Origin of the sequence: Nocardia sienata NBRC 100364, from assembly GCF_001613205.1 — a bacterium.
Lineage (GTDB): Bacteria > Actinomycetota > Actinomycetes > Mycobacteriales > Mycobacteriaceae > Nocardia > Nocardia sienata.
The window spans coordinates 114,064-170,800 of record NZ_BDBX01000004.1; the positions used below are offsets into that span (position 1 = coordinate 114,064).

At 68.6% G+C, this 56,737-nt stretch carries 54 protein-coding genes and 1 pseudogene (2 of these 55 running past the window's edge); 32 read left to right on the forward strand and 23 right to left on the reverse strand.

The window, feature by feature from the left end:
• Positions 1-97, forward strand: partial view of a TetR/AcrR family transcriptional regulator gene (locus tag NS4_RS03515; protein WP_063058018.1) — the 3' portion only. The gene continues 536 nt to the left of window position 1, outside the view; only the last 97 of its 633 coding nucleotides appear in the window; its start codon lies off the left edge, out of view; the stop codon is at positions 95-97.
• A gap of 117 nt (positions 98-214) precedes the next feature.
• Here NS4_RS03515 and NS4_RS31240 read toward each other — a convergent pair whose 3' ends face one another.
• Entirely contained in the window at positions 215-1,408 is a 1,194-nt protein-coding gene (locus NS4_RS31240; protein ID WP_084486635.1) for an RNA-guided endonuclease InsQ/TnpB family protein, read from the reverse strand.
• Between the two features lie 36 nt (positions 1,409-1,444).
• Between NS4_RS31240 and tnpA the strand changes: the two are divergent.
• From tnpA to NS4_RS03550, 6 genes and pseudogenes are all read left to right on the forward strand, one after another.
• Positions 1,445-1,839 (forward strand): annotated as a pseudogene (tnpA, locus tag NS4_RS31245) (IS200/IS605 family transposase); the annotation flags it as partial.
• Between the two features lie 54 nt (positions 1,840-1,893).
• Positions 1,894-3,153, forward strand: coding sequence for a CaiB/BaiF CoA transferase family protein (locus NS4_RS03530; RefSeq protein ID WP_063058377.1), 1,260 nt, complete (start codon positions 1,894-1,896; stop codon positions 3,151-3,153).
• The gene (locus NS4_RS03535; protein WP_084486638.1) at positions 3,150-4,124 is read left to right on the forward strand and encodes a hydroxymethylglutaryl-CoA lyase; all 975 of its coding nucleotides are present in this window, start codon (positions 3,150-3,152) and stop codon (positions 4,122-4,124) included. Before NS4_RS03530 ends, NS4_RS03535 begins: the two co-directional genes overlap by 4 nt.
• Entirely contained in the window at positions 4,121-4,504 is a 384-nt protein-coding gene (locus NS4_RS03540) for a nuclear transport factor 2 family protein (RefSeq protein WP_063058020.1), read from the forward strand. Before NS4_RS03535 ends, NS4_RS03540 begins: the two co-directional genes overlap by 4 nt.
• Positions 4,501-5,679, forward strand: coding sequence for an acyl-CoA dehydrogenase family protein (locus NS4_RS03545; protein WP_063058021.1), 1,179 nt, complete (start codon positions 4,501-4,503; stop codon positions 5,677-5,679). Before NS4_RS03540 ends, NS4_RS03545 begins: the two co-directional genes overlap by 4 nt.
• Positions 5,676-7,040, forward strand: coding sequence for a phosphotransferase family protein (locus NS4_RS03550; RefSeq protein ID WP_063058022.1), 1,365 nt, complete (start codon positions 5,676-5,678; stop codon positions 7,038-7,040). The genes NS4_RS03545 and NS4_RS03550 overlap by 4 nt, the downstream gene beginning before the upstream one ends.
• Positions 7,041-7,243: 203 nt before the next feature.
• Here NS4_RS03550 and NS4_RS03555 read toward each other — a convergent pair whose 3' ends face one another.
• The 3 genes from NS4_RS03555 to NS4_RS03565 all read right to left on the reverse strand — a co-directional run bounded on the left by NS4_RS03555 (position 7,244) and on the right by NS4_RS03565 (position 10,781).
• On the reverse strand, positions 7,244-8,776 hold the full coding sequence (locus NS4_RS03555) for a long-chain-fatty-acid--CoA ligase (RefSeq protein WP_063058023.1): 1,533 nt from the start codon (positions 8,774-8,776) through the stop codon (positions 7,244-7,246).
• A gap of 51 nt (positions 8,777-8,827) precedes the next feature.
• Positions 8,828-9,733 carry a cyclase family protein gene (locus tag NS4_RS03560; RefSeq protein ID WP_063058024.1) on the reverse strand — a complete coding sequence of 302 codons (906 nt, stop codon included), beginning with the start codon at positions 9,731-9,733 and terminating at the stop codon, positions 8,828-8,830.
• A 397-nt stretch (positions 9,734-10,130) separates the two neighbouring features.
• Positions 10,131-10,781, reverse strand: coding sequence for a nitroreductase family protein (locus tag NS4_RS03565; protein ID WP_063058378.1), 651 nt, complete (start codon positions 10,779-10,781; stop codon positions 10,131-10,133).
• A gap of 198 nt (positions 10,782-10,979) precedes the next feature.
• On the opposite strand from NS4_RS03565, the gene NS4_RS03570 reads away from it, so the two are divergent.
• The 3 genes from NS4_RS03570 (at position 10,980) to NS4_RS32575 (ending at position 14,753) form a co-directional block, all read left to right on the forward strand.
• The gene (locus NS4_RS03570; protein ID WP_157105874.1) at positions 10,980-11,471 is read left to right on the forward strand and encodes a MarR family winged helix-turn-helix transcriptional regulator; all 492 of its coding nucleotides are present in this window, start codon (positions 10,980-10,982) and stop codon (positions 11,469-11,471) included.
• A 34-nt stretch (positions 11,472-11,505) separates the two neighbouring features.
• Positions 11,506-14,055 carry an MFS transporter gene (locus NS4_RS33960; protein ID WP_439955755.1) on the forward strand — a complete coding sequence of 850 codons (2,550 nt, stop codon included), beginning with the start codon at positions 11,506-11,508 and terminating at the stop codon, positions 14,053-14,055.
• A gap of 533 nt (positions 14,056-14,588) precedes the next feature.
• Positions 14,589-14,753 (forward strand): hypothetical protein, encoded by a 165-nt coding sequence (locus NS4_RS32575; RefSeq protein WP_169811719.1) that lies wholly within the window; start codon positions 14,589-14,591, stop codon positions 14,751-14,753.
• Positions 14,754-15,304: 551 nt separating this feature from the next.
• Here NS4_RS32575 and NS4_RS03585 read toward each other — a convergent pair.
• Entirely contained in the window at positions 15,305-16,006 is a 702-nt protein-coding gene (locus tag NS4_RS03585; protein WP_063058027.1) for a dienelactone hydrolase family protein, read from the reverse strand.
• Between the two features lie 170 nt (positions 16,007-16,176).
• On the reverse strand, positions 16,177-16,554 hold the full coding sequence (locus tag NS4_RS03590) for a PepSY domain-containing protein (protein ID WP_169811720.1): 378 nt from the start codon (positions 16,552-16,554) through the stop codon (positions 16,177-16,179).
• Positions 16,555-16,674: 120 nt separating this feature from the next.
• Between NS4_RS03590 and NS4_RS03595 the strand changes: the two genes are divergently transcribed.
• The 3 genes from NS4_RS03595 (at position 16,675) to NS4_RS03605 (ending at position 20,183) form a co-directional block, all read left to right on the forward strand.
• The gene (locus tag NS4_RS03595; protein WP_063058029.1) at positions 16,675-17,352 is read left to right on the forward strand and encodes a response regulator; all 678 of its coding nucleotides are present in this window, start codon (positions 16,675-16,677) and stop codon (positions 17,350-17,352) included.
• On the forward strand, positions 17,345-18,937 hold the full coding sequence (locus tag NS4_RS03600; protein ID WP_063058030.1) for a sensor histidine kinase: 1,593 nt from the start codon (positions 17,345-17,347) through the stop codon (positions 18,935-18,937). The genes NS4_RS03595 and NS4_RS03600 overlap by 8 nt, the downstream gene beginning before the upstream one ends.
• Before the next feature lie 112 nt (positions 18,938-19,049).
• Positions 19,050-20,183: an NAD(P)-binding domain-containing protein gene (locus tag NS4_RS03605; protein WP_063058031.1), complete on the forward strand. Its 1,134-nt coding sequence runs from the start codon at positions 19,050-19,052 to the stop codon at positions 20,181-20,183.
• A 42-nt stretch (positions 20,184-20,225) separates the two neighbouring features.
• Here the strand turns inward: NS4_RS03605 and NS4_RS03610 are convergent, their stop codons facing one another.
• Positions 20,226-20,825 carry a TetR/AcrR family transcriptional regulator gene (locus NS4_RS03610; protein WP_063058379.1) on the reverse strand — a complete coding sequence of 200 codons (600 nt, stop codon included), beginning with the start codon at positions 20,823-20,825 and terminating at the stop codon, positions 20,226-20,228.
• 100 nt (positions 20,826-20,925) lie between these two features.
• Here NS4_RS03610 and NS4_RS03615 point away from each other — a divergent pair, with 100 nt between their 5' ends.
• From NS4_RS03615 to NS4_RS03675, 13 genes are all read left to right on the forward strand, one after another.
• A complete protein-coding gene (locus tag NS4_RS03615; protein WP_063058032.1) occupies positions 20,926-22,329 on the forward strand; it encodes an MFS transporter in 1,404 nt (467 codons plus the stop codon).
• Positions 22,326-23,018 (forward strand): SGNH/GDSL hydrolase family protein, encoded by a 693-nt coding sequence (locus tag NS4_RS03620; protein ID WP_063058033.1) that lies wholly within the window; start codon positions 22,326-22,328, stop codon positions 23,016-23,018. Before NS4_RS03615 ends, NS4_RS03620 begins: the two co-directional genes overlap by 4 nt.
• Positions 23,019-23,574: 556 nt before the next feature.
• On the forward strand, positions 23,575-24,165 hold the full coding sequence (gene lppU / locus NS4_RS03625; protein WP_063058380.1) for an LppU family putative lipoprotein: 591 nt from the start codon (positions 23,575-23,577) through the stop codon (positions 24,163-24,165).
• A 193-nt stretch (positions 24,166-24,358) separates the two neighbouring features.
• On the forward strand, positions 24,359-25,075 hold the full coding sequence (locus NS4_RS03630) for an oxygen-binding di-iron domain-containing protein (protein WP_063058381.1): 717 nt from the start codon (positions 24,359-24,361) through the stop codon (positions 25,073-25,075).
• Between the two features lie 60 nt (positions 25,076-25,135).
• On the forward strand, positions 25,136-25,765 hold the full coding sequence (locus NS4_RS03635; RefSeq protein ID WP_063058034.1) for a class I SAM-dependent methyltransferase: 630 nt from the start codon (positions 25,136-25,138) through the stop codon (positions 25,763-25,765).
• A gap of 212 nt (positions 25,766-25,977) precedes the next feature.
• Positions 25,978-26,856, forward strand: coding sequence for an oxygenase MpaB family protein (locus NS4_RS03640; RefSeq protein ID WP_063058382.1), 879 nt, complete (start codon positions 25,978-25,980; stop codon positions 26,854-26,856).
• A 58-nt stretch (positions 26,857-26,914) separates the two neighbouring features.
• Entirely contained in the window at positions 26,915-27,502 is a 588-nt protein-coding gene (locus tag NS4_RS03645; protein WP_063058035.1) for a TetR/AcrR family transcriptional regulator, read from the forward strand.
• 170 nt (positions 27,503-27,672) lie between these two features.
• Entirely contained in the window at positions 27,673-28,443 is a 771-nt protein-coding gene (locus NS4_RS03650) for an SDR family NAD(P)-dependent oxidoreductase (protein ID WP_063058036.1), read from the forward strand.
• Positions 28,444-28,560: 117 nt separating this feature from the next.
• On the forward strand, positions 28,561-28,842 hold the full coding sequence (locus NS4_RS03655; RefSeq protein WP_063058037.1) for a hypothetical protein: 282 nt from the start codon (positions 28,561-28,563) through the stop codon (positions 28,840-28,842).
• The gene (locus tag NS4_RS03660) at positions 28,839-29,762 is read left to right on the forward strand and encodes a hypothetical protein (RefSeq protein WP_063058038.1); all 924 of its coding nucleotides are present in this window, start codon (positions 28,839-28,841) and stop codon (positions 29,760-29,762) included. Before NS4_RS03655 ends, NS4_RS03660 begins: the two co-directional genes overlap by 4 nt.
• Positions 29,763-29,993: 231 nt before the next feature.
• A complete protein-coding gene (locus NS4_RS03665) occupies positions 29,994-30,734 on the forward strand; it encodes an SDR family oxidoreductase (RefSeq protein ID WP_063058039.1) in 741 nt (246 codons plus the stop codon).
• A gap of 131 nt (positions 30,735-30,865) precedes the next feature.
• Positions 30,866-31,066 carry a hypothetical protein gene (locus tag NS4_RS03670; protein ID WP_063058040.1) on the forward strand — a complete coding sequence of 67 codons (201 nt, stop codon included), beginning with the start codon at positions 30,866-30,868 and terminating at the stop codon, positions 31,064-31,066.
• Between the two features lie 453 nt (positions 31,067-31,519).
• Positions 31,520-32,305 carry an MHYT domain-containing protein gene (locus tag NS4_RS03675; RefSeq protein ID WP_063058041.1) on the forward strand — a complete coding sequence of 262 codons (786 nt, stop codon included), beginning with the start codon at positions 31,520-31,522 and terminating at the stop codon, positions 32,303-32,305.
• A gap of 114 nt (positions 32,306-32,419) precedes the next feature.
• On the opposite strand, the gene NS4_RS32580 is transcribed toward NS4_RS03675, so the two are convergent.
• From NS4_RS32580 to NS4_RS03690, 4 genes are all read right to left on the reverse strand, one after another.
• On the reverse strand, positions 32,420-32,575 hold the full coding sequence (locus NS4_RS32580; protein ID WP_169811721.1) for a DUF6131 family protein: 156 nt from the start codon (positions 32,573-32,575) through the stop codon (positions 32,420-32,422).
• 49 nt (positions 32,576-32,624) lie between these two features.
• Positions 32,625-33,035, reverse strand: coding sequence for a hypothetical protein (locus NS4_RS03680; protein ID WP_063058042.1), 411 nt, complete (start codon positions 33,033-33,035; stop codon positions 32,625-32,627).
• Positions 33,036-33,166: 131 nt separating this feature from the next.
• Positions 33,167-34,306, reverse strand: a complete 1,140-nt coding sequence (locus tag NS4_RS03685; protein ID WP_063058043.1) for a lipase family protein — start codon at positions 34,304-34,306, stop codon at positions 33,167-33,169.
• A 253-nt stretch (positions 34,307-34,559) separates the two neighbouring features.
• On the reverse strand, positions 34,560-35,477 hold the full coding sequence (locus tag NS4_RS03690) for an alpha/beta hydrolase (protein ID WP_084486831.1): 918 nt from the start codon (positions 35,475-35,477) through the stop codon (positions 34,560-34,562).
• 384 nt (positions 35,478-35,861) lie between these two features.
• Here NS4_RS03690 and gnd point away from each other — a divergent pair, with 384 nt between their 5' ends.
• The gene (gnd, locus tag NS4_RS03700; RefSeq protein WP_063058046.1) at positions 35,862-37,307 is read left to right on the forward strand and encodes an NADP-dependent phosphogluconate dehydrogenase; all 1,446 of its coding nucleotides are present in this window, start codon (positions 35,862-35,864) and stop codon (positions 37,305-37,307) included.
• An 82-nt stretch (positions 37,308-37,389) separates the two neighbouring features.
• Positions 37,390-39,135, forward strand: coding sequence for an N-acyl-D-amino-acid deacylase family protein (locus tag NS4_RS03705; protein ID WP_063058047.1), 1,746 nt, complete (start codon positions 37,390-37,392; stop codon positions 39,133-39,135).
• Between the two features lie 102 nt (positions 39,136-39,237).
• Here the strand turns inward: NS4_RS03705 and NS4_RS03710 are convergent, their stop codons facing one another.
• Positions 39,238-40,194, reverse strand: a complete 957-nt coding sequence (locus NS4_RS03710; RefSeq protein ID WP_063058048.1) for an oxygenase MpaB family protein — start codon at positions 40,192-40,194, stop codon at positions 39,238-39,240.
• A gap of 144 nt (positions 40,195-40,338) precedes the next feature.
• On the opposite strand from NS4_RS03710, the gene NS4_RS03715 reads away from it, so the two are divergent.
• Positions 40,339-40,962: a TetR/AcrR family transcriptional regulator gene (locus tag NS4_RS03715; protein WP_063058049.1), complete on the forward strand. Its 624-nt coding sequence runs from the start codon at positions 40,339-40,341 to the stop codon at positions 40,960-40,962.
• A 46-nt stretch (positions 40,963-41,008) separates the two neighbouring features.
• Here NS4_RS03715 and NS4_RS03720 read toward each other — a convergent pair whose 3' ends face one another.
• The 6 genes from NS4_RS03720 to NS4_RS03745 form a co-directional block, all read right to left on the reverse strand.
• Positions 41,009-41,794 (reverse strand): oxygenase MpaB family protein, encoded by a 786-nt coding sequence (locus tag NS4_RS03720; RefSeq protein WP_084486651.1) that lies wholly within the window; start codon positions 41,792-41,794, stop codon positions 41,009-41,011.
• Positions 41,795-41,993: 199 nt separating this feature from the next.
• Positions 41,994-44,198 carry a molybdopterin oxidoreductase family protein gene (locus NS4_RS03725; RefSeq protein ID WP_063058050.1) on the reverse strand — a complete coding sequence of 735 codons (2,205 nt, stop codon included), beginning with the start codon at positions 44,196-44,198 and terminating at the stop codon, positions 41,994-41,996.
• Between the two features lie 82 nt (positions 44,199-44,280).
• Positions 44,281-45,366, reverse strand: a complete 1,086-nt coding sequence (locus tag NS4_RS03730) for a Gfo/Idh/MocA family protein (RefSeq protein ID WP_063058051.1) — start codon at positions 45,364-45,366, stop codon at positions 44,281-44,283.
• 28 nt (positions 45,367-45,394) lie between these two features.
• A complete protein-coding gene (locus NS4_RS03735) occupies positions 45,395-45,808 on the reverse strand; it encodes a secondary thiamine-phosphate synthase enzyme YjbQ (RefSeq protein ID WP_063058052.1) in 414 nt (137 codons plus the stop codon).
• A gap of 11 nt (positions 45,809-45,819) precedes the next feature.
• The gene (locus NS4_RS03740) at positions 45,820-46,722 is read right to left on the reverse strand and encodes a Sir2 family NAD-dependent protein deacetylase (protein ID WP_063058053.1); all 903 of its coding nucleotides are present in this window, start codon (positions 46,720-46,722) and stop codon (positions 45,820-45,822) included.
• Between the two features lie 55 nt (positions 46,723-46,777).
• Positions 46,778-47,008, reverse strand: coding sequence for a hypothetical protein (locus NS4_RS03745; RefSeq protein WP_063058054.1), 231 nt, complete (start codon positions 47,006-47,008; stop codon positions 46,778-46,780).
• A gap of 438 nt (positions 47,009-47,446) precedes the next feature.
• On the opposite strand from NS4_RS03745, the gene NS4_RS03750 reads away from it, so the two are divergent.
• The 3 genes from NS4_RS03750 (at position 47,447) to NS4_RS03760 (ending at position 50,335) form a co-directional block, all read left to right on the forward strand.
• Positions 47,447-48,214, forward strand: coding sequence for an MHYT domain-containing protein (locus NS4_RS03750; RefSeq protein WP_245665046.1), 768 nt, complete (start codon positions 47,447-47,449; stop codon positions 48,212-48,214).
• A gap of 107 nt (positions 48,215-48,321) precedes the next feature.
• The gene (locus tag NS4_RS03755) at positions 48,322-49,389 is read left to right on the forward strand and encodes a nucleoside hydrolase (RefSeq protein ID WP_063058055.1); all 1,068 of its coding nucleotides are present in this window, start codon (positions 48,322-48,324) and stop codon (positions 49,387-49,389) included.
• A gap of 124 nt (positions 49,390-49,513) precedes the next feature.
• Positions 49,514-50,335, forward strand: coding sequence for an amidohydrolase family protein (locus NS4_RS03760; RefSeq protein ID WP_084486833.1), 822 nt, complete (start codon positions 49,514-49,516; stop codon positions 50,333-50,335).
• A 40-nt stretch (positions 50,336-50,375) separates the two neighbouring features.
• Here NS4_RS03760 and NS4_RS03765 read toward each other — a convergent pair whose 3' ends face one another.
• The 5 genes in view from NS4_RS03765 to NS4_RS03785 are tightly spaced (at most 56 nt apart) and all read right to left on the reverse strand, a layout consistent with a single transcriptional unit that may run on beyond the window.
• Positions 50,376-51,959, reverse strand: a complete 1,584-nt coding sequence (locus tag NS4_RS03765) for an FAD-dependent monooxygenase (RefSeq protein WP_063058057.1) — start codon at positions 51,957-51,959, stop codon at positions 50,376-50,378.
• A 1-nt stretch (position 51,960) separates the two neighbouring features.
• The gene (locus NS4_RS03770) at positions 51,961-52,596 is read right to left on the reverse strand and encodes a TetR/AcrR family transcriptional regulator (protein WP_063058058.1); all 636 of its coding nucleotides are present in this window, start codon (positions 52,594-52,596) and stop codon (positions 51,961-51,963) included.
• A gap of 56 nt (positions 52,597-52,652) precedes the next feature.
• The gene (gene meaB / locus NS4_RS03775; RefSeq protein ID WP_063058059.1) at positions 52,653-53,645 is read right to left on the reverse strand and encodes a methylmalonyl Co-A mutase-associated GTPase MeaB; all 993 of its coding nucleotides are present in this window, start codon (positions 53,643-53,645) and stop codon (positions 52,653-52,655) included.
• Positions 53,642-55,927 carry a methylmalonyl-CoA mutase gene (gene scpA / locus NS4_RS03780; protein ID WP_063058060.1) on the reverse strand — a complete coding sequence of 762 codons (2,286 nt, stop codon included), beginning with the start codon at positions 55,925-55,927 and terminating at the stop codon, positions 53,642-53,644. The genes meaB and scpA overlap by 4 nt, the downstream gene beginning before the upstream one ends.
• A protein-coding gene (locus tag NS4_RS03785; RefSeq protein ID WP_084486654.1) for a methylmalonyl-CoA mutase family protein crosses the window boundary here: on the reverse strand, positions 55,927-56,737 show its 3' end. Its footprint extends 1,064 nt past the window's final position; the window shows 811 of its 1,875 coding nt (coding positions 1,065-1,875); the start codon falls outside the window, past its right edge; its stop codon occupies positions 55,927-55,929. The genes scpA and NS4_RS03785 overlap by 1 nt, the downstream gene beginning before the upstream one ends.

Consider the following 56,737-nt stretch of genomic DNA (forward strand, 5'->3'; position numbering starts at 1 on the left):
GTGGCTGATCCAGGGCGAGGACGCCGACGAGGAGGCGCTGCTCGCGACCCTCGACCAGATGTGCGTCGGCGCCCTCCAGCTCGATCGCGCGCCCTGACGGGCGCAGACGCGTCGTACCGCACGAACCCGGCCTCCTGGTGGGATCTCCCCGTCCGACCCGACACCTCGTTCGCTACGACAGCTCCCACTCCCTGCCGTTTCGAGGAGGCAAGTATTAACTCTTCCCCACGGCTGAAGCCGGGGGATTTCCAGCTCGGACCGCACCACTGACCGCCCAGGAGGGAGGCCCGCAATGTCTTATGTCGTCAGCACTGGCACGGTCGAGTTCTACCGTGGCCGCCAGAATGACAGCGGCGGCGTTCCGGTCGCGGTCTGCGGTGTGCCCACAGTCTTCGCAACTGAAAATCCTTACCTGCAAGGCAAGCCGCTGCTTGGCTCTCGCTCCGCAGCCTGCGCAGGTCATGGTCGTGTACGCGGGCGGAACCTTCACCACCTTCCGCCCCGCCCGCGTGGCACGTTCGATCAGCTCTCGTTTCGCGGCACCGATCGCAGCGTCGGCTGCTTTCCGTGCCATCGTGGAACGGGCGAGGAACTTCGGCTCGAAGTCCTCGACTGCGATGGTCTGATGGCCGGCAACCACACGCCGCGCCCACTGCCGGGCCTCATGCGTGTTCTGCCGAGCGGCTTTCTTGTGCAGCCGGGCGGCCTGGAGTTTCGCCCGCTGGTAGCCCTTCGACGGGGCCTGTCCACGTGGACGCCGCCGCCGGGCCATCTTCCGCTGCGCGGTAGCCAGCTCAGCCGCACATCGACGTCGGTGCCCGAGGTAGGGCAGATCATAGGTGGAATCGGTGGTGGTCGCGGTCGTGCTCACACCCCAGTCGATACCGATCACCCCGACCACTTCCGGCAGCGGTTCACTCTCGCGGCGCACCACGAACGAGCAATACCAATATCCGAGACTGTCCCGATACACCCGCACCGAACTCGGTGCCGACGGCAACTCACGAGACCACACCACCGGGATCGAGACCTTACCCGCCAGACACAACCGCCCCTCTTTGATCGAGAAACCCCGGGTGGTGTATTCCAGCGACGGCAACGCCTTCTTCCGGGTCTTGACCACCGGCCTACCACGGCCTTTCACCCGGAACGAGTGAGCGAGCGCCTGCGCATAGGTGCGCAGCATTTGCTGCTGAACCACCTGCGAACCCGACCGCAACCAGGCATTACGGCCGCGTGCTTCAGTGAGCATTTTCGACAACCGAGAGAAGGTCGGTTTACTCCCGGCGCGCTGTTGGTGCACCGCTTCGTTCCACAGGAACCGGCAGCGATGCCACTCATCGATGAGCGTCCGCTCCGCGACCACGCCGGGACGCAGCCGATAGGTATAGCGAACAACTTCCCCCATGACCGGCAAAATACAGCATGGACGTATCCCATTCGAGTGCCAACGTCATCGGCGTCGAACACCACCATCGTCCCCCGCGACAACCACCACGTCGTGTCGTGCCCGAAATACCAGCGACCCGTCATCGGCGGACGCATTGAACAACACCCCGAGCAGCACATTCGCGAAGCCTGCGACGAACGAGATACACACGTCATCAAGCCGGAAACCATGCCGACCACATGCACCCACTCGTCCCATACGAGCCGCAGTTCGGGATCCACCGCCTGGTCAAACAGATCAAGGGCCGCTCTTCCCGCACCCTGCGAGCCGAGTCCCCCACCCTCGAGTCTCGCTTACCCACCCGGTGGACCAACTCGTACTTCGTCGCCACTGCCGGCGGCGCGACCTCGGAGGTAGTGAAACGCTATGTCGAGAACCAGAAGAACGCTCAACTCCGAATCCTCCCCACGGCTGAAGCCAGGGGTTTCCTCGGAGCTCTTTCGATGACAACGGATTCGCGACCCGGCACGGACGCGCCGCCGCGCGGCCCGCTCGAGGGCTATCGTGTCCTGGAACTGGGCACGCTCATCGCGGGGCCCTACTGCGGCCGGCTGCTCGGTGACCTCGGCGCGGACGTCATCAAGATCGAAGCGCCGGATCGGCCCGACCCGCTGCGCGAATGGGGTCAGGCCGAGGGCGGCCACCAGTATTTCTGGACGGTCCACGCCCGCAACAAGCGTTGTGTAGGTATCGACCTGCGGACCGACGCGGGCCGCGAGATCTTCCTCGACCTGGTTCGCACCGCCGATGTGGTGGTGGAAAGCTTCCGGCCGGGGACCTTGGAGCGCTGGGGACTCGGCTACGACGTACTGGCCGCGGTCTCCCCCGGACTGGTACTCGCCCGGGTGTCGGGCTACGGCCAGACCGGACCCTATGCCTCCCGGCCGGGCTACGCCTCGGTCGCCGAGGGCGTCAGCGGTCTGCGGCATCTCAACGGGTTTCCCGGCCAGGCCCCGCCCCGCATCGCCCTGTCGCTGGGCGACAGCCTCGCCGGAATGTTCGCCTTCCAGGGCGTCCTGGCCGCCCTGCTGGTGCGGGAACGCACCGGTCGCGGGCAGATCGTCGACGCGGCCCTCACCGAGGCATCCCTCGCGATCCAGGAATCCACGGTGCCCGATTACCACAAGACCGGGCATATCAGGCAGCCGTCGGGGACCCGGCTGGACCGGATCGCGCCGTCGAATCTGTACCGCGCCAAAGACGGTCTGTGGGTCATCATCGCGGCCAACCAGGACACCGTGTTCGGGCGGCTGGCGGCAGCCATGGGCCGGCCCGAACTCGCGACCGACCCGCGCTATGTCGACCACACCGCGCGCGGCCGCAATCAGGACGAACTGGACGAGATCATCGCCGCGTGGGCGGTGGAGTACACCGCCGCCGAACTCATCGACCTGCTCGCCGCGGCCGGTGTCGTGGCCGGACCGGTCAACACCGTCGCCGAGGTGATGGCAGACCCGCAGTTCCTCGCCCGCGACCTGTTCGTCGATCACCGTGATCCCTCGGTCGAGCCCGCCGACCCCGGATACGACCCGGTACCGGTGAAAGGTGTCGGCGTGGTACCCAAATTGAGCGAGACACCGGGCGGTGTGCGCTGGGGCGGGCCCGGCCGCCCGGGTACCCACACCGATGAGGTCCTGGGCGAAATCCTCGGCTACGCCGCGGACCGGCTCGGCGAACTGCGCGCACAGGGAACGATCGCATGACCGCCCCGGCCCAGGTCGATATCCGCGAGGTCGGGCCGCGCGACGGCCTGCAGATCGAGGCTCCCATCACCACCGAGGCCAAACTCGGACTGATCGCGGCCCTGGCGGCCACCGGGGTCGGCCGGATCGAGGTCACCTCGTTCGTATCCCCGCGCGCCATACCGGCGCTCGCCGACGCCGAACTGGTCGCCGCGCAGCTGCACCGCTGGCCGGACGTGACGTTCTCGGCTCTGGTCGCCGGACTCGGCGGGGTCCGGCGGGCGCTCGCCGCGGGCGTGACCCGGCTCGAGTACGTGGTCTCGGCCTCCGACGGTCACAGTGTCGCCAATGTCGGCCGGACCAGCGAGGAGTCGATCGCACTGATCGGCCCCGTCGCCGAGATGGTCCACCGCGCGGGCGGCGAGCTGGAGGTGATCATCGCGATCGCCTTCGACTGCCCCTTCGACGGACCCACCCCGCCGCACCGGGTCGCCGAGATCGCGGCGCGCGCCCGGGCGGCCGGCGCCGACAGTCTCTCCGTCGCCGACACCGTCGGCACGGCCACCCCGCGCCGGACCGCCGAGATCGTCGACCTCGTCCACGCCGCGGTCCCCGGCGTGGAGATCGGACTGCATCTGCACAACACCCGGGGGCAGGGCCTGGCGAACGCGTGGTCGGGTTATCTGCACGGTGTCCGCCGATTCGACGCCGCGGCAGGCGGTTTCGGCGGTTGTCCCTTCGCGCCGGGCGCCGGCGGCAATATCGCCACCGAGGAACTGGTCTACCTGTTCGAGGACAGCGGAATCGCCACCGGCATCGACCTGCCCGCGACCCTCGCCGCCGCGGCCCTGGCCGCCGAACTGCTCGGCCGGGCCGCCGACAGCAATCTGCTCCGCGCCGGTGGGCGCCTGCACCCCTCGTCCACGCCCGGACGCCGAACATCGCCGGAGGCCGTGCCACCGGCCGTGCCGAAAGAAGAGGACATCCGATGAACGACCTGGCCGACCGTTTCTTCGCCGCCGTCAGCGCGGGCGATGAAGCGACCCTGACCGAGCTGTACACTCCCGACGCCCGGATCTGGCACAACGACAAGGGCACCGAGGAGACCGTCACCGAGAATCTGCGGGTCCTGCGCTGGCTCTCGCGCACCCTCGTGCATATGCGCTACGAGGACATCCGCCGGTACCCGCTGCCCACCGGCTTCGCCCAGCAACACGTGCTGCGCGGCGAACTCCCCGGACACGGTCCGCTCGAGGTGGCGGCATGCCTGTTCGTCGAGGTCCGTGACGGGCGCATCGCCCGCATCGACGAATACGTCGATTCGGCGGCGACCCTGCCGCTGCGCGAGTTCACCACCGGCCGGAAGGGATGACGACGATGGACACCCGGCTCACCGAACTCACCGCGCGGATGCGCGGATTCATCGACGACGAGGTCATCCCCCGGGAACCGGTACTCGCCCGCGACGACGACAGCGCCGGGCAGGCGCTCGCCGGTCTGCGCGCACGAGCGAAGGAACTCGGTATCTGGGCACTCGGCCATCCCGCCGAGGTGGGCGGCGGCGGTCTGCCGTTCCTCGATTTCGTCTACCTCAACGAGATCATCGGCCGCTCCGAGTTCGGGCAGCTGGCGGTCGGCTCGGTCACGATGCAGGACACGATCATGCTCCATCTGCACGGCACCGAGAAGCAGCGCCGGCGCTGGATCCCCGGACTGGTGTCCGGGGATATCCTGCCCTCGGTCGGGCTCACCGAGCCCGAGGTCGCGGGCTCGGACCCGACGCTGATCGAGACCCGCGCCGTAGCCGACGGCGACAGCTGGGTGATCAACGGGCACAAATGGTTCACCACCGGCGCGGAGCAGGCGGCGTTCTGCACCGTGTTCGCCCGCACCGAACCCGACAGCGAGCCCCGGCACGCCCGGATCAGCGCGATCATCGTGCCGATCGATACGCCGGGTTTCGAGATCGTACGCTCGATCCCGACGATGGGGCACGACCCCAGCGATCACTACGAGGTCCGTCTCACCGACGTCCGCGTCCCCCTGGAAAATCTGCTGGGCGAGCGCGGTAAGGGCTTCGCGGTGGCCCAGGACCGGCTCGGTGCCGGCCGGATCTTCCACGGTATGCGCTGGCTCGGCCAGGCCCAGCGCGCCTACGAACTGATGTGCGCCCGGGCCAACACCCGCTTCGCGCACGGGTCGCTGCTCGCGGAGAAGGGCGAGATCCACCGCTATATCGCCGAATCCGCCGCCCAGATCCACGCCGCGCGACTCATGACCCTCGACGCCGCGCGGGCGATGGATGCCGGCGAGGACCATCGCGTACGTGTCGGACTGGTGAAGTTCTGGGGCGCCCGGATGCTGCACGATGTCATCGATCGCGCCATCCAGGTACACGGCGCGCTCGGCCTCACCGCCGATACTCCGCTGGAGCGGATGTACCGGCAGGCGCGGTACGCGCGCGTCTACGACGGCCCCGACGAGGTCCACCGGATGTCCACCGCGCGGCGCCTGCTGCGCGACCCCGGGGCCGCACCGTGGCTGTGACGACGCCACCGGCCACCCTCGCCGAGGGGCTACGTGCCGTCCTCGCCGCCGCCACCGGCACCGAACTCACCGCCACCGAGGTGCGCCGGCTCACCGGTGGCGCCAGCCGCGAGATCTATGCGGTGCGCGCCACCGACCACACCGGCCACGAGACCACCGCGGTGCTGCGCCGGGATCCGCCCGGCCGGGGTCAGGCCGACCGGATGCGCGCCGAAGTGGCGTGTCTGCGCGCCGCGGCGGCGGCCGGGGTGCCGGTCCCCGAGGTACTCGCCTCCGGGGACACCGCGCCCGGTATCGACGTCCCGTATCTGGTGATGAACACCGTCCCCGGCGAGTCGATCCCGCGCAAGCTGCAGCGTGATCCCGACTTCGCCGCTGTCCGTATGCATCTCGCCGAGGATTTCGGTTACGTCCTGGGGCTGGTCCATCGCACACCGGTGACGGCACTCACCATGCTGGACGACCGCGACCCGCTCGACGCCATCGAAAAAACCTATCGCGACCTGGCCGAACCCCGGCCCGTGGTGGAGATCGGCCTGCGCTGGCTGCGGGACAACCGGCCACCCGATCGGGCGGCCGGGCTCGTGCACGGCGATTTCCGGCTCGGCAACCTGCTGATCGACGGCGACGGTATCCGGGGCGTACTCGACTGGGAATTGGCCCATCTCGGCAACCCGATCGAGGATCTGGGCTGGCTCTGCGTTCGCGCCTGGCGTTTCGGTGCGGCGGCACCGGTGGGCGGGCTCGGCACCAGAGATCAGCTCCTGGACGGCTATCAGCGCGCCACCGGTGACCGGCCGTCGATGGCCGAACTGCACTGGTGGGAAGTTTTCGGCACACTGAAATGGCTGGTGTTGAGCCGGTTCCAGGCCGAACGCCATCTCGGCGGCGCCGAACATTCGCTCGAACTGGCCGCCATCGGGCGCCGGGTCTGCGAATCGGAGTACGATCTGCTCGACGTTCTCGGCCTGCTCGACGCCGTCCCCGGCGACAGCGCACCGCAGGCCCCGGCGCCCACGGCTCACGATCGACCGGATCTCACCGAGATCCTCGATCTCGTTACGGAAACACTCACCGGGGAGATCGGCCCGGCCCTGCCGGAGGACGCCACCGCCCAACGCTATCTGCTGCGTATCTGCGCTTCGCTGCTGCAGATCGGCGGCCGGGAACTACGAGCCGGTGCCGGGCCCACGGATCGGGTGCACGAGATGCTGCGCACCCTGGACTGTCCCTCCGAGGCGGTGCTGGCCGAACGGCTCCGTTCGGGCGCTCTCACGGTGGCGGACCCACGGGTCCGCGACACCGTGAACGCCGCGGTCGAGGCGAGGCTGCGGGTGTCGAACCCGCGCCGGCTCGGCTGACCCGACCCCGCTCACGCCGCCGGGAGCCCGATACCAGGGGCCCCCGGCGGCGCATTGTCGTACCGGCACATCGCGCATCTCACGTCGAAGGACCCGGTGACGGCTGTACAGCCGTCATCGGGTCCTTCGTCTGTCCCGTGCACCGGATCACCCGTGCAGCGAGGCCGGCCGGGCGGTGTGTCCACCCGGCCGGCCCCGTTCCCTCATCCCTCGGGTGAGAACCGCTCGCGCAGCTCTCGTTTGAGGATCTTGCCGGTCACATTCTTCGGAAGCGCGTCCACGAACTCGACGCGCCGCGGCACCTGGAAACCGGCGAGGTGCTCCCGGCAGCCGGCGATGATGTCGGCGGCCGCCACGGTCACTCCGGCCCGCGGCACCACGACCGCGCAGACCACCTCGCCCCACGTCTCGTCGGGTACCCCGATCGCGGCGGCCTCGGCGACCGCGGAATGCCGGTAGAGTGCCTGCTCCACGGTGAGCGAGGCGACGTTCTCGCCACCGCTGATGATGAGGTCCTTCTTCCGGTCGACGATGTAGACGAAACCCTCGTCGTCCTGGCGGACCAGATCCCCGGTGCGGAACCAGCCGTCGGTGAACGCGGCCTCCGTCGCCTGCGGATCGTTCCAGTAACCGACCGTCACCTGATCGGCCCGCACGACCATCTCACCGATCTCGCCGCGCGCGACATCGGCGAATTCGTCGTCGACGACCCGGATATCGGCCAGCCGCATCGGTTTACCCGCCGACATCAGCAGGCCCGTTTCGCCGGCGGCCGCCCGGCGATGCGCCGCGGCATCCAGATGCAGCACATTGCCCGCGAGTTCGGTCATACCCATGCCCTGGTAGAAGTCGCAGCCGAACCGCTGCAACCCCTCCCGCAGCACCGCGGCCGGAATCGCCGCGGAGCCGTAACCGACCGCCTGCAATGTGGTCAGCGCGCTGGTGTCCAGCGCGGGGTCGCGGAGCAGGAAGCTGATCATCGTCGGTGCCAAACCGGTTTGGGTGACCTGCCATTCGTCCACCAACCGGAGGAAGGTGGCGTTGTCGTAGGTCCGGAGGAACCCGACGGTGGCGCCCAGCAGATGGTTGACCAGCGTGACGTATCCGCCGACATGGCACAGCGGGAAGCAGAACAGGAACACCGTGTCCTCGGGCAGGTCCCACTGCAGGGCCGACGAAGTGACCCCGGCGAGCAGGTTGCGATGACTGAGCATCACGCCCTTCGGGGTGCCGGTGGTCCCGCTGGTGTACACCAGCCAGGCGGTATCGTCGGCCGCCGGACGTACCGGCGGCTCCACGGCCGCCGCCCCGCCCACGAATTCCTCCCACGGCGTGGCCGTTTCGACGGGACCGCCGATCGAGACGACGGTGTGCACGCTGGGGATCTCTTCCCGGATCCGGGCCACCAGGTCGGCGAATTCCGCGGCGACGATCAGCACCGTGGCGCCCGAGTGCCGCAGCAGTGCCGCCACCTGATCCGGATGGGACCGGAAGTTCAGAATGGTCAGCGCCATACCGGCCATCGGCACGCCGTAGTAGCAGTCGAAGTACTCCGTGCAGTTGGCGGAGAGGATGGCGACCCGGTCACCGGGCGCGGCCACACCCAGCAGGGCGTTGGCGAGCCTGCGGCTGCGATCGCGCAGGTCCCGGTAGTCGATCTGTTGGTCTTCGAACCGCAACGCGATACGGTCCGGATGTTTACGTGCGCCGTATTCGACGATGTCACCGACCAGCACGGGTGCTGCTCCCTTCCCACCGCGGCATCGCGATCGTGTCCATACCCGTCCTCATCTGATCGCCAGCGGATTGATCGGCGAGCCGATGCCACGTGTGAACTGCAAGGGTGGGCCGGCATAGAAGAAGTCGTAGCGGCCGTCGGCGGCACACGCCTCGGACAGGTCCTCGAAGTCGAGCATCTCGGCGAGGGTCAGGCCCATATCCCGGATGAGCACCATATGCAGTTCGAACGCCGACCCCGGATTCTCGCCGGGCATCACCTCGACGGCCCAGTTGTCCGACCCGACCACTGCCACATCGCGCTCCCGCAGCCAGGTCGCACAGTTCAGACTCAGTCCCGGCTCTCCCGCCATGAACCCGGCGGCATCGCCGTCGGACAGGAACTTCTTGCGCCAGCCCGTCCGGATCAGCAGGATATCGCCCGCGCCGATCGTGACCCCCTGGGCCGCGGCGACCTCGTCGAGTTCGTCGGGGCCGATCGCGGTGCCCGCCTCGAGCCAGTCCACGCCGCAGGCCTTCGCGATATCGAGCAGGACACCGCGCCCGGCGATGCCGCCCGCCTGGGTGTGGATACCGCATTTGGCGGCGCCTTTGACCGAGACGCCGTCCCCGGCGAAGCCGTTGTAGAGCTGGTCGTCGTAGTGCACGTGGGCGAGCGAATCGTATTGCGAGCCTGCCTGCAGCGGCATGAAGACGTAATCGTCGGCCCATTTGAATCCGCCGGGAAGCACCTGCTCCTGACCGTTCTCGGACATGAGCCGGATGGGGTTGATACGCAGGCCGCCCGGCTGCGGACCGTCACCGTCGAGGGGGATCCCCAGAGGGAAGACCTCGCCGGTCCGGATCAGGCCGGCCGCGGCGGCAACCCGCTGCGGCGTGATGAGATTCGTGGTCCCCCGCTCGTCGTCGCTCCCCCAGCGACCCCAGTTGCTCACTTCTCGCCCGAGCGCGCGCATATCGGGAACTGCAGGCACCGATGCCTCCTGACTCACTGATAATGACGTGACAGTCATGTCAACTTCCGTGGCAAGTGTGATTGCTGACACGCCCCCTGTCAAGAGTCCGCTGTCGCCAGGTCAGCGCCGGACCGGGTGACGACCAGTGCCGCGGCGTCGGAGGTGGGGGTCCTCGGTGCCGTGACACATTGCCGTCCTCGCCGGGGCGTAGCCCCCGGCGGCATGCCCCGCCGGTCGTGCCGTACACAAAACACCCGCCGGGAGGCGATCCGGTCACCTCCCGGCGGGTGCGAAGATATGCGACCCCAGCCGGACCGAATTCGGCGAGAGGGGAGCCACCCGCCGACGCCGGAGCAGCTACCCGGGTCGAAACCGGGCGCGTTCGCGGGCCGACGGCCTACCAGCCTCCGATGTGTATGATCCGGTCCAGATCAGTGCGCGCGGCCGGCTTGAAATCGGTCCCCTTCGTGTAGGCGACCGGTAGCAGCGCCCCCTGGGACACCGTGTCGTACGGGATTCCCAGGATGTCGGCGGCCTCGCGCTCGTAGCTCAGATGCAAAGTGGTCCAGGCCGTACCGAGTCCGCGGGAACGCGCGGCCAGGCAGAAGCTCCACACCGCCGGGAACAGCGACGACCAGTGGGAGGCGCTCTGCGCACCCGAGGCCCCGTCCACCCGCCCCTCGATGCAGGGCACGAGCAGAGTGGGCACCTCGCCCATCTTCTCCGCCAGGTAGGTCGCCGAACTCGCGATACGCTGCCGGCCGGCGTCCTCCGGGGAGCCCGAACCGGTCTGGTTTCCGGGGAAGTACTTCGACGCCGCATAGCGTTCGAAAGATTTCCGGTACAGCTCCCCCAGCCCGCGCTTGCGTTCGGCATCGGTGACCACGACCCAGTGCCAGCCCTGCCGGTTCGAACCGCTCGGCGCCTGGACCGCCAGTTCGATACACTCCCGCACGACCTCGAGCGGGACCTCACGCTCGAGGTCGAGGCGCTTGCGCACAGCCCGGGTAGTGGACAGCAGTTCATCGGTCGACAGGTCCAGCTCTATCGGCACAATTACCCTTTCGATCGGACCGGATACAGCACCCGGCTCGGAGTCGGTTCCGCCTCGAGGCTAATCGAGTCGGCTGACCCGAGAGCCGCGCCCGCACCGAAGCATCGATGCCCGATTTGCGATAGTTGATTACCGCAAGCAACTGATCTATTTTTAGTTAGCGTAGTGAACTAACCACTGTTTGGAGCCACCGTGCCAGTCTCAGCCGATACCACACAGAACCTTCTCGGTGAGATGTTCCTCATCGGCCGTGCCCTCCGGAGCACACTGGCCCATTCCGACGCGGGCCGGCTGCTCCCCGGCGGGCTCGGCGTCCTGTCCACCCTCGAGACGGCGGGACCCTGCCGGCAGGTGGGCCTCGCGGCCGACCTCCGTATCACCCCGTCGGCAATGAGCCGGCACATCACCGAACTGGCCGCCGCCGGTTACATCAGCCGCGAGGCCGATCCCAGCGACGGCCGCGCCAGCCTGGTCCGGCTGACCCCCGAGGGCCAGGATCTGCTGCACCGCGTCCGGGCGTTGCACACCCGGCACCTCCAGGAAACCCTCGGCGATTGGACCGAGGACGACGTGGAACAGGCCTATCAGGTGATGCGCCGCCTCCGGAATTCACTCAACTCCCGGGACCGCTGTGGCACGGCGGACGAGAACCCGCAGGTTTCGAAAGAGAGAGCCGATGTCTGACACCGAGGCGCCAGCCTCTCGCGATCCGCTCGCCATGAGCCATCGCGAAATCCTCGAAGCGATGACCGGTCTGCTGGCGGCGCTGTTCACCGCGCTGCTCAGCACGACCATCGTCGCCAACGCCCTGCCGACCATCATCGGTGATCTGCAGGCTTCGCAGACCGCCTATGCCTGGGTCATCACCACCGCTCTGCTCACCAACGCGGCCTCGACGCCGATCTGGGGGAAGCTGGCCGACCTGTTCAACAAGAAGACGCTGGTGCAGCTGGGCATCATCATCTTCGTGGTCGGCTCGGTGATCGCCGGTTTCGCCCACGATGTGGGGCTGCTCCTGGCCGCTCGCGCGTTGCAGGGTGTCGGCATGGGCGGGCTGACCGCGCTGGTCGTCGCCATCATCGGCAGCATCATTCCGCCGCGCGAACGCGGGCGGTATTCCGGTTACATGGGCGCGGTCATGGCGGTCTCCATGACCGGCGGACCGATCCTGGGCGGCGTCATCGTGGACAGCCCGCTCGGCTGGCGCTGGTGCTTCTTCATCTGCATCCCGCTCGCCGTGATAGCGCTGCTCCTCCTGCAGCGCACGCTGCGGCTGCCGACGACCCGCAAAGAGGGCGTCAGCATCGACTGGCTCGGCGCCACCCTGCTCACCGCGGGCGTCTCGGTGCTGTTGATCTGGGTCTCCTTCGCCGGTAAGGCCGGGTACTACGAGTGGTGGTCCGTCGAATCGGCGCTCTACGTCGGCGGCGGTGTACTGCTGTTGGCGTTGACGGTGCTCGTCGAATCGCGGGTGAAGGATCCGGTCATCCCGCTGAAGATCGTCACCGAGCGCACCACCGCGCTGGCCATCCTCGCTTCGGTCGCCGTGGGCGTCGGTATGTTCGGCGCCACCACGTTCCTCGGCCAGTACCTGCAGACCGCCCGCGGCTACTCCCCCACCGCGGCGGGTCTGCTGTCCTCGCCGATGGTGGCCGGGATGCTCGTCGCCTCGGTGATCTCTGGTCAGCTGATCACCCGATTCGGCAAGTGGAAGAGCTTCGTCGTCACCGGCGCGGCCCTGCTGGTGGTCGGATTCGCCCTGCTGTCCACCGTCGACCATGCCACGAACATCTGGCTGATCGGCGCCTTCATCACCGTGACCGGCGCAGGTGTCGGCATGATGATGCAGAACCTGGTGCTGGCGGTCCAGAACACCGTGAGCGTGCAGAACATCGGCGCGGCGTCCAGCAGCGTCGCCTTCTTCCGTACCTTCGGCGGCGCCATCGGCGTCTCGGTCCTGGGTTCGGTGCTGGCGACCAGGGTGAGCGAACTGTCCACCGCCCGCTTCGCCGAACTCGGCATCCACACCACGTCGTCGGGCAGCGGCAACCTCGACCTGGCGGCGCTGCCGGCTCCCATCGCCGAGATCGTCCGCTTCTCCTACGGTGACGCCACCGGCCGGATCTTCCTGATCGCCGCCGTGACCTGTGTCGTGGCGCTCATCGCCGCGGCGCTGCTGCCGAACCGCCCACTGCGGCGCACGATCGATATCGAGCCGACCGCCGATCCCGCGGCCGCCACCGATATGGGGACCGAGGATCGGGTGCCCGACGATCTGGCCGACCTCGAACGCACACCCGCGGCAGCCGATCCCGTGGGCAGGCACCATGCCGCCGTCGCCGAGGATGCCGACGATCCGCGGACCGAAGCGTCCCCGGTACCCGTCGGCGCGCTGACCGCGCAGGCGCCGGCCGGACAGAACGGTCACGGTGTGTACGGCCCGGCCGTCAGCGCACAGATCTCGCTGCCGACCGCCCGGTACCCGGGGACCGGTGACGAGAGCGGTGCCTTCCACGGGCACATCACCCGCGAGGACGGACGCCCCGTGCCTGGTGCGGCACTGACCCTGATCGACCAGCGCGGACACCAGGTCGCGCGGGCGAGCGGGGCCGGCGACGGCGGGTATACCGTCACCGCCCCCGGGCCGGGCAGTTATGTGCTGATCGTCTCGGCGCCCGGTCACCGGCCGACCGCGGTCAATGTCGCGCATGCCGCGCAGCCACAGCGCATGGACTTGACTCTGTCCGGGCTCGGCGAGCTGTCGGGCACCGTCCGCTCGACCCGCGGTGGTGCGCCACTGGCCGGTGCGACGGTAACGGTGACCGACCAGTACGGCGAGGTCGTCGCATCGGCCGCCTCCGGCGAGGACGGCGCATATTTCTGCCACGGCGTGGTTCCCGGCACCTACACACTGGTGGCGGTCGCCGAGCACATGCGCCCGAGCGCGACCGCGCTCACCGTGCCCGACAGCGGCCGGATGCGGCACGATATCGAGCTCGCGCCGATGGCGGTACTGAGCGGTTCGGCCCGGGCCGACGGCGGTCGGCCGGTGACCGATATCCAGATCACCGTCCTCGATGCCACCGGGGATGTGGCCGCCACCGCGCGAACCGACGAGCAGGGCCGCTACACCGTGCCCGATCTCCCCGAGGGCCGGTACACGGTCGTGGCCCGCGGCTATCCGCCGGTCACCGGGCAGATCAGCGTTTCCGGCGAAGAGGTCGGCTACGACGTCGAACTCGGGTACGGAACCGACGGGCAGGAGTAACCCGCCGCGTACCCCGAAGGGCTTGTCGTCCCCTCTCCGACAAGCCCTTCGGCCGCGGCCGGCTCTCGATCATGGCTGTGCTCGCCAGTGGTCGCACCGCATTCCGTGCCACGAGGTTTCAGCGAGTGACAGCGGGCGATTCCCGGTCTCTTCCAGCGCATTCCCACCGTCGACACCCGAAACCGTCTGCGCGATGGATTGATCGGCCGCCGGGTGGATCCGACCGCGCCGCCACAGGTCGCGTCCGCGCTGTCGGCGCGGGGTGAAAGTCCGGCGGTCCTGCTGAACGCCACGGCCGCCCGGGCAACACGGATATCGTGCGCAGCCGGAAAGAATCCGACGCCGGGCGTTTCCGACCGCTCCCGTTCACACCCCGATCTCGACGCGACCGGCGCAGTGTATTGGTGACCCTACCGTGACTTCGGTCGGGAAAGTTGATGGTTTCTTGTCTGGCGCCGACCTTGCGAGCGGCGAAAACTGATAATGCTGTGCGAATTGATATCCGTGGTTCCACCCCGACCGAAGGATGTGCAATGTCAAACAGAGTCACCAAGATCTTCGCCGCGACCGCGATGGTCCTGTCCCTCGGCGCCTTCGCGGCTCCCATCGCGTCCGCCACCCCGGCTGCCACTCCGATCGAGGGTTCCGTCGTCATCGGGATCTGTGTCCCCCTGGGAAGCGCCACAGTCTGTATTTGAGCTCCCGCGATTTCGGAGCACATCCACTCACGGGAAACGGTGCCTCGGCGTGGATATCGTGCCGCGGCGCGGGCGGGCACGGTTCTGGTGGATCGCCCTATACCCGAATATCGAGCCAACTGGAAGAGCGCACGTTGCTCGTCGAGGAGCGTGCGCCGGGATGAGCAGGTCGCCCGCCCCGGGTGACCTGCTCATCCGTTTCAGCGGGCCGTCTCGCCCGCCGTTGGGCCGATATGGCGCCGAGGCGAAAGCTCTCGGGCATCCCGGCCGATCGACCGGCGTCGAGCCCGGTCGGCCACGCGAGAACCTCAGAACATCATCATCATGATCATCATCATCATGAAGGTCATAAAGAAGTTGTTGGACATCTCGAACCTGCTTCCGTCGAACCGAACCGCCCGGACACGACGCCGGACGCAGCAGCGGCATGCATGCCGTTGTTGAACGGTACGATATTCAACGGCTTAAATTTCGGGCCGACGGCTTCCCGTTGCCGGGAACACGAAACCGGCTGCGCGGCATCGGTTCCGCGTCGACCGCGGCGGCGGCAGTCAGTGCGGCGAAGGGCTCTTCAGGTGCGCGTCGAAAAAGGCGAAAACGCGTCGCCAGGCGTCCGCGGTGGCCTCCTCGTGGTAACCGAGACCCGCGACCCGCAGTACGGGCTCGGCGGGAAGCCGGTTGGCGAACGCGTGGGTGACCCCGGAATAGGTCTTGACGTCATGGGCGACGCCGTAGTCGTCGAGTATCCGTTCCAGCCGGTGTGCGCGGCCGATATTGATCGGATCCAACCGGCCGTAGCTGGCGACGATCGGGCAGCTGCCCCGCAACATCTCCGCGTAGTTGCCCCGGCTGGTCGGATAGAAGGGAGCGGCGGCGTCGAAGCCGCGGGGCGCGGTGAGCAAGGCGAAACCACCACCCATACAGAAACCGGCCACTGCGACCCGGCCGGTGCACGAGGAATCGTCGCGTATCCGCCGCAGCGCGGCGAGGATATCGCGCACCGCCCTGCCCTCACCGGTGAACAGCAGATCGCGGAATACGCCGGGCACACAGCGCGGCCCACGGGAGAACAGGTCCGGCGCAATCACCAGATAGCCTCCGTCGGCCAGCATGCGGGCATTGCGACGCAGGTCGGCGGTCAGCCCCACCGCATCGTGCAGCAGCACCACCGCGGGCCACGGCCCCGGACCCTCGGGCGTCTCCCATACGGCGTCGATATCGCCGTCGGGTGCGGGCACCTCGATCATCGTCATCGGCGGTCACCTTCTGTTCGATCCGGAACTCTCGCAGACAACAGCGACAGCGAGTCCAGTGTCGCATCACCGTGTCGCATGCTCGCGGACCTCGCCTGTGCGGCGGGGCCGGCTGCCGCCCCGAGACGGCAGTCGGCCCGTACCCGGCGCCCGGACACGCACGGGGCGGATCAATCGTGTTCGGCCGCACCGACGATCTCACCGGTGTTCGCGTCCACTGTCACCTCGTACTCGACGCCCGCCGAGGTCACGACTTCCACCTCCCACACCGGTCCGCGGTGCTCGGTCTCGAACTCGGCCGCCACCGCCCTACTGTCCGGGACCGCGGCCACCGCGGCGTCCATGGCCTGGATGCGATCGATCCCGGGGTCGGCGACCAGAGACCACTCCGCTATCGGGCGATCGAGGGCGACGGTGCCGTGCGGCGGGGTGTGCCCGAGGGCAACGGTGGCGACGCCGACGGCGGCACCGGCGACCACGGCCACGACCGCGGCGCCGATGAGAATCCAGCGCAGACCGGCGACCGCGTGACGAATAACGCTTGCCATGGTGAAACCTCCTGAGTGGGTGTACGTCCCGAATGTGGTCATCACTGTGGCAAGCCGATACTGAAGGTGACCTGAAGTCACCTGAAGAATATTTCAGGGAGCGTCTGACACCCTGGGTGGATGCGTCTGCTGATCGTGGAGGACGAGAAACGGCTCGCCCTCGCACTGGCGAAAGGATTGTCGGCCGAGGGTTTCGCGGTCGACGTCGTGCACGACGGGGCCGAGGGACTGCACCGCGCCACCACCACCGAGTACGACCTGATCATCCTGGACATCATGCTGCCCGGTATGAACGGCTATCGGGTGTGCGCGACACTGCGCGCCGCGGGTCACGAAACACCGGTGCTGATGCTCACCGCCAAGGACGGTGAGTACGACGAGGCCGAGGGTCTGGACACCGGCGCCGACGACTACCTCAGCAAACCGTTCTCCTATGTGGTGCTGGTGGCCCGGATCCGGGCGCTGCTGCGCCGTCGCACCCGCGGCGGTGCGCGCGCTCTACGGGTCGGCGATCTGGTGGTCGATCCCACCACTCACGGCTGCCGGCGCGGAGACCGCGAGATAGCCCTGACCGCCAAAGAATTCGCGGTACTGGAACACCTGGCCGTACGCGCCGGGGAGGTCGTGTCCAAAGCCGATATCCTGCAACATGTCTGGGACTTCGCCTACGACGGCGACCCGAATATCGTCGAGGTCTACATCAGCACCCTGCGCCGCAAGATCGATACACCCTTCGGCTGCCGGACCATTCTGACGGTACGCGGCGCGGGATACCGCTTGGCGGCCGAGCGTGGGTGAGCGAGCGCGCCGCCGCGGCGCCTGGTGGAATTCGGTCCGGGCGCGGACCACGACCGCGGCCACCGTGGTGGTCGCGATCGCCCTGACCGCCACCGGGCTCATCCTGCTCGCGGCCCTGCGCGGCAATCTGGTCGAGAGCGCGGATCTGCAGGCCGCGAACACCGCGCGTGATATCGCCGGCCAGCTCGAGGCGGGAACGCCGCTCGCGCAACTTCGACTGCCGGATCCCGACGACGAACCGGTGCAGGTTGTCTCGGCGGACGGGCGGGTACTGGCCGCCGACGAGGAACTGCAGGGCCGGGCCCCGATGGCCGGCTTCGGGCCGAATACGGAGGCACGGTCCCGAGACGGCGAGGATTCCGCGGACGACGAATCCGACGAGGCAGCGGACGAAGACGACGACGAATCCGAATCGGAATCCGAGGACGAGGACGAGGACGAGGACGAGGACGAGTCACCCCGCCCCGGGGACACCGCGTCCGGCCTCGGCACCGTTGGCGCGGCCGGCTCCGGCGAGACGGGAACCACACGGGCCGTCGGTGCTCCCGCGGCCACCGAACCGGTGTTCGGGCAGACCGAACTGGCAGTGGGTGATTCCGGGCCCGACAGCTATCGCGTCGCCGCACTCGGTACCACCGCCTCTGACGGGCAACCGGTCACCGTCTACGCCGGCGCGTCCCTGGATACCGCCGACAGCGCGGTCGCCGATGTGCGGCGGGCGATGCTGATCGGCCTGCCGGTGCTGCTCGCTGTGGTCGCCGCAATGACCTGGCTGGTCACCCGGTGGGCGTTGCGGCCGGTGGAGTCCATCCGGTCCGAACTCGCCGAGATCATGCACGGCGACCTGTCGCGCCGGGTCCCCGAACCCGCCGCCCGCGACGAGATCGCCCGGCTGGCGGTCACCACCAACGACACGCTGGCGGCGCTGGAGCAGTCCGCGGAACGTCAGCGCCGGTTCATCGCCGACGCAGCACACGAACTGCGCAGTCCGATCGCCAGTCTGCGCACCCAACTCGAAGTGGCACAGGCGCATCCGGGGTTACTCGAGCTCGACGGCTTGCTCGGCGACACCGTGCGGCTGGAACACCTCGCGGCCGATCTGCTGCTGCTGGCCCGGCTCGACGCGGGCGAACAGCCCCGGGCCGACCGGATCGAGCTCACGGGACTGATCCAGCAGGAACTGGCCCACCGGGCCGGCGATCGCCTGCCGGTCGGCTCCGGTCTCGGCGTGGACCAGCTGGCCGTCACCGGCAGCCGGACCCAGCTGGCCCGTGTCCTGGGCAATCTGGTGGACAACGCGCAACGGCATGCCGCGACGACGGTACGGGTGACGCTGGAGCGGCGGGGTGACCGGGCAGTGCTCGCGGTGGCCGACGACGGCCCCGGGGTGCCCGAGGCCGACCGAGAGCGGATCTTCCAGCGTTTCGTGCGCCTCGACGACGCCCGCAGCCGAGACGAAGGAGGTGCGGGCCTGGGCCTGGCGATCGTGCGCGATGTGGTCGGACGGCACGAGGGAACGATCCGGGTCGAGCCCGCGGATTCCGGCGGGGCGCGATTCGTGGTGGAACTTCCGATAGCCCGCTGAGGGCCTGGGTGCCCGCCGCGGCGGCGAACGAGCGATCCGCTCGGACAGGCACGGGCCGCCTGGTGCGTGGCCGGCCGTTGCCGGTGTCGCGTGCGCACTAGCATCGGCGACCATGGCGCAGCAGGCAGTGCACCCGGCGGATCCGGATTTCCCGATACTGGTGATCGGGGCCGGGCAGTCCGGTCTGTCGGCCGGGTACCACCTGCGGCGGCACGGGCTCGTGCCCGGGCAGGATTTCCTCATCGTCGACCATGCGCCCGGCCCCGGCGGCGCCTGGCAGTTCCGCTGGCCATCCCTGACTCTCAGTACCGTGAACCGGATACACGACCTGCCCGGAATGCCTTTCGCCGAGAACATCGATCCGGGTAGCGCCGGGTCCGAGGTTCCGGCGGCGACCGCGGTGCCGCGCTACTACCAGCGCTACGAGGAGCATTTCGAGCTCCGGGTGCGCCGGCCGGTGAGCGTGCGGGTGGTGTGCGATCGATCCGGAGAAGACGGTCTGCTGCACGCCGAGACCGACCGGGCGGGTACGCTCCGGGTCCGCGGCCTGATCAACGGCACCGGAACCTGGGAACATCCCTTCGTACCGCACTATCGCGGCGCGGAAACTTTCACCGGCCGGCAGCTGCACACCCGCGATTACCGTGGCCCGGCGGAGTTCGCGGGACAGCACGTGGTGGTTGTCGGTGGCGGAATATCCGCAGTCCAGCTGCTCGACGAGATCTCCCGGGTCACCGGCACCACCTGGGTGACACGTTCGGAACCCACCTTCCGGGAGACCCCGTTCGGCGTGGACGCGGGCCGACGGGCGGTGGCGATCGTAGAGGATCGGGTGCGCCGGGGGCTTCCGCCCGGTTCGGTGGTCTCGGTGACCGGCCTCCCGCTGGACGACCGGCTCCGGGCCGCCCGGGACCGCGGCGTCCTGCGGCGGCGGCCGATGTTCGACCATATCGAGCCCGACGGCGTGCGCTGGGCCGACGGCAGTTTCCAGGCCGCGCAGGTCATCCTGTGGGCCACAGGTTTTCGCAGTGCGCTGGACCATCTGGCCCCTCTGCGACTGCGTGGTCCGGGCGGCGGGATCACGATGAACGGCGCGCTCGCCACCCGGGTCGCGGTGGATCCGCGGATCCACCTGATCGGATACGGGCCGTCGGCCAGTACCATCGGCGCGAACAGGGCCGGGCGGGCGGCCGCGACGGAACTCACCGGTTACCTGGGCCTGGAGCGGGGCGGTCTCCGCGATTAGGGAAATGCGCCAGGAATACGCGACCGGCCCTTACCCGCCCGGTCAGCGCAGCAGATCCGCCAGGATCCGGCGCGCGGTCGAGACCCGTTCGTGGTCGCCGAGCTGGTGGGCGGTATTCGTGGCGGCGACGATCGCGTCGATTTCGAAGGCCAGCGCGTCCGCGTTCCGGCCGGTCAGCTCGCCCAGTTCCTGAGCCTTACGGATCTCCCCGGTCAGGAACACCATCCAGTCCTCGTGGTCTGCGGCGACGGCATCGCGGACCGGTCCCGGCCGGCTGTCGAATTCGGCGAGCACCGCGGCCCGGAAGCAACCGCCGGGAAACACCGGGTCGGTGATGTAGCCGAGCCAGCGTTCGACCAGCATGCGCACTCTGGGTAGACCGCGCGGTACGCGCAGGGCGGGCGTGATGATCTGTTCGACGAAAACGTCGCGACCGGCCCGGATCGCTGCCAGCTGAAGCGCCTCTTTCGTTTTGAACAGGGTGGCGATCCCGCTCTTGCTGATGCCCAGATCGGTTGCCAGTCTGCCCAGGCTGACGCCCGCGAGCCCTTCGACCGACGCCACGTCGGCGGCGCGCCGTGCGATCGCCGCCCGGGATCGGGCCCCTTTGACCAGCCGTTGATCCGTGATCGCCTCCGTCATACGTCCCATTCTGGCACTTCCGTCTTGTCAATACGAACGATCGGTCGTATTTTCTTTACGAACGTTCGTACGTTTTGTTCCCTAGGCTTCCAGGATTCTCATGACCAAACCGTCCGTGCGGGCCCCCGGCCCGCAGCCCACCACCGCAAGCGGTGCCGGCGCACTTCTCCTCGCCAGTGGCGCGGCCTTCCTCGCCTTCCTCGACCTGTCGGTCGTCAATATCGCCTTCCCCTCCCTCGCCCGCGACCATCCGGCCACCTCGCCGACCACCCTTACCTGGGTGGTCAGCGGCTACGCGGTCGCGTTCGCGGCGCTGCTCACCCCGGCCGGCCGGCTCGCCGACGCAATGGGACGGCGCGCGATCTTCCTCATCGCCCTGGTGGGTTTCGCGCTCACTTCCCTGCTGTGTGGGCTGGCGCCGAACGCGAGCCTGCTCATCGCCGCACGCGCGGCCCAGGGGGCGACGGCCGCGCTCATGGTGCCCGCGGCCCTCGGCGCTCTGCTCGCCGTCACCCCGCGCGCACGTATCGGCGGCGCCATCGCGGCCTGGTCGGCGGCCGGGGGTCTGGCCGCGGTCGTGGGACCCGCGCTCGGCGGCGCGCTGGTCGAACTATTCGGCTGGCGCTCCATTTTCGTGATCAATGTGCCGATCGCGCTCGCCCTGGCCGGCCTGGCCTTTCGCATCCTGGCACCGGATACCGAGCAGACGCGCGGTGCCCTGCCGGACCCGGCGGGCACGATCATGGTCGCCGTGGGTCTGGGCGGGCTCGTCGCGGGACTCACCGAGGGGCAGCGCTGGGGCTGGACCGCGCCCGGCACACTCGGGGCCCTCGGCCTGGGCGCTCTGCTCACACTCGCCGCCCTGCGCCGATCCTTCCGGCACCCGAATCCCGCGCTCGCCGTGGAGCTCTGGCGGAACCGTTCGTTCGCGTTGACCAATGCCGCCTCGTTCGCGTTCGGCGCCGCCATGTTCGCGTGGCTGCTGGCCGGGCCGATGTTCCTCGACGCGATGTGGGGATATTCCGTGCTGGGGTCGGCCGCGGCGCTGAGCGTAGGCGCGGTGGCCTCGATGGTGACCGCGACGCTCACCGGCCGTCTCACCTCGCCCGGCCACCGGCGCCGGGCCGGAGTACTCGGTGCACTGATGTTCCTCACCACGCTCACCTGGATGAGCACCGGGGCGTTCGGCTCCACTCCGGCGCTGTGGTCGGCATGGATACCGGCCGGGATACTCGGCGGCGGCGGTGTCGGAATCGTGGTGACCGTACTGGGCGCCACCGCGGCGAACGCGTTACCGCCACACCGTTTCGCGGCCGGCATCGGGATGAACCTTACGGCGCGCCAGCTCGGCGGCGCGCTCGGTATCGCTGTACTGGCGGCGGTACTGGCCGCCCACCCCGGCGACCCGCTCGCCGGGTACCACACCCTTTTCCTGCTGTGCGCGGGCTTCGCCGCCGTATCGGCCTGCCTGATCGCCGTTCCGTCCCGACAGGAGTCGATATGACAGACCACCACGGCCGTACCGAATCCGACGACCCGATGCTGATCTCCCCCGCCGCTGCCCGCACCCTCCTGCGCGAGGCGCCCTGGCGGCGCTACGCCGTACTCGGCGACTCCATCGCCCAGGGCGTGGGTGAGGCGTCTGCGGGTTACCGCGAAATCGGCTGGGCCGACCGTGTCGCGGAGGTCCTCACCGCGGTGAACCCCGAAGCGGCATACCTGAACACCGGGCGGATCGGCGCCACCTCGGATCAGGTGCTCGCCGAACAGCTGGCGTCGGCGTTGCAGTTCCGGCCCGACCTTGTGCACATATCGTGCGGCGGCAACGACCTGTTCCATCCCGGCGGCGATACCGATCGGCTGCACGCGAACCTCGAGTCACTCTTTTCCGCACTGGCCGATACCGGCGCCCAGCTGTGCGCGTTCACCGTCGCCGATGTCTGGGAGACCGAACGTATGGCGCCGATGCGGCCGATGCGGCCGCGAATGGCCGAGCTCAACGAGATCGTCCGGGACGTGGCCGTCCGCTACGACGCGGTACTGGTCGACTTCTGGGACCATCCGCTGCGGTTGCGCCCGGATCTCATGAGCGCGGACCTCATCCATTTCACGACCAGCGGACACGCGGTCGTCGCGACGGAGATGATCCGCGCGCTGGCGGCGCGGATCTCGGCCGCCGCCGGATCGATCTGACGAGCGGCCGATCTCCGCTCCGACCGCCCGCAGCCGAACTTCTGTAAGGGATCCCCATTGTCGGCGCGACCGGTTAAGATCTGCGCCGGGCACCAGCGAGGAGGAGTAGGTACCGACGTGGGAAGCTACGGCCGTAGGTCACGGGCGCGGCGGGGGTCCGGGGCACGGGTGACCGTTCCCGAAATCACCGCGGGTCGGGGGGTCGACCGGTAAGCTCACGCGAGCATTCGCATGTGGCCGGCCCACCGGGACAACCGGGCACCGCCACCGTCGATCTCGTCGCCGCCGCGTTCGGCCGTACCGGCCGGGCATCATCCACACCGCCGTCGTCCGGCGGTGCGTCACCGAAGTAATCGACCCCCGCGCGACCGCCATCGGTAGCGCGGGGGCGAGTCGCGATGTCCGGGCAACACTGCGCGGCCGGTATTTCGGCGGCGAGCACCGGGCCGGTCCCGTCCGGCCTTGTTCCGCAGACGCCGTATTTCCCGTGTATCCGCCCGAATCATGTTCTGTCCGAAGTTTGTTCAGCATCATCTGTTTCCATGAAGGAGTTCTCATGTCCAGACGTTCGCCCGTGTTCCGGATCCCCGGTGTGCTGGCAGGCCTCGTTGTACTCGGCTGTGCCGTGCTGACCTTGTCGGCGTGTACCAGCGGAAACGACTCGGCGCAGAGCTCGTCGGCGAGCGCGGTATCCACGGTGCCCGGACAGAACGGAACCGACGAGGGCGGGGATGTCGATTTCGACGCCGCCATCGGCAACTGTGTCACGCTGTCGGGAACGATGATGGACGCGGAGATCGACCACGCCGAGTGTGGTTCGGAGAATTCGAACTACAAGGTGGTCGCCAAGGCCCCCACCCAGGACGGCTGCGCGTCCGACGTCGACCAGACCTACTACGTGACCCTGGCCGGCCAGGAACAGGGCGCGCTGTGCCTGGACATCGACTGGGTCGAAGGTCAGTGCATGACGGTTCCGTCCGGTAGCGACAGCCCGACCCACAGCCCGTGCACGCCGGGCAAGCCCGATACCGTCCACGTGCTGAAGATCCTGACCGGTACCACCGACGAATCCGGGTGCCCCGCGGAAACCACCAGCTACTACACCTACGACGAGCGCCGGCTCGTCACCTGCGTCGCCGAGGTGTAGCGGCACCACGTCCGGCTACCGGCATGCGTGGCCTCACCTCGGGGTGTGAGGCCACGCGCGCCCTGCCCATCGTCGGACCGGATCTCACGGCGCTGTTCGGCGCCGACCAGCGGAGATACACTGGGATCCGCTGCTCGAATTTCGCGTTCTGTCCGATGCTCGGTGGGGGAATGGCGCTACCAGGACTGCTGTGATGGATATCCGAACAGACGAGATCGCCGACGGTGTCTACCGCTTCTCCACCTTCGTCCCCGAGGTGGGCCCCACCGGTTTCACGTTCAATCAGTTCTTCGTCGACGCCGCGGAGCCGCTGCTGTTCCACACCGGTATGCGGGCGCTGTTCCCTTCGGTTTCGGCGGCGATCGCACGAATACGACCCGTGGCCGACCTCCGCTGGATCACTTTCGGCCATGTGGAGGCCGACGAGAGCGGGGCGATGAATCTGTTTCTGAACGCGGCGCCGTACGCCCAGGTGGCCCACGGCGCCGTGGGCTGCCAGGTCTCGCTGGACGATCTGGCCGATCGGCTACCGCGGCGCCTGGCCGACGGCGAGATCATCGATCTCGGTGACCGCCGGATCCAGCACTTCGATACACCGCACGCGCCGCACAATTGGGAGGCGCGGGTGCTCTACGAGGAGTCGACCGGTGTCTTGTTCTGCGGTGATCTGATGACCCAGCTCGGCAACGGACCGGCGCTCACCGGCACCGATCTGGTGGGGCCGGCCGAGGTGGCCGAGGACGTTTTTCACGCCACATCGCTGGGTCCGGCCGTACCCGCGACACTGCGCCGGCTGGCCGGGTTGCGGCCGACCACACTGGCGGTGATGCACGGTTCCAGCTTCACCGGTGACGGATCTGCCGCCCTGCGCGACCTCGCGACGGTCTACGAGAGCCGGCTGGCGAGCTGACGGCACGTAAGGTTCGACCCGGTGCCACCGACCCGGGTGAGCCGATGCGAGAGGAACTGGATGAGCGCGAACACCCCGTCGGACCGCATACGGAGCCGCTGGGAGGAACTCACCGCGGCCGACCCCGCGCATTCCGAGTGGTATGTGCAGCGGTTCCGGACGCTGGTGGCGGAAGGTCACGACATATTCGGCGAGGCGCGGTTGATCGACGCGATGCTGGGCCGGCGCGGCCGCGTACTCGATGCGGGTTGCGGACCCGGCCGCCTGGGTGGCCATCTGCACAATGCCGGCCACACGGTGATCGGTGTCGATGTCGATCCGGTACTGATCGCCGCCGCCGAGGCCGACTACCCCGGCCCCACGTGGCTGGTCGGCGATCTCGCCGAACTGGATCTGCCTGCCCGGGGTGTCACCGCCGATTTCGATGTGATCGTCTGCGCGGGCAATGTGATGACATTCCTCGCACCGTCTACCCGGCCCGCGGTGCTGGCCGGTTTCGCCCGGCATCTGGCACCCCAGGGCCGCGTCGTCACCGGTTTCGGCGCCGGGCGCGGCTACGATTTCGCGGAATTCCGCACAGACGCCGCCGCGCAGGGTCTCACCGCCGATCTGTTGCTGTCGACCTGGGATCTGCGGCCGTTCACCGACTCCTCGGAATTCCTGGTCGCGGTGTTCTCCCGCGCGGACTGAGCTCCGGTAGGACCGGCGTCCTACAGCAGGGCGCCCCCCTTCGTCATCACGCAGTCATCCCGACCGCAAGAACAGCTCTTGTGTCGCACGGGCCGGGGTTCTACGGTGGGTGGCACAATGTCATGGATCTGTGCCAATGATCCGTGGCACAAGCGCCACGGAGGTGCGCGGTGACCACGGAATCCGACGCGGGAATCCGCGAGGGCCTGCCGATGCCGGTCCATGAGATCTCCGACCCGCGACTGCGGCTGGGGCCCGATTCGCTGGTGTGGAAGTTCCACGGAGACATCCGCAATCTGCTCGGCTTCCAGCGGCTCGCGGGTACCGAGAACTGCATCGAACAACTCGCGCAGGGCGTCGAGGACCATTCCGTGATCTTCAGCGATTTCCTCGGCCGCGCCCGGCGCAGCGCCCCGCCCATTATGCAGACCGTCTACAGCGAGGACCCGCACGACTGGGGCCGCCGGGTGCGGGACTTCCACGGGTCCATCAAGGGCACCATCAGCGACGGTTCGCGCTATCACGCGCTCAACCCGGAGCTGTTCTACTGGGCCCACGCCACATTCGTCGACCAGGTCCTCTATATCACCGATACCTTCATCCGGCGGCTGTCCTACGAGGAGAAGACCCAGATCTTCGAGGAGAGCAAGCTCTGGTATCAGCTCTACGGGGTGAGCGCACGTAATCAACCCCAGACCTACGAAGAGTTCCAGCAGTATTGGGCGCGGATGCTGGGCCAGTTCGTCCGCACCCGCACCATCTGGTATGCGACCGGTTATCTCCGCACAGGGATTCCGGGTCCCGGATGGCTACCCCGGCCGTTGTGGCGGATAATCGCCGCACCGGTCGATGCCGCGCTGCGGACGGTCCTGATCGGAACCCTGCCCCAGGAGATGCGCGAGGTGTGCGATCTTGCCTGGAACGACTTGGCGGAGAGACGGTTCCAGCGTTTCGCGGCCCTCGTACGGGCGGCGAATCCACTGTTCAACCGCCTGCCGGTCCGGGTGCTGTACACACCCTGGGCGGCGCGGGCATGGGAACGCACCGGAGTCGATCCACGCCGGATCCACAACGGAAAGCCGAGACGGTGAACCCGGGACACGAGTCCGGTACGCGTCGACCGGCCGCCGGTTCTCGCGGCGGAGTCCGATGACCCCCGAAACCGCCACCGAGTGCCGGACCGATCCACAGGTCCAGCGAATCCTGGCCGCGGCCCGATCGGAGTTCGAGCAGTACGGCGTCCGGCGTTCCACCATGGACGATATCGCCGTGCGCGCCGGTATCAGCCGCCGGACGCTCTACCGGCGGTTCCCCACCAAGGATGCGCTGTTCGAGCTCCTCGTCCTCCGTGAAACCGATACGCTGCTCGAGCAATTGGCCCGCGCGGCCGCGGGCCGCGAACCCGGCGAGGCGGTGACCGAATGTTTCACCCTCTTCTTCGAACTCCTGGAACGATCGCCGCTGGCCCGGCGCATCGTGACCAGCGAACCGGAACTGCTCCTGGGTCCCGCCGGGCGGCCACGGGGTCTGCCCATCGCGGAGGCGGGCGACCGGGTCGCGGGGACGCTGCGCCGCAGCGGTGTGACGATGCCGGAGACGGACCTGCGGGCGGTCTCCGAACTGCTGGTCCGGCTCACGTTGTCGCTGCTGCTGAACCCCGAAGGACAGCTCGATATTTCGAATCCGGACGCGGTACGTGAGTACTCCCGCCGCTATCTCGCGCGGCTCGTGTGGTGAGCCGGATACAGCACCGCGGGACCGTGCCGAAACCCGGCCCTCGCATGGTCGCACCGTCCGGGACCGCTCCTTCGATACCGATCCGAGTACTGATACAAATACCGGCGGCCGTAGCGCACTCTATGACCGTAGAGCGGGCCACGGCCCGGCGATCGAAAGGTTGGATTCCAATGGATAGCAACTCCTTTCAGAAGTTGTTCGACCTGAGTGGACGGACCGCGATCGTCACCGGAGGCACCCGGGGTATCGGGCTCGCCATCGCCGAGGGATTCGCCTGCGCAGGCGCGCGGCTCGTGGTGGCCAGCCGTAAACCGCAGGCGTGCGAGCAGGCGGCGGCCCGGCTGCGGGAGCTCGGCGCGGAAGCGATCGGTGTACCGACCCATCTGGGTGAGTTGGAAGCACTGCGCGCGCTGGTGCAGACCGCCGCCGACACCTTCGGTGGTATCGATATCGTCGTCAACAACGCGGCAAACGCCCTCGCCCAACCGCTGGCGACCATGGAACCCGGGGCGGTCGAGAAATCCTTCGGCGTCAATGTGCAGGGACCGCTGTTCCTGGTTCAGGCGGCCCTGCCGTATCTGCGGGCCAGCGAACACGCCGCGGTATTGAATCTCGGCTCGGTGGCGGCCCTGCAGTTCGCGCCCGCCCTGTCGATGTACGCCGCGGGCAAGGCGGCCCTGCTGTCGTTCACCCGTTCCATGGCCGCAGAATTCGCCGCCGACGGCATCCGGGTGAACGCCATGGCTCCCGGTGCGGTCGACACCGATATGGTCCGCAAGAATCCACCGGAATTCGTGGCGGCCATGGCCGGAGCCACGCTGCTGGGCCGGATCGCCGACCCCGACGAGATGGTCGGCACCGCTCTGCTGTTGTGTTCGGACGCCGGCAGTTTCGTCACCGGCCAGACCTTCCTCGTCGATGGCGGTACCGTCGCCCGCTGAAAACCCATCCGAAGGAGTTCCCGTGTCCGCACTGTCCACCGAATACCTGTCCTCCGGGGTCGTCGTGCTGACGATCGACCGCCCGCGCCGGCGCAATGCGCCGGCGACGATCTCTTCATGACCAACGAGGAGTGCTGGCACGTCGGGGCCGGCAATGCCCATCTGGGGCAGGATCATCCGTGCAGCCCGGCCGGCGGCCATGTGATCACTCTCGACGGCAACCCCGGTGCCATCGAGATGCGTAACGAAATGGACGACGAGGCCTATAGCGGAGATTGGTCCGCTGTTACCGATATCTCGGTCGCCGCAATGCTGGGCGTGGTTCCCGAGTTGCGTGCCGCACCTCCCGGTGTGGTCGCGCCGGACCTGCGTCCTCACTACCTTCTGGAGTCGTCATGAGTTCACCCACGCTCGCGGTCGCGGTGCTCGGCGCGGGCCCCTTCGCCGACCGGATCGCCGACCGGATCCGTGCGCGAGCACACCTCAGGGTATCCGCGCGGATCGAAACCCTGCAGTCCCCGCCGGAGGGCACGGCGTGCGTCGTCTACGTGCCGACGTTCGCCGAGATAGCGGCGGACACACCGGGCAGCGTGCTACCGGAGCTCCTGAGCGACGGCTACGACGTGATATCCACAGCACCGCTGGACTGCTACATTCCGCCGCCCGAACTGCTGGATGCCTGCCGCACCGGACAGTCCACCTTCCACGCCACCGGGGCATTCCAGGCCACCATTCCCGCCCGGCTCATCCGGTCGCTGACCGAGGTGACCCGAGGGATCCGGCGGGTGGAACTCGTCGAGGAGCTCGATTTTCCCGAGGCCGGGGTGTACCCGTGGGGCGACCGGCACGATATCGGTATCGGGGCCACCGGGTCCGAGGCCGCCGTCGCCGGCGCCGCCGCGGTCGACGGCTACTACACGGCGGGACTGCGCGTTCTCGACGACGCCGTGTTCCACAGCGCCGCCGGCGCGGCCGATACCCCGAACAGCACCGTGGAGGTGGTCACCGACGGTTCCGGGACCGTCCAGAAGGTGATCGTCGACCGTGGGCTGGGGCCGGGGCTGAGTTATCGCTCCATCTGGGCCACCACCACCGAGGATCGGGCGCCGCTGCGCTATCAGCTGGTCACCACTACCGATACTGCGCGGGGCACCGCCAACGTCCGCTTCCGCTTCACCGACGGGCTTCATCCGGCCGACCATCTGACCTGTGTGAACGTCATCGAGGCGCTGCGCCCGGTGCACGAGCACGCTCCCGGGATAGCCCATCGGGATCTCTCGATCACCCGCCTGATGCCGGAGGCGCGGCTCACCACCTGACCCGGGCGGTCCGCGCAGGTCTCGAAATCGTCTATTCCGGTGGCCGGGCCGGGGTCGCGGGAATCGCAGATGCGATCCTGGAACAGCAGCACAGTGATCACCCGGTTCGCGCGGCCGGTTACTCCCCGGCCGGCCCGGACCGCCGCAGTAGAGCACCTCTCGACGTTTCAGTGCACATCGAACTCTCTGAACTCCGGCCTGCCCGGTGGCAGGCGGTGAAAGGTGAGCAACATGAAGCTGACAGTCATCGGCGGTACCGGTCGGATCGGCTCGCAGGTCGTTCGGAAGCTACGGGCGGCCGGCCACGACGCCGTACCCGCCGCGCCGTCCACCGGCGTGGACCTGATCAGCGGCGAGGGTCTGGACCAGGCGGTGGCGGGCGCCGACGTGGTGGTCGGGCTGGCCAACTCCCCGACCTTCGACGACGCCACCCCGGATTTCTTCCGCACCGCGATGGACAACCTGCTCGGCGCCGGCGACCGTGCCGGGGTGAAACACCAGGTCGTGCTGTCGATCGTCGGCGTGGACCGGGTACCGCAGCTGGACTACTACCGGGCCAAGACACTGCAGGAGGAGTTGCTCCGGAAAGGCCCCACACCGTATTCGATCGTGCGGGCCACCCAGTTCTTCGAGTTCATGGACGCGGTGATGTCCTGGTCCGCCGATGACAGCGTCGTCCGGCTGCCGGAGACCCGGCTACAGCCCATGGCGGCCGCGGATGTCGTCGACGCGGTGGTGGGCGTCGCGCTGGGCTCCCCGCTGCAGGGTATCCGCAATGTCGCCGGACCCGATGTGCTCCCGCTCGACGAGATCGGCCGGATGACCCTGCTCGCGCGGCACGACGACCGTATCGTCGTCACCGACGAGACGGCCGGTATGTTCGCCGCGATCACCGGCGACGAACTGCTCGCCGGACCGGACGCACACCTGGCTCCCACGCACTACCGGGACTGGCTTCGGGCACACCGCTGACCTCGACAACGCTTCCAGCCGGCATCTTCGCTGCTTCCTGAAGCGGCCTTCAGGCCGCTTCAGCGTGGCTTCAGCACCTCCCTGCCACAGTGGCCGCCGATGACCGACAACGGCGAAAGGGAGAACAGATCATGAACCCGACAGTGCGCATCGACGGCTATCCCTACCGGGTGGTGGGAAAAACTCGTCTGACGACGGCCTCGCGGGCGTGCTACGGCAAGTACCGGTTCGTCCTGCGGCGGTTGACGGACGGATCGCTGTGGACGGTGTTCGACTCCCGGGTCACGTCCGCGTCGGAACTGATGAAATGCGAGGGCACGCCGCAGCGGTGACGACTGTGCCCGAGACCGTAGAAGCCGGGATCCGGCCGCCGTGTCCGGCGGCCGGATCCGGCGGGAACGTTTCATCGACTACGGAATCGACGCCGAGAAGTTATGGATCAGTTATATAGTAGTTATCGACTGTGGAAAATGACGTAGTCGCGCGAGCCCGAAATCCGAACCGTATCCTTTCCAAAGAAGGCGTTTCGCTCGGATCCGCAGTGGGCATCTGCCAACAATGTGGCGACATCGGACTTTCGATGCCCGGTCCCCACTTCGCCGCGGATCCGGCCCAGGAATGCGTCCGCAAGATAGGCAATGCAATATTGCGGAATCAAAACAGCGCAGAACTCGAATGTGATTGATACCACAGCATTTTCGGCAAATGATCAGCACACCATCCCGACGAGCGTCGTACTGTTCAGCCCTACACAGAAACTCCGGGCTTCCCCGGCGGAACGTTGGATGGACATGCTTCACCTCGAACACTTCGCGTTCGGCTGGCTGACGCCCGCCCTCGCGTACTTCCTCTCGGCCATCGGATGCGCCATCGGATTGCAGTGCACCAGGCAGGCCCGCCACGGACGGCGCCGGTTGCTCTGGCTCGTGCTCGCCGCGATCACCATCGGCGGGACCGGTATCTGGGTCATGCATTTCGTTGCGATGCTGGGCTTTTCCATAGACGGCGCACAGATACGCTTCGATGTCCCACTCACCTTGCTGAGCGCGGCGATCTCGATCGGCGTGGTCGCCATCGGCCTGTATCTGGTGACCACACCGGGCTCGGGTCTCCCGGCGCTGCTCACCGGGGGTGCCGTCACCGGCCTCGGCATCGCGGCCATGCACTACACCGGCATGGCCGCGATGCGCACGGACGCGCATATCGAATACGACCCCGCCCGTATAGCGCTGTCACTGGTCATCGCCACGGTCGTGGCCACCGCGACGCTCTGGTTCGGCATGCGGTCGTGGGGAATACCGTCCACCCTGGGCGCGGCGCTGATCCTGGCCGCGGCGGTGGCGACGATGCACTACACCGGTATGTCCGCGATGCACGCGCACGAGATCCCCGGTGCCGCGGCGCCCGAAGGTGCCGAGCCACTGCAGATTCTGGGGCCGCTGCTCGGCGTGATCAGTGTGGTCACCGTCGTACTGCTCATCGGCGTGAGCATGGCGCTGACCAATCCCCATGGACCCGCGGCCCAGGCTGCGGCGGACCCCCGGCCGAGCGAGCGGCGGCCGGCACGCTGAGCGAGCCGATCCCGCAAGGTTGCGGTTTCGGCCCGGGAAATGGCCGCGGCGGTGCGGCTGATCCATGTGGATCACTCGCACCGCCGCGGCCGTCGGATGGAGTCGTGAACGACGTCAGTAATAGTGCCGCCGGCCACCGATGGGCCGGCCCACCGACCCGGCGATGGCCAGGACCGCGCCGACCACGAGCAGAACGAGGCCGATGGTGGTGAGCACGCCGATACCGAGCAGGTAACCGACGATGAGCAGAACAAGTCCGAGAACGATCATGACGCTGACTTTCTGATTCGATATTCGATATCCGGGCGGGGGACAGGGGTCACTCGGCGGTCGCCGCGCTCTTTCCCGGCTTGCGCAGAAGTTTGCTCATCGACCAGGCCGGAGCCGCCGCGGCGGCGGGCGCGGGCTTCGTCGCCGGTTCCTTGGTCTTGGCGAGATCCCGCTGGGCGGCCGCGACCTCCTTGCGCGACTGCCGCAGTTCACGGCGGGTCTCCAGCCCCCGGCGGGTGGATCGCCACGCACCGGCGGAGACGAGACCCACTCCTAGTCCGCCGACCACACCGACGATGATGCCGATGAGGAACAGTTCACCGGTGGTACCGGCGAAGTGGTAATCGAAGACCGAGAAGTCGCTGGTCAGCCGATTGACATCACTGGTATTGGCCGCGACGCCGGCGACACCGGCGGCAACCGCCGCGACGGCGATCACGAGCCCGAGAACAATGATCATGGCAATTCCCAAGGGTCGAGGAACACTATGCTCCCGCTATTCCCGGCGACGAGGATGTCAAACAAGGGAAGGCCATGGCCGCCAGTCCGATTCACCGGCGGGATGGACCCGGGGACTCGGACGGCCGGAACTCAGGCGAACAGGTCGCGGACGAACGGCACCGAGTCGGGTAGCGAATCGTTCACGGCGCCATTGTGATCGGTGGGGTACACCTTCAGCGTCACCGGCTGCCGGTTCGCTCCGAGAACCGCCGCGAATCGCAGCGTCTCCGGGGTGATCACATCGGTGTCGAACAGCCCTTGCCCGAGGAAGAGCGGTTTGTCGTAGCCGGATTCCGGCAGGCCGAGATAGCGGGTGAGCAGCCCGCGCAGATCCGGGATATCGGCCAGCGGCCGGGTGAACAGGTCTCCGATCACCACACCGTGGGCCACCAGTTCGTCACCGAACGGGGACAGGCATTCGGTACGCGCGCGTTCCAGCCAGTACCGGCCGGAGTCGGTGAGGAAGGATTCGATACCCAGCTCGGGGTAGGTGGTGCGCAGGCCGTTGAGCAGGTAGAGCGCATACCCCGTGGTGTGCGCGCCCAGTTTCACCGGCGGTACACCCGGACCCATGAGAGCGAGGACGTTCTCGATATAGGCGGGGACGCCGGTGGCCACCGCGCCGCGGTAATCCAGTTCGGGGCCGCCGAATTCGGTGGCGTAGCGGGCGGTGGTGACCGCGGCTCCCCCGCCCTGCGACTGCCCGACCACGACCCATTTGTTCGACAGCGTGGAGTAGTGCCCTGACGCGGCCCGTACCGCGTCGACGACATTGTGTGCCTCCACTGAGCCGTTCAGATACGGATGCTCGCCGGGTGTGCCCAGCCCGGCGTAGTCGGCGGCGACGATGGCATAACCCTGCTCGAGCCATCTACCCAGGTATGCCCAGTCCCGGGCCACCGCCCCCGGACCGGCCACGCTGTAGGCGCAGGAATCGCCGAGCCCGACCGTGCCGTGCGCCCAGGCGATCACCGGCCAACCGCCGACCGGGGGCGCGCCGGGCGGGAAGTACACGGCGGCACCGGCCACGGTCGGCGCTCCGCCGACAGTGGTCGTCGTGTAGAGCATGCGCTGGGAACCCACCGAGCCGGGCAGCACGGCCGGGGCGGCCGCCGGTTCGACGGATTCGACGACGCCGGTGCTCGGTGCCGCTACCGCGTGCCCGCCGGGCAGCCCGGCGATCGCCGCCGCCAGCAGCGCGGTGACCGCGGCCGTACCGAATTTCCGCATGCTCTTCCTTTCGCCGGATCACCCACCGGTGCCGTGCCGCCTCGGGCGGTACCCGGCCAGTCTTCCACCTGGACGGACGACCAGTCACGTCGCCATGCCGTCCGGCTCCTCATCGGCCTGCTCTCGGCCGTTCTCGTACTGGGAGCCGCCCGGTCGGGCTTTCGGATGGCCGGCCGGAGCGGCAGCGCCGCGACCCCCGGCCGCCGACCCCGACCCGCCCGGCAACTGAGGGAACCGCCGGGCGGCTCGGCGGTCAGGCGCCGATGGCCCGCGCCAGATGCGGCCACGAATCGTGCAGGTCGTATTCGAACTGACCCCAGGTATGCGCGCCGGCCGGTCGGTCGATGTGCACCGCGCCGATGCCGAGTTGCCCCAGGCGGCCGGCGAAGGCCGAGGTGCAGGCGGCGGCAATGGCTTCGACCGGCGGGAAGCCCCAGCCCCGATCGATCTCGCCGGGCATACCCGACGCGGCGGACAGGTAGACGGTCTTTCCGGCCAGCCGGGAGGCGTGCGCGAACGCGTCGTGGGCCTGCCAGCCCGCGGACCCCGGCGGACCCCACATCTTGCCCGGGTCGGCGCCGCCCCGCACCACCTGCGCGCTGACCATCGCGATCCCCGCGGCGTCGGCAGACCACGGGCATCCGCTGTAGGACGCGACCGCCGCATAGCGGTCCGGCGCCTGGATGGCGAGGTCCACGGCCGATCCGCCACTCATCGATACCCCGGCGATCGCATTGCGTCCGGTGGTGCCGAACCGGGCGTCCACGACCGACGGCAGCTCCTGAGTGAGGTAGGTCTGCCAGCGGGCGCGGCCGACCACCGGATCGTCGGTGTGCCAGTCGGTGTACATCGAGTACGCACCGCCGATCGGCATCACCACGTTCACGTTCTTGTCCCCGAAGAACTGCCGGACATCGGTATCGTCCCACCAGGAGATACCGTCGGCACCCCCACCGATTCCGGTCAGCAGGTACACCGTGGGCGCCGGTCCCCCACCCGGCGCGGGGATGACCCGATTGGTCACCACGGTGTCCATGGCGGGTGAGTACACCTCGAGCAGGATCGCGCGACCGTCGATCGGTTTCTCCGCGTCGACCCGCGGCCCCGGGGCGGCGACGGCGGGTTGGACAGTGAACAGGGACGCCGCGACAGCCAGTACCGCGGCCGGCATCGTGAGCAAGAATTTGTACCGCACCCCTGCGGTGTACCCATTCGCGCGCCGGATCGCCGCCGGACTTCTACGGTTCATCCGTTGTGCGCCAGTAGGTCTCGCAGTCGATTGCGAGAAGCCGCTGCTCGGTCCGGGTACCTGCGGAACCGCGCGGTACGAGTACGCCCGACCGCGCGGCCGGGATGCTCAGGTACTGCGACCCCCACCGCCATCGGGCCCGGTCCGGCCGCGCGGAGCGGTTGTCGGCGGGTCTGCGCACGGCCCGGCCGGGCCACCCGGTAGAAAGAAGACAGGGCACACGCCGGGCGCGGCCGGTCTCCACGATCATCGCGGCCCGGTGGAACCCGCCGAAATGTTGGAACAGTCGAACGAAAGAGCTGGTTCATGGCTTCCTCCGCAGCGCGTGCACAGATCGGGGTCACCGGCCTGGCGGTGATGGGCAGCAATATCGCCCGCAACTTCGCCAAGCACGGCTACACCGTGGCACTGCACAATCGCAGCGTCGCCAAAACCGACGCGCTGCTCGCTGCGCACGGCGACGACGGTGATTTCGTCCGCACCGAGACCATCGCCGAGTTCGTCGCCGCGCTGGAGAAGCCGCGCCGAGTGCTCATCATGGTGAAGGCCGGCGACGCCACCGACGCGGTGATCGAAGAACTCGCGGACGCCATGGAAACCGGCGATATCATCATCGACGGCGGCAATGCCCTCTACACCGACACCATCCGGCGCGAGGCCGCGCTGCGGGCCCGCGGCCTCAATTTCGTCGGCGCCGGGATCTCCGGCGGCGAGGAGGGGGCGCTCAACGGACCGTCGATCATGCCGGGCGGGCCCGCGGAATCCTATGAATCGCTGGGACCGCTGCTGGAATCCATCGCCGCCCAGGTGGACGGCACCCCGTGCTGCACCCACATCGGCCCGGACGGGTCCGGCCATTTCGTGAAGATGGTGCACAACGGTATCGAATACGCCGATATGCAGCTCATCGGTGAGGCGTATCACCTGTTCCGGGCCGCACTGGACCTGGATCCGAAGCAGATCGCCGATATCTTCACCCAGTGGAACTCCGGCGATCTGGAGAGCTACCTGGTGGAGATCACCGCCGAGGTGCTGAGCCAGGTCGATGCGAAAACCGGCAAGCCGCTGGTCGATGTGATCGTGGACGCGGCCGAGCAGAAGGGCACCGGGCGCTGGACCGTGAAATCCGCCCTCGATCTGGGTGTTCCGGTGACCGGTATCGCCGAGGCCGTATTCGCCCGGGCGCTGTCGGGGTCGCGGGGGCAGCGCGCGGCGGCCGTGGGGCTCGCCGCCGGCGAACTCGCCGCCAAGCCCACCGATATCGCGCAGTTCACCGAGGACATCCGGCAGGCCCTGTACGCGTCCAAGGTCGTGGCCTACGCCCAGGGCTTCGATCAGATCGCCGCCGGCAGCGCCGAATACGGCTGGGATCTCACCCCCGGCGATCTGGCCACCATCTGGCGTGGCGGCTGCATCATCCGGGCCCGGTTCTTGAACCGCATCAAAGAGGCCTACGAAACCGATCCGACGCTGCCGAGCCTGATCCTCGCACCGTACTTCCGGAACGCGATCGAGACGGCGATCGACAGTTGGCGGCGGGTGGTCTCGACCGCCACGCTGCTGGGTATCCCGGTACCGGCGTTCGCCTCCTCGCTGTCCTACTACGACGCGCTGCGCGCCGAACGGCTGCCCGCCGCGCTCACCCAGGCCCAGCGCGATTTCTTCGGCGCGCACACCTACGAGCGGGTCGACGCCGAGGGCAAGTTCCACACGCTGTGGAGCGAGGACCGTTCCGAGGTCTCGGCGGGCTGAACACCCGGTCGCCGGGCGGGGCGGTCCGCCCGGCGACACACTTCCTCTTGACTCCGGGTCATCCGACCAGTTGCAATGAGATGTGAGCTACGACACGATCATCAAGGGTGGCCGCTGGTTCGACGGCACCGGCGCGGCCTCCGCGATTCGCCATCTCGGACTGCGCGGCGACCGGGTCGTGGCCGTCTCCGCGGAACCGCTCGACGAGACCGACTGTCCGGATGTGGTGGACGCCGCGGGCAAATGGGTTCTGCCGGGAATGATCGATATCCACACCCACTACGACATCGAGGTCCTGAAGTCCCCTGCGCTGTCGGAATCGGTCCGGCACGGCATCACCACGGTGCTGCTGGGCTCGTGCTCACTGTCCACTGTGCATATCGACCCCACCGGCGCGGGCGATATCTTCGGTCGCGTGGAGGCCATTCCGCGCCGTCATGTGATCGATACGCTCGACGAGACCAAGACCTGGACCTCCGCCCGCGAATACGTGGCCGCCCTCGAGCAGCTGCCGCTGGGCCCGAATATCGCTGCCATGCTGGGTCACTCGGATATCCGGACCGCCCGCCTCGGCCTGGACCGCGCCACCCGCAAGAAGGTTCGCCCTACGCGCGCAGAGCTGGCGGATATGGAAGCGGCGCTGCACGAGGCACTCGACGCCGGATTCCTCGGGATGTCGGCGCAGCAGCTGCTGTTCGACAAGGTCGACGGCGAGACCTGCCGGTCGCGCACGCTGCCGTCCACCTATGCGCGCGCGAAGGAGCGCCGCCGCCTCAATGCGATCCTGCGCCGGCGCGGCCGGGTCCTGCAGGGTGGACCCGATATCACGTCACCGCGCAGTCTCGGGGCGATGATCTTCAGCAGCCTGGGTATCGGGCGCCGCAAGCTCAAGACCAGCCTGCTGTCCGCCGCCGATATCAAGGCCAACCCTCTCGCCGTTGTCCTCATCGGCGCACTGGCGCGGCTGGTGAACGCGCTCGGTGCGGATTTCCGCTGGCAGCATCTGCCCGTGCCATTCGAGGTGTACGCCGACGGTATCGATCTGGTGATCTTCGAGGAGTTCGGGTCCGGCGCGGCGGCCCTGCACCTGGCCGACCGGGTGGAGCGCGACGCGCTGCTCGCCGACGAGGCCTACCGCCGCCGCTTCCGCAAGGACTACGACGCGAAGTTCGGGCTCCGGGTCTGGCACCGCGATTTCTTCGACGCCGAGATCGTGAGCTGCCCGGACGAGGAGGTCGTGGGTAAGACCTTCGGGCAGGTCGGCGTGGACCGGGGCGGGCTGCATCCGGTGGACGCCTTCCTGGACCTGGTCATCGAACACGGCACCAAACTGCGCTGGCGCACCACCATTTCCAACCATCGCCCCGAGATTCTGGACCGCTTCGCCGCCCACCCCGGGATCCAGCTCGGGTTCTCCGACGCGGGCGCCCACCTGCGCAACATGGCCTTCTACAATTTCGGGCTCCGCTTCCTGCGCCGGATGTACCGGGCCGAACAGGCGGGCACTCCGGTGATCCCGCTCGAACGTGCGGTGCACCGGCTCACCGGCGAGCTCGCCGACTGGTACGACATCGATGCGGGCCACCTGCGTGAGGGCGACCGCGCGGATCTGGTGGTCATCGATCCGACGGGCCTCGACGATTCGCTCGACGCCTACGCCGAGAGCCCGGTGGCCCAGTACGGCGGACTGGAGCGGATGGTCAACCGCAACGATGCCGCCGTCTCGGCGGTGTACATCGGCGGGCGATACGTGTTCGGTGACGGCACCGCCGATCCGGCTCTGGGCGGCGCTCGCACCGGACGCTTCCTGCGGGCCGGGAAGCGCTGAAATAGTTCCGGGCGGACCGTCCGCCCTTCGCGGTCGCTCGCGGTCGCTCGACCCGGGGGCAGCCACCGGAGTAGGTCACCGCGACCCGGGTGTCGGCGACGTTCAGCGCCGATCGGCGGGTACCGCGAAGGATTCGAGGCCGTAACTGCGGCAGGCGGCCACGAGTTTCTCGTACCGGAAGCGGTTGTAGGCCAGAGGTTGCATGAGCAACCGGTCCGGCAGTACCCGCCAGGCCAACTGCAGCAGCCGCACGTAGAGCGCGAACTCCGCATCGTGGCGTGGTTTGAGCTCGAAGCCGGTGAGCTGCTGCACTGCCGGGTGCATGGCCTTGGACGAGCACACCTGGATCACATGCCCGGCCACCGGCCGCAGCACCAGCCACATCGGGGTCAGCGCCCGCCGGGCCGGCGGCGGTAGTCCGAGAGTGGGCAGCGGCAGTTTCGTCAGGTCGGCGAACTTCTGTACCAGGAACGGATTCTCGGCCAGTTCCTGGGATGCCATCTGGTCGTAGTAGGCCCGTGCCTCGGCGAGATCGGCGGGTAGTTTCCCGGCGGCGCTGGGCAGTTCGAGATCGGCGAAGGCGGCGCGCAGCTGCTGGTAGGCCGCCTCCTCCTCTTCCGGCCGCAGCTCGGTGCCGGTGCAGTGGGTGAAGGTGTTGAGAACGACGAAGATGCCGCTCACCGCGATCCATTTCCAGGTGAACGGGTTCAGCGCGCTGTATGCGACCTCACCGAATGCCGCATTACCGACGCCGCGGACGTCACGGTGGCGCAGGTTGAGCCATTCGGCTTCGGCGCGGCGGTCGTCGGAATCGCCCCACAGTGCGATCATCGCCGAGACACCGCTGCGGACACCGCGATCGGCGAAGTTCTCCTCGAACCGGCCGGTCCGGTCCACCGCGGCGGCCACCGGGACCAGCGCTACCTGGTCGAAGGCGGCACCGGCGAAGGCGCCGGCCAGGACGCTGCCCGAATGTTTGCGGAATTCACGCAGGACCTCGGGCCGGACTCGGGGGTCGGTCGACTCTTCGGCGGTGCGCTCCGTTGCGTGGGTCGCCATCTCGTCACCTCGGGGCGGGGAGAAGAACAGAAATGATAGATCGGACGCCTTAAGTCTATCATTCGGACGGCGTGGAAACCACGCTCCGGCGCGCGGATCCGGTGCCCACGCCGGGTGCGGCGGCAAGGCGGTAGGCTGATCCGAATGGAAACGACCGCTGCGCAGTGGACCGAACTGCAGCAGTTGGACACCAGATCCCGCACGATCGTCGACGCCGCGCGCGAATGTTTCGCCGAGCACGGGTTCGAGGAGACGACCATGGTGCGGATCGCCGAGGTCGCGGGCGTCGGCGTGGCGACCGTCTACCGTCGTTTCGGGACGAAATCCGCGATCGTGCGGTACGCGCTCATGGCCGAATCGCAGCGTCTGGCAATGATCGTCGCCGACGCGATGCACCGGTCCGCGGGCCCGGTCGGCGCGCTGGCCGATATGTTCGCCGCGTTCGTCGGCGAGGCCACCGCGCCCATACTCCTGACCCGCAGCCTGCGCGTTTCCGGCGCGGCCGGCCAGCTCACCGAATTCCTCACCGACGACGATGTCATCCAGCAGGGACGCGGGCTGGTGGCGCAGTTCCTGATCTACTGGCAGGAGCGCGGTGAGCTCGGCAGTTTCGACCCGGAGGTGGTGGCCGAATTGTTCGTCCGGCTCACCGTCTCGTTCATCTCCAATCCGCGCGGGGTGCTGCCGCTCGGGGATACCGACGCGGCCCGGGCCTTCGCCCGCCGCTACCTCGCACCGCTGATGTATCCCCATCCCGGCGGCAACTGAGGCCTTCGGGGCGAGGCGGGTCTGTGTCGGTACCGGCCGGTGGGGCTCAGCCGCCGGGCACGATCGTGATCGGCTCGCGCGGGGTCTCCTGCCGCGGGCGCACCTTGTACGCGGCCGATTTCAGCTCCCGCTGCTTCATCTTCTGGATCTGCTGATGATGTTTGCGGGCGTGGTAGGCGATCGGGAAATAGGTCAGCCGGTCCGGGAGCACCCGGTAGGCGAACCGGATCACCGCATAGGCGCGTTCCAGTGCCCGCTGGTCCGCATCGGTCCATTCGGCGCCGATCATCGTGCGCAGGCGGGGGTCGAGCAGCCCGACGATGGACAGGTAGTTGAACCGGATCATCGGATAGCCGAGCAGCCGCGCGATGCGGCCGGCGGGAAAACCCATGGCCCGGAACTGGTCCAGATCACCGGTCCGCAATTGACGGTACTGTTCGCGCACCTCGTCGTCGGCGGAGAGGACCTCGGTCACGATGTGCTCGTAGTACTCGTCGAACTCGGCGCGGGTCTGCGGATAGCCTTTCATCGGCACCTGCAGGATGCGGGCGATCCGGATGTTGTCGCGCAGCAACTCCTCGAGTTCGTCGTCGGTGAACTCCCGGCCCATCAGCAGCGGCCCGGCTTTCGCGGTGGTCACGTAGGCGGTGGCGATCACCCACTGGTAGGCACCCGGATGCAGGGCGCCGATCTGTTTGCCCTCGCTGCCCTTCATACGCAGCGGAGCGTGCAGCGACCGGAGCCGCCGGCCGTCCTGGACGGCCTCGACGCCGCGGCCACGAAACGCGCTTGATACCGGCGCACCGGCCGAGGCAACACGGGCCTGGGACATGGCGACTCCTAGCGCGGGCGGCCCCGCGTCATCGAGGAGGACCGCAACGGCGAACCGGAATCCACAGTGATAGTGGATCAAGCATTAGACTATCAATTGTTCTGTCGAACCGACGCAGATCAGCGAGATCCGATCGATGGAACGGAGTCGGCGACCCGGTAGCGGTCGGCCTATCAATCCGCAGCCGCGGCAATACGGATCAGGCGGGCGTGACCGACACCGGTACACCGTTGAACACGGCGTTACCGGAAGGAACATCCAGCACCGAATCATCGGTCAGCACATTGGCGTTGACACCGGCGTGCTGCCGCGCCACCTGCTGCGAACTGGTCGCATGCCCCCAGCCGTGCGGCAGGCTCACCACTCCCGGCATGATCGAATCGGTGGCCTCGATCGGCACCGTGACCGAACCGGCCGCGGATTTCACCAGCGCCTGCTCTCCCAGTCCGAGCCGGGCGATATCGTCGGGATGAATCTGCAGGGTGCAGCGGTTCGTCCCGCCCACCAGCCGGGGCGCGTTGTGCATCCAGCTGTTGTTGGAACGCAGATGGCGGCGCCCGATCAGCACCATCTCCGCCGGCGCTGCCGCAGACCGGGCCCGCAGGCGGTCGAGATCGGCCAGTAGTGCCGCCGGCGCCAGCTCCACCGTCCCCGAGGCGGTCCGCAGCACCTCGGCCAGGCGCGACCGCAGCGGGCCGAGGTCGAGACCGTGCGGGTTGTCCAGCAGGGTGGACAGACTCAGGTCCCCACCGTTCCACTCGCCGTAGGGTCCCAGCCGCAACATCAGGTCCAGACGCTGCTCGGTACTGGTACTGCCGGTGAGCTCGTGCCGTCGCTGTTCGAGACCGGCCTGCCGCAGCGTGGTGCCGATCACCAGGTCGTCGAACGCGGTCAGCGGATCGTATCCCGCGGCCGGGTTGTGCGGTTGGCCGCTCACCGCCGCCGCCAGCCGGACATAGACCGCGGCCTCCGACGGCCGGTCCCCCAGCGGCACCAGCGGCGGTGAGTACCGGGCGTAGTTGCGGACCGCGAACTGTAGCAGCGCGAAATCGTAGTGCGGGGACTGCACCGGACGCGGCGGCGGCAGGATCACATCGGCGTGCCGGGTGGTCTCGTTGAGATAGCAGTCCAGGCTCACCATGAAGTCGAGCGCGGCGAACGCGGCATCCAGCCGGGCGCCGCTGGGCGCCGACAGCACCGGGTTACCGGCCGCGGTGATCAGCGCCCGTACCTGCCCGTCACCGGGTGTGGTGATCTCGTCGATCAGGGTGGCCACCGGCAGTTCGCCCATCGACTCGGGCAGCTCGCGGACGCGGCTGCGCCAGCGGCCCGGGCGGAAGGGCTTGGTGCGCACGATTCCGCGGACCGCCGCCGTCGCGAACATGGCACCGCCGGGAGTGTCGAGGTTGCCGGTGAGCACGTTGATCACGTCGACCAGCCACTGGGTCACCGTGCCGAATTCGGCGGTACAGGTACCGATCCGGGCGTAGACCACCGAGGTCGGAGCGGACGCGAGCTCACGCGCGAGCCGGCGCACGGTCTCGGCGGGCACCCCGGTGCGCGCGGCGACGGTCTCCGGATCGAATTCCGCGGCCGCGCAACGCACCTCGTCCAAGCCCGTGACCTCGATACCGACATCGGTCAGCCCCTCGGCGAAGAGGGTGTGCACGATCCCGAACAGCAGATAGGCGTCGGTGCCCGGCCGCACGAAGAGGTGTTCGTCGGCACGGGCGGCCGTGCGGGTACGGCGCGGATCCACCACGACCAGGCGGCCACCCCGCGCCCGCAGCGCCTGCAACCGGCCCGGGAAGTCCGGCGCGGTGCACAGTGAACCGTTCGACTCCAGGGGGTTGGCGCCCAGCATCAACACGTAATCGGAGCGGTCCAGATCCGGGACCGGGACGGCAAGCGGATCCCCGAACATCAGGCCGCAGGCCACCTGCTTGGGCATCTGGTCGGCGGTGCTGGCGGAGAACACATTCTTCGTCCCCAGCGCTCGGATCAGCGTCGGCGCGTACAGGGTTCCGGCGACGGTATGCGCATTGGGATTGCCCAGGTACAGCGCGATCGCCTGAGCGCCGTGCTCGGCCCGGATCGCCGGGATACGCGCGGCGATCAGGTCGAATGCCTCCGCCCAGCCCACCGTCCGCCACGAACCGGTGGCACGGTCCCGGACCATGGGTTCGGTGAGACGATCGGGATCGCCGTCGAGCTGCCCGAAACTCGCCCCCTTGGGGCACAGAAAGCCCTTGCTGAACGGATCCAGCTTGTCACCCCGCGCACCGATCACCCGATCCCGCGAATCGACGGTGAGCTCCAGGCCGCAGGCTGCCTCGCACAGCGGGCAGGTGCGCAGGAGGTTCCGGACGGTGGTATCGGGTGCGGCGGGATTCGGTGCGGCCATGCCACCATCATCACTCTTTGAGACACCGGACAGAAGGTGTATTGAGAGAATTCGGATAGATCTATCGCACGCGCAGCCCGGGTCACCAGAGCCCTGGGCCCGCCGAACCGGAGGCGCCGGCGAGGGACACGACGGTACCTTTCGCCGCCGATTCGCGGGCCGCCTCGAGGACCCGCAGGCCCGCCAGGGCTTCGGCGGGGTCCACCGGTACCGGCGCACCGTCCAGGACGGCGGCGGCCGTGGCCGCGTAGAAGGCGGGATAATCGCCGGGCAGCGTGGGGTACGGTGCCGGGTCGGCGGCACCCAGCACACCGAAGTCCGCTTCGTCGGCCTCTCCCCACGGTGTCCCGTCGTCCGGGCGGTGTCCGGCGCGCAGGGCCGCCTCCTGGGGGTCCAGTCCGTGCACTTCATAGCCTGCGCGGTCCCCGAGGACCCGGAAGCGGGGGCCCAGCAGCGGGGCCACCGCGCTCGCCCACAAGTGGGAGTGCACGCCGCCGGTATGGGTCAGGGCGAGGAACATATCGTCGTCGGTGCTGACCCCGGGGCGACGCCGGGCCAGTTCGCAATAGACGCTCGCGACCGGACCGAACAGGGTGAGCGCCTGGTCGACCAGGTGACTGCCCAGGTCGTACAGGATCCCGGCGGCATCGCCCGGGCCGCCCAGCTCACGCCAGCCGCCCTTGGGCACCGGACGCCAGCGCTCGAACCGCGATTCGAAGCGGCGCACCGGGCCCAGCGCGTCCTCGGCCACCAACCGGCGCACCGTCCGGAAATCGCCGTCCCAGCGCCGGTTCTGGAAAACGGTCAGCACTCCCCCGACGTCCCGGGCGTAGCGCAGCAGATCCGCGGCTTCCGCGGCGGTCACCGCGAAGGGTTTGTCGACCACCACCGCCGCCCCGGCCGCGAGCGCCTGCCGGGCCAGTTCGGCATGCACACGGTTGGGTGCGGCGACCACGACCAGATCGATCCCGGACATATCGGCGAAAAGACTGTCGGTATCGGGCAGTACGCGCACCCCGGGATGTTCCTGTCGCGCCTGCTCCGCCCGCTGCGCCGAGCCGGTCACCACCGCGGCCAGCCGGAGCCGTGGTTCGGCGGCGACGAGCGGGGCGTGGAACACCGCCCCGGCCAACCCGTACCCGATGATGGCGACTCCGAGACTGCTCATACCCGCCGACGTTACCCGGCGGGCGCGTTCACCCCGCGGAGGTCAGGAACGACAAGCGCACCTCACGATCCGGATTGTCGATATTGATATCGACCAGCGCGATGGACTGCCAGGTGCCCAGTGCCGGTTCGCCGTCCAGGACCGGCACGGTCGCGTACGGGGCGATGAGCGCCGGCATCACGTGGGAGCGGCCGTGTCCGGGCGATCCGTGCGCGTGCCGCCACCGGTCGTCGGCCGGGAGCAGGTCGCGCAGCGCGGCCAGCAGATCGTCGTCACTGTGGGCGCCCAGTTCCAGGATCGCGATCCCGGCGGTGGCGTGCGGTACGAAGATGTGCAGGAGCCCGTCGCCGCCGGCGTCGTTCACGAACGCCCGGCACTGCGGGGTGATGTCATGGACCACTTCGCTGCGGCCGGTGTGCACCGCGATGACTGTGCTGCGCATATCCGGGCAGCCTACGCGGGCCCGGCCGGGCCGGTCGCGGGACGCGCGCCACGGATCCGGTACCGCTGCGCGAGTCCGGACAGGACCGCTGAGCATCCGGCGTCCAGCCGCCGGTCGGCGAGGCCGTCGCTGCGGGTGGCGCCGCGATTCACGATCACCACCGTGCCGCCGTTGCGGGCGACCCGGTGCACGAAACGACGGCCCGACAGCACGGTCAGGCTGGATCCGGCCACCACGATCACCTCCGCCGCGTCCACCAGTTCGTAGGCGGCCGCGACCCGTTCGGGCGGCACACTCTCCCCGAAGTAGACGATATCGGGCTTCCACATCCCGCCGCACCGCGCACAATCCACCATGCGGAAACCGCTGGTGTCCTCGACCACGGCGTCGGCGTCGGGAGCCACTTCGAGTCCGGTCACCGAAGCGGTCGCGAAACCCGGATTGGCCTGTTCCAGCTGCTCGGCCAGCGCCATCCGGGACACACGCGCTCCGCAGCCCAGGCAGCGCACCTGGGCATAGCTGCCGTGCAGGTCGATCACCCGGCGGCTGCCCGCCTTGGTGTGCAGCAGATCGACGTTCTGGGTGATCACGCCGGTAACCGTGCCCCGGCGCTCCAATTCGGCCAGAGCCCGGTGGCCCGCATTGGGACGGGCGGCGTCCATATACCGCCAGCCCACATGATTACGCGCCCAATAGCGCTGCCGGAACACCGGATCGCCGACGAACTGCTGGTAGGTCATCGGAGTTCGCGGTGGGGCGTCGGGTCCGCGGTAGTCGGGGATACCGCTGTCGGTGGAGATCCCCGCACCGGTGAGCACGACCGTGGGCCGGTCGCCGATCAGCTCGACGAGATCGTCGAGGGCATCGGACCAGGAGTCCGGGTGCGGCGGGGTGAGCAGCGCCGTTTCGGGCATACCCCGAGCGTACGTGCCGGTCCGGCCCCGCCCACCCGGGGCCGGAATTGATCGGCTAGGTCTGGACGCCGGCGAGTTTGCCGGCCTCCGCGTCGAGACCGAGCATGGCCAGCAGATTGCGGCAGTCGGCGACATCGGTGGAGTGGCCGGCCACGATCCGGGCCGCGACGGCGCTGCGGCGGGCGACCTCGGCGCGTTCGGCATTGCGGATTTCGGCGAATTCGGCCAGATCGGCCTCGGGAAAATCGTGTTCGACAACGGTGGGACGGCTGGATGTGCCAGGCATGGGTCTCCTTCGAGTTGTCCGAAGCCTACGCCGAGGGCCGGTGACACACAGCACAACCGCAAACTAGAGTCGGCCGCTGGAGCATTCCCGCCCGAACCGCGTCACCCGTGCCGATCAGGACACCGGCCGGTCGCACGGCCGCACTGCCGGAGCTCGGGACCCAGAAGAGTTGTGCGGCATCGACTACCGGAAACGACATGCCGAACGATTGCGGGGATCGATAGCAGATGATCGGGTAATGTGCCCTACGTCATAGCGCGACCACAGGGGCGACGTCGCGCCGATTCCATGTCACAGGTGCGCCGATGTCATTTTTTACGGCCCTTGTTTTTTACGACACAACTCCTCTAAATTCACCTCCTGCACGTTCATCAATCCGGAATGCTCGTGTTCCGCTGTTGCGGGGGCGGGATTCCACCCCAGCGAGGAGGTTCACCGGTGGAGATCGACCACTTCAGCCATGGCTGGCTCACCCCCGTGGTCGCGTACGTCATGTCGTTCACCGGATCGTTGCTCGCGCTACGGTGCATGAGCCGCGTTCGCAGCCGATCACCGTTCGACGGCTGGCTCATCGCGGCATCGGTCGCCCTCGGTGGCACGGGCATCTGGGTTATGCATTTCATCGCCATGCTGGGTTTCCGGATCGACGGCGCAGCCATCAGATACGACGTACCCGTCACGCTGGTCAGCGCCGTGATCGCCATGGTCGTGGTCTGGCTGGGACTGTGCCTGGCCCAGCAGCGGCGGCTGGGCGGACAGAGCCTGCTGGTCGGCGGCGTGGTCACCGGGATCGGGGTGGGTGCGATGCACTACGCCGGTATGTATGCCATGAAGACCGATGTCGAAATCGGCTACGAGTGGTCGACCGTGGCGTTGTCCATGGTGATCGCGGTGATCGCCGCGACCGCCGCGCTCTGGTTCACCCTCAATGTGCGCGGCGCGCTGGCCACCGTGGGCGCCGCCCTGGTGATGGGCGTCGCCGTGGCCGGTATGCACTACACCGGTATGTACGCCATGCACCTGGGCGAACAACACCATATGACGCCCTCCGGCGCCGGCGCGGCCCAACTGCTGACCCCGCTGATCGTCGGTGTCAGCCTGCTGACCGTGGGCATGCTGTTCCACCTCGGCCTGACCGAGGTGAGCGGCAGCGCGGCCCTCACCCGCCGCCCCGCCACCGACAACTACTGGCCCACCCGCGACTGACCGGGGCCGTCCACGCCGCGACGCATTTCGCGCCACACCGACCGAAATGCGTCACTGTGACACGACCCGCGCCGGATCCGCTGCCGTGCCCCCGATAGGGTCATGGGGTGCGGCAGCGGATCATCCTGGATGTGGACACCGGCGTGGACGATTCCCTCGCCCTGCTCTATCTGCTCGCCAGCCCGGAGGCCGAGATCATGGGGATCGCCTCCACCGCCGGGAATGTGCCCGCGGCCCAGGTCGCGATCAACAATCTGGCATGGCTCGAGCTGGCCCGGGCCCCGGAGATCGAGGTGACCCTCGGGGCGGCCGAACCGCTCGAGATTCCCTTGCGCACCACCGAGGACACCCATGGACCGCACGGCGTCGGCTACGCCGAACTCCCCGCCCCCACACGGCGCATCTCCGAACGCAGCGCGGCGCAGATGTGGGTGGATCTGGCACGCCGCCATCCCGGGGAGCTCATCGGGCTGTGCACCGGGCCGCTCACCAATCTCGCCCTGGCTCTGCGCGAGGAACCCGAGCTGCCCCGGTTGCTGCGCCGGCTCGTGATCATGGGCGGGGCATTCGACCACCCCGGCAACACCACACCTACCAACGAGTGGAACATCCACGTCGACCCCGAGGCCGCGAAAATCGTCTTCGACGCCTTCTCCGCCGCCCCGCCGGACCGCCGTCCGCTGATCTGCCCCCTCGATATCACCGAAACCATCGAGATGCGGCCCGCCCATCTGGTCAGGCTGGCCGAGCAGGCCGGCAGCCACCCGATCGAGACGGTATCGCCCACCGATCCGCCCGCGGCACGTTCGGCGGCGAGCAACCCGATCATCCGGTACCTGACCGACGCGGTCCGCTTCTACTTCGATTTCCACCACGGGTACGACCTCGGCTATCTGGCCCATATGCACGACCCGTTCGCTGCCGCGGTGGCCCTGGACCCGGCGCTGGCGCGCACCCGGCCCGCCACCGTGGACGTCGAGCTCACGGGCACGCTCACGCGGGGCGCGACCATCGCAGACCGGGCCGGGATGTGGGGGCGGCCACCCAACGCCGATATTGTCGTCGGCACCGACCCCGTGCGCTTCTTCGACCGCATGATCGCCAGGATCGGCGATCACGCACGCACCTTGTATCCAGGCCGTCCGGTCGGCGAGCCCGTAGGCCGGCGGCGATGACATTCCGGCCGCCCGCTGCCCGATCCGATCGAGAGGTACGAACGTGAACTCTTCCGGAGCACACGAGGTTCCGGCCGACGAGGCGTATCTGGCGGAGTTCCGACAGCGGCTGGGACTGCCGGGAATGATCGATGTGCACACCCATTTCATGCCGCACCGGGTGCTGCGCAAGGTCTGGGCGTACTTCGACGAGGCCGGTCCGCTCACCGGGCGTCCCTGGCCGATCACCTATCGCGCCGACGAACCGGTCCGGCTGGAGGCGCTGCGCCGCTTCGGAATCCGCGCGTTCACAGCACTGGTATACCCGCATCGCCCGGAGATGGCGGCATGGCTGAACGAATGGACCGCGAAATTCGCCGCCGAGGTGCCGGAATGCCTGCACACCGCCACGTTCTACCCCGAGCCGAGTGCGGCGGGATACGTGGCGGCGGCGGTGGACCAGGGTGCGCGGGTGTTCAAGTCACATATCCAGGTCGGCGCCTACGATCCTCGTGACCCCCTGCTCGATCCGGTCTGGGGCCTCCTCGAGGACGCCGGCGTACCCACCGTCATCCACTGCGGTTCCGGCCCGGCGCCCGGCGCGTTCACCGGGCCCGAGCCGATCGCCGAGGTGCTGCGGCGGTTTCCGCGCCTGCCCCTGATCGTGGCGCATATGGGCATGCCCGAATACGTCGACTTCCTCTACCTCGCCGACCGGTATTCCGGTGTTTCGCTGGACACAACGATGGCGTTCACCGATTTCGCCGAGGCCGATGTCCCGTTCCCGGTAGCCGACCGGCACCGATTACTCGATCACGGCGACCGGATCATGTTCGGTAGCGATTTCCCGAATATCCCGCACCCGTACCGGCACGCCGTCCAGGCCCTGGAGCGGCTCGAACTGGGCGACGACTGGTTGCGCCGGGTCTGCTACCGCAATGCCGCCGACCGGTTCGGCCTGGCCTGACGAGGATCTCGGCAGCGTCCGGCGCCGATGCGGTCCGGTGTCAGGCCGGCCGTTCGGTCGCCACCCCCACCGGCTCATCCGGCGTACCCGCTCCCGCCCAGCGGGCCAGCGCCGCGCGGCATTCGGCGATCTCGCCCGGCGCGGGCGCGCCGTCGGTGGCCCAGGCCACGCGGCCGTCGGGTCGCAGCAGCAGTGCGGTCGCCGTGGTGTCCTCGGTCCGTGCGCGCACCACGCCGACCCGGCTCGGCAGGCCGGTGAGGGCCGAGGACCACTCCCCCTCGGCGCCGAGGTCCAGCAGTAGCGGGCGGTATTCCCGGATCAGTTCGGCCAGGCGCACCACACCGCCGTCGACGCGCAGCGTGAGGTCCGGGGCGCTGTAGCCGACGAGCGGATGCGGGTCCGCGGCGCCCATGTCGTAGCGCACATCCGTTCCGGCGATCACCGCGGCCACCCGCGCGACCGCGGACTCGTCGGTGAGCAGTTCGGCGAACACCGTACGCAGGGCGCTGGTGTCCCCGCCCGGTGCGAGCAGCGCCGATTGGGCCCGGGCGGCCAGTTCCGTCCGGGTGGCCGCCTGCCGGCGTTCCCGGTCGTAGCTGTCGAGCAGACCCGCCGGGGCCCAGCCGTCGATCTCCGCGGCCAGTTTCCAGCCCAGTTCCACCGCGTCCGCCAGCCCTACGTTCAGTCCCGGCCCGCCACCGCCGGTGTACACGTGCGCCGCGTCGCCGGCCAGGAGTACCGGCCCGTCGCGGAACCGTTCGGCCACCCGGGTGTGACCGCCGCGCAGCCGCCGCAGCAGATGCGGTCCGGGCCCCACGGGATCGCCGAGCGGGATCTCGGCGCCGAGGACCCGGGAGATGCTGGCCCGCATCTCCGCCAGCGTCATCGGTTCGTCGGTCGGGGGTTCGTCCCATTCCACAGTGGACAGCATCGGCGGCCGGCCGGCGAACGGGGCGTAGGTGAAACCGCCGTGTTCGGTACGCAGCGACAAGAACGGCCGGATCGGGCCGAACCCGGGCACCCGCAGCTCACCGGAAGCCGGGTCCACCCACTCGGCGGGGATCGAGGCGTGGACCGTGCGGGCGGTCGTGCGGTCGTATCCGATACCGGGGAAACCGATCCCGCGCTGTTTGCGGACGATGCTGTGGGCGCCGTCGGCGCCGACCAGGTAGCGGCTACGAAGATACGCCGAGCCGCCCGGACCCGAGACCTCCACCACGACCCCGTCGCCGTCGTTCTCGATGGCCACGATCGCCGCGCCGCGGCGTACCTCGATACCGAGTTCGGCGGCGTATTCGCCCAGCGCGGCGACCAGTTCCCGCTGCGGGATCGGCAGGGTGTAGATCGGCCCGTCGTCGAGCAGACTCAGATCGAGGGCCAACCCGCCGAACATGAAGTACCGGTCGTTGGGCCGGGGCGGACCGGATGTCCCGCTGAGCCGCTCGTACAGCCCGCGCCGATCCATCAGCGGCACCACCTGGCCCACCAGGCCGTTGGCCCGGGGTTCGGTCTCGGCCTCGGTGTGGCGTTCGACCACGAGCGGCCGTATCCCGGCCCGGCCCAGCTCGCAGGCCAGCAGCAGCCCGACCGGGCCCGCCCCGGCGATGATCACGTCGTAGCGCATCTCAACTCCCGGCATTCGGTTCGGGCAGCCCGGCGGCCACCTGGCTCAGCGCCGCGCGCAATGCGGTGGCGAGGGATTCGGGCGGCCGGGTGGACCGGGCGTGCTCGGTGGCGACCGCACAGGCCGAACCCACCACCGCGGCCACCAGTTTCGGATACAGGTCCCGGTCGGGATCGGCGCCGACCCGTCCGGCGACGGCCGCGGCCAGTTCCCGCTGCGCGAGCGCGTCGGCCTCCAGTACGGCGCCCCGCACCGCGGGCTGGGAGAGGATCTCCCCCACGCCCTCGGCCCAGCGGGTATCGCCCGACCAGTTCGCCTGCGTATCGCCCTCGCCCACTTCGAATCCGTGCAGGACCGCGGCGGTGATCGCGCTCCAGAGCGGTTCGGTCACCGGGCGGGCGCCCAGCAACCGGCCGATCTCGTACATGCGGTCCAGGTGCCGCGAGGCCACGGCTTCGGCCTTGCTGCCGAAGTAGTTGCGGAAGGTCCGATCGGAGACACCGACGGCGGCGGCGATCTCCTCGACGGTGACCGCGTCCCAGCCCTTCTCGATCGACAGCCGGATGGTGGCGAGACTCAGCGCCAGGCGCGTCTCACGTTTCTTGCGCTCCCGTAACCCGGGTTCGGCATCGTCCATGCCCACCACGGTACAGAATGTTTCCAGAATGGAAAGATTTCCAAGTCGGAAACTTTTCAGCTGTCGAAGGCGTCCAGCAGTTTCTGCGCGGCCAGCGCCGCGGTCAGGCTCCCGTCCCGGACCTCGCGCTCCACTTCGCCGCGCAGCGCCTTCACCTTCGGGTTGTCCGCCAGCCGGCGGAGCAACTGGTCGTGCACCATGGTCCAGGTCCAGTCGACCTGCTGACGGCGGCGTTTCTCGGTGAACTCACCCGCATCGGTGAGCACCCGGCGGTGTTCCAGCACGGTCTGCCAGAACTTCTCCAGCCCGACCCCTTCCAGACCGCTCATGGTCAGCACCGGCGGCCGCCACAGCGCATCGTGCGGATGGATCAGCCGCAGCGCCCCGGACAGTTCCCGGGCCGCCGATTTCGCCTCGATCTCATGCTTACCGTCGGCCTTGTTCACCGCGACCAGATCGGCCAGCTCCAGCACACCCTTCTTGATGCCCTGCAGCTGATCGCCGGTACGCGCGAGGGTGAGGAAGCAGAAAACGTCGACCATGTTCGCCACGGTCACCTCCGACTGCCCCACGCCGACGGTTTCGACCAGGATGACGTCGTACCCGGCCGCCTCGAGCAGCACGATCGTCTCGCGGGTCGCCTTCGCCACCCCGCCGAGCGTGCCCGCCGTCGGGGAGGGCCGGATGAAGGCGTTCTCCTCCACCGACAGCCGCGCCATCCGGGTCTTGTCACCGAGGATCGAACCGCCGGTCCGGGTGGACGACGGATCCACCGCCAGCACGGCGACCCGGTGCCCCTGCCCGATCAGCTGCATGCCGAGGGAGTCGATGAAGGTCGACTTCCCCACCCCGGGCACCCCGGTGATCCCCACCCGGTTCGACAGCGCCGCACCGGGTTCCGGGGTCACCCGCAGCAGCAGCTGCTGCGCCTGGTCCCGATGGTCGGCCCGGGTGGACTCCACCAGGGTGATCGCCCGCGCGAGGGCGGCCCGCTCACCGGAGCGGACCGCCTGCGCGAGTGCTTCCACGTCGACGACACGTGTGCTCATCCCTGGCTTTCGACCCCGGATCCACAGTCGCCGGAACCGAGTTCGTGCCCGAGCGCGGCACCGAGCTTGCGCAGCAGATCGATCGCCGCGTCGGCGATCACGGTGCCCGGCGGGAAGATCGCCGCCGCGCCCGCCGCGTACAGCTCGTCGAAGTCACCGGGCGGAATGACCCCGCCGACGATGACCATGATGTCGGGCCGGCCGACATCGGCCAGTGCCTGCCGCAGAGCGGGCACCAGCGTGAGGTGACCGGCGGCCAGCGAGGACACACCGACGACGTGCACGTCGTTGTCCGCCGCCTGGCGGGCCACCTCTTCGGGGGTCTGGAACAGCGGGCCCACATCGACGTCGAACCCGAGATCGGCGAAGGCCGTGGCGATCACCTTCTGGCCGCGGTCGTGCCCGTCCTGGCCCATCTTCGCGACCAGGATGCGCGGACGCCGCCCTTCGGCCTCGGCGAACTCGTCCACCAGATCCCCGGCGGTGGTGATATTGGTGACCTTGCCGGCTTCGTCCCGATACACACCGGACAGGGTACGGATCTCGGCCTGATGCCGGCCGTAGACCTGCTCCAGCGCGTCGGAGATCTCGCCGACGGTGGCCTTCGCGCGTGCCGCGTCGATGGCCAGGGCCAGCAAGTTGTTCTCCATCCCGCCCTCGGACGAGGCGGCGGCCCGGGAGAGTTCGCCCAGCGCCCGGTCCACCGCGTCCTGATCACGGTCGGCGCGCAACTGCCGCAGCTTCTCGATCTGCTCGGCGCGCACCCGGGAGTTCTCGACCTTGAGGACCTCGACCTGGTGATCCTCGGCGACCTGGTACTTGTTGACGCCGATCACCGGCTGCTGACCGGTATCGATCCGCGCCTGGGTCCGGGCCGCGGCCTCCTCGATGCGCAGCTTGGGGATGCCCTCGCCGATGGCCTGGGCCATCCCGCCGTGCGCTTCGACCTCGGCGATATGCGCCCGGGCCCGTTCGGCGAGCTGATGGGTCAGCCATTCGACATAGTAGGAACCGCCCCACGGGTCGATCGGCCGCGTGGTGTTGGACTCTTGCTGGATCAGCAGCTGGGTGTTGCGCGCGATCCGGGCCGAGAAATCGGTCGGCAGTGCGAGCGCCTCGTCGAGCGCGTTGGTGTGCAACGACTGGGTGTGACCCTGGGTCGCGGCCATGGCCTCGATACAGGTGCGGGCCACATTGTTGTACGCGTCCTGCGCGGTCAGCGACCAGCCAGAGGTCTGCGAATGGGTCCGCAGCGACAGCGATTTCGGGTTCTTCGGACCGAACTTCGCGACCAGTTCGCTCCACAGCAACCGGCCCGCCCGGAGTTTGGCGACCTCCATGAAGAAGTTCATCCCGATGGCCCAGAAGAACGACAGCCGCGGTGCGAACTCGTCGATCTCCATGCCCGCGTCGATGCCGGCCCGCAGGTACTCCACGCCGTCGGCGAGGGTGTAGGCGAGTTCGAGATCGGCGGTGGCCCCGGCTTCCTGGATGTGGTAGCCGGAAATCGAGATGGAATTGAACTTCGGCATCTTCGCGCTGGTGTAGGCGAAGATATCGGAGATGATCCGCATCGAGGGCTTCGGCGGATAGATGTAGGTGTTGCGGACCATGAACTCTTTCAGAATATCGTTCTGAATGGTTCCGGCCAGCTGTTCCGGCGCCACGCCCTGTTCTTCGGCGGCGACCACGTACAGCGCCAGGATCGGCAGCACCGCGCCGTTCATGGTCATCGATACGCTGACCTGATCGAGCGGGATGTGGTCGAACAGCTGGCGCATGTCCAGGATGGAGTCGATGGCCACCCCGGCCATACCGACATCACCCTGCACCCGGGGATGGTCGGAGTCGTAGCCACGGTGGGTGGCCAGGTCGAACGCCACCGACAGACCCTTCTGTCCCGCCTGCAGATTACGGCGGTAGAAGGCATTGGAATCCGCGGCCGTGGAGAAACCCGCGTACTGGCGGATCGTCCACGGCTGGTTCACATACATCGTCGGGTACGGCCCGCGCACGAAAGGCGCGACACCGGGCACGCTGTCGAGCGGGAAACCGGCTTCGGCGACGGCATCACGATCGGCCTTGGTGAACACCGGCGGGACGTCGATCCCCTCCGGGGTCGACCACACCAGCTGCTCGGGAGCGTAGTTGTTCGCCGCGGCGGCCTCCCGCACGAAGGAGTCACGGGCGCTCTGGTCGGCCTTGTCGGGGGTGAAACCCGGCTCGGTGAGCGGTACGTCGGCGAAACTGCCGACCTCCTGCTCGATTCGCTGTGTCGTCATCAGGCTCCCACCTTCTCCAGCAGGGCGGTCAGGGCGGCGACCGCGTCGATCCGGGCCGCCAGGAAACCGTCCGGACGCCGGTCCTCCTCGATACCGCTCAGCACCTTCGCCGGGCCGGCCAGCAGCACGGTCCCGACTCCGGCGCCACGCAGTTGTTCCACCGCACCGGCCGCGTCGGTGCCGTAACGCGCGTCGGTACCGCAGAGCACCGCGATCGCGGCTCCGGATTCTTTCGCCGCCGCGGCGATATCGCTCTCGGCGAGCGGGCCGGGGTTGATGGATTCGATACCACCGGACGCCAGCAGGTTGGCGATGAAGGTGACCCGCACATTGTGCTCGGCCACCGTGCCCAACGGCACCAGCAGCGCCTGCGGACGGCGGCCGTGTCTCGCGAGGTAGGCATCGGAGCGGTCCCGCAGCGCGTCGAATGCGGCGCCGTACCGCCGGCCGGGACCGGCCGTACGGGCGGCCTCCGACAGCGGCGCCTCGGCGAGATTGGGGAATTCGTTCACCCCGGTGACGGCGGTACGGCGATGGGCGATATCGCTTTCCCGGCGGGTGCGCGTCTCGGCGATCCGGGTGGCCACCAGACCCGAATCCAGCGCGGCCCGGTAGCCGCCGGCGGCTTCCAATTCCTGCATGAACTCCCATGCGGCGGTGGCCAATTCATCGGTGTAGCGCTCGACGTACCAGGAACCCGCGCCGGGATCCTGGACGTGGCCGAGATGGGATTCCTCGAGCAGCAGCAGCTGGGTGTTGCGTGCCATCCGTTCGGAGAACGACGCCGAGACGCCGAGCTCACCGGCGGGC

What these genes read in the sequence shown, in the direction of transcription:
- NS4_RS03690 (WP_084486831.1), bottom strand. Translation starts at nt 35,477, where the DNA reads ATGCCGGCCGCGGTACTGGCTGTCGCGGCGTCCCTGTTCACTGTCCAA.
- NS4_RS03720 (WP_084486651.1), bottom strand. Translation starts at nt 41,794, where the DNA reads ATGTCCCAGGCCCGTGTTGCCTCGGCCGGTGCGCCGGTATCAAGCGCG.
- NS4_RS03655 (WP_063058037.1), top strand. Translation starts at nt 28,561, where the DNA reads ATGACCAACGAGGAGTGCTGGCACGTCGGGGCCGGCAATGCCCATCTG.
- NS4_RS03715 (WP_063058049.1), top strand. Translation starts at nt 40,339, where the DNA reads ATGGAAACGACCGCTGCGCAGTGGACCGAACTGCAGCAGTTGGACACC.
- NS4_RS03585 (WP_063058027.1), bottom strand. Translation starts at nt 16,006, where the DNA reads ATGACGATGATCGAGGTGCCCGCACCCGACGGCGATATCGACGCCGTA.
- NS4_RS03650 (WP_063058036.1), top strand. Translation starts at nt 27,673, where the DNA reads ATGGATAGCAACTCCTTTCAGAAGTTGTTCGACCTGAGTGGACGGACC.
- NS4_RS03740 (WP_063058053.1), bottom strand. Translation starts at nt 46,722, where the DNA reads ATGCCCGAAACGGCGCTGCTCACCCCGCCGCACCCGGACTCCTGGTCC.
- NS4_RS03645 (WP_063058035.1), top strand. Translation starts at nt 26,915, where the DNA reads ATGACCCCCGAAACCGCCACCGAGTGCCGGACCGATCCACAGGTCCAG.
- NS4_RS31240 (WP_084486635.1), bottom strand. Translation starts at nt 1,408, where the DNA reads ATGGGGGAAGTTGTTCGCTATACCTATCGGCTGCGTCCCGGCGTGGTC.
- NS4_RS03735 (WP_063058052.1), bottom strand. Translation starts at nt 45,808, where the DNA reads ATGCGCAGCACAGTCATCGCGGTGCACACCGGCCGCAGCGAAGTGGTC.
- NS4_RS03560 (WP_063058024.1), bottom strand. Translation starts at nt 9,733, where the DNA reads ATGCGCGCGCTCGGGCGAGAAGTGAGCAACTGGGGTCGCTGGGGGAGC.
- NS4_RS03590 (WP_169811720.1), bottom strand. Translation starts at nt 16,554, where the DNA reads ATGGCAAGCGTTATTCGTCACGCGGTCGCCGGTCTGCGCTGGATTCTC.
- NS4_RS03530 (WP_063058377.1), top strand. Translation starts at nt 1,894, where the DNA reads ATGACAACGGATTCGCGACCCGGCACGGACGCGCCGCCGCGCGGCCCG.
- NS4_RS03545 (WP_063058021.1), top strand. Translation starts at nt 4,501, where the DNA reads ATGACGACGATGGACACCCGGCTCACCGAACTCACCGCGCGGATGCGC.
- NS4_RS03745 (WP_063058054.1), bottom strand. Translation starts at nt 47,008, where the DNA reads ATGCCTGGCACATCCAGCCGTCCCACCGTTGTCGAACACGATTTTCCC.
- NS4_RS03685 (WP_063058043.1), bottom strand. Translation starts at nt 34,306, where the DNA reads ATGCGGAAATTCGGTACGGCCGCGGTCACCGCGCTGCTGGCGGCGGCG.
- NS4_RS03595 (WP_063058029.1), top strand. Translation starts at nt 16,675, where the DNA reads ATGCGTCTGCTGATCGTGGAGGACGAGAAACGGCTCGCCCTCGCACTG.
- NS4_RS03760 (WP_084486833.1), top strand. Translation starts at nt 49,514, where the DNA reads ATGATCGATGTGCACACCCATTTCATGCCGCACCGGGTGCTGCGCAAG.
- NS4_RS03620 (WP_063058033.1), top strand. Translation starts at nt 22,326, where the DNA reads ATGACAGACCACCACGGCCGTACCGAATCCGACGACCCGATGCTGATC.
- NS4_RS03535 (WP_084486638.1), top strand. Translation starts at nt 3,150, where the DNA reads ATGACCGCCCCGGCCCAGGTCGATATCCGCGAGGTCGGGCCGCGCGAC.
- NS4_RS03680 (WP_063058042.1), bottom strand. Translation starts at nt 33,035, where the DNA reads ATGATCATTGTTCTCGGGCTCGTGATCGCCGTCGCGGCGGTTGCCGCC.
- NS4_RS03730 (WP_063058051.1), bottom strand. Translation starts at nt 45,366, where the DNA reads ATGAGCAGTCTCGGAGTCGCCATCATCGGGTACGGGTTGGCCGGGGCG.
- NS4_RS03725 (WP_063058050.1), bottom strand. Translation starts at nt 44,198, where the DNA reads ATGGCCGCACCGAATCCCGCCGCACCCGATACCACCGTCCGGAACCTC.
- NS4_RS03660 (WP_063058038.1), top strand. Translation starts at nt 28,839, where the DNA reads ATGAGTTCACCCACGCTCGCGGTCGCGGTGCTCGGCGCGGGCCCCTTC.
- scpA (WP_063058060.1), bottom strand. Translation starts at nt 55,927, where the DNA reads ATGACGACACAGCGAATCGAGCAGGAGGTCGGCAGTTTCGCCGACGTA.
- NS4_RS03675 (WP_063058041.1), top strand. Translation starts at nt 31,520, where the DNA reads ATGGACATGCTTCACCTCGAACACTTCGCGTTCGGCTGGCTGACGCCC.
- NS4_RS03640 (WP_063058382.1), top strand. Translation starts at nt 25,978, where the DNA reads ATGCCGGTCCATGAGATCTCCGACCCGCGACTGCGGCTGGGGCCCGAT.
- NS4_RS32575 (WP_169811719.1), top strand. Translation starts at nt 14,589, where the DNA reads ATGTCAAACAGAGTCACCAAGATCTTCGCCGCGACCGCGATGGTCCTG.
- NS4_RS03710 (WP_063058048.1), bottom strand. Translation starts at nt 40,194, where the DNA reads ATGGCGACCCACGCAACGGAGCGCACCGCCGAAGAGTCGACCGACCCC.
- NS4_RS03670 (WP_063058040.1), top strand. Translation starts at nt 30,866, where the DNA reads ATGAACCCGACAGTGCGCATCGACGGCTATCCCTACCGGGTGGTGGGA.
- NS4_RS03540 (WP_063058020.1), top strand. Translation starts at nt 4,121, where the DNA reads ATGAACGACCTGGCCGACCGTTTCTTCGCCGCCGTCAGCGCGGGCGAT.
- meaB (WP_063058059.1), bottom strand. Translation starts at nt 53,645, where the DNA reads ATGAGCACACGTGTCGTCGACGTGGAAGCACTCGCGCAGGCGGTCCGC.
- NS4_RS32580 (WP_169811721.1), bottom strand. Translation starts at nt 32,575, where the DNA reads ATGATCGTTCTCGGACTTGTTCTGCTCATCGTCGGTTACCTGCTCGGT.
- NS4_RS03765 (WP_063058057.1), bottom strand. Translation starts at nt 51,959, where the DNA reads ATGCGCTACGACGTGATCATCGCCGGGGCGGGCCCGGTCGGGCTGCTG.
- NS4_RS03605 (WP_063058031.1), top strand. Translation starts at nt 19,050, where the DNA reads ATGGCGCAGCAGGCAGTGCACCCGGCGGATCCGGATTTCCCGATACTG.
- NS4_RS03635 (WP_063058034.1), top strand. Translation starts at nt 25,136, where the DNA reads ATGAGCGCGAACACCCCGTCGGACCGCATACGGAGCCGCTGGGAGGAA.
- NS4_RS03770 (WP_063058058.1), bottom strand. Translation starts at nt 52,596, where the DNA reads ATGGACGATGCCGAACCCGGGTTACGGGAGCGCAAGAAACGTGAGACG.
- NS4_RS03630 (WP_063058381.1), top strand. Translation starts at nt 24,359, where the DNA reads ATGGATATCCGAACAGACGAGATCGCCGACGGTGTCTACCGCTTCTCC.
- NS4_RS33960 (WP_439955755.1), top strand. Translation starts at nt 11,506, where the DNA reads ATGAGCCATCGCGAAATCCTCGAAGCGATGACCGGTCTGCTGGCGGCG.
- NS4_RS03665 (WP_063058039.1), top strand. Translation starts at nt 29,994, where the DNA reads ATGAAGCTGACAGTCATCGGCGGTACCGGTCGGATCGGCTCGCAGGTC.
- gnd (WP_063058046.1), top strand. Translation starts at nt 35,862, where the DNA reads ATGGCTTCCTCCGCAGCGCGTGCACAGATCGGGGTCACCGGCCTGGCG.
- NS4_RS03610 (WP_063058379.1), bottom strand. Translation starts at nt 20,825, where the DNA reads ATGACGGAGGCGATCACGGATCAACGGCTGGTCAAAGGGGCCCGATCC.
- lppU (WP_063058380.1), top strand. Translation starts at nt 23,575, where the DNA reads ATGTCCAGACGTTCGCCCGTGTTCCGGATCCCCGGTGTGCTGGCAGGC.
- NS4_RS03615 (WP_063058032.1), top strand. Translation starts at nt 20,926, where the DNA reads ATGACCAAACCGTCCGTGCGGGCCCCCGGCCCGCAGCCCACCACCGCA.